General features: G+C 71.3%; 60 protein-coding genes, 3 tRNA genes and 1 other RNA gene (2 of these 64 only partly in view). 28 read left to right on the top strand and 36 right to left on the bottom strand.

Translation table 11 applies throughout. From position 1 onward, the window contains the following. The 5 genes from murA to KUG38_RS02090 all read left to right on the top strand — a co-directional run. On the top strand, positions 1 to 499 hold the 3' portion of the coding sequence (gene murA, locus KUG38_RS02110; RefSeq protein WP_198960101.1) for a UDP-N-acetylglucosamine 1-carboxyvinyltransferase. It extends 809 nt beyond the left edge of the window; 499 of the gene's 1,308 nt are visible here — the last part of the coding sequence; the start codon falls outside the window, past its left edge; it ends in the stop codon at positions 497 to 499. 12 nt (positions 500 to 511) lie between these two features. Further along, a tRNA-Leu gene (locus KUG38_RS02105) sits at positions 512 to 593 on the top strand. 11 nt (positions 594 to 604) lie between these two features. Beyond that, positions 605 to 1,783: an aspartate aminotransferase family protein gene (locus tag KUG38_RS02100; protein WP_216918827.1), complete on the top strand. Its 1,179-nt coding sequence runs from the start codon at positions 605 to 607 to the stop codon at positions 1,781 to 1,783. 13 nt (positions 1,784 to 1,796) lie between these two features. Beyond that, entirely contained in the window at positions 1,797 to 3,113 is a 1,317-nt protein-coding gene (locus KUG38_RS02095; protein ID WP_216918826.1) for a bifunctional folylpolyglutamate synthase/dihydrofolate synthase, read from the top strand. Next, complete coding sequence (locus KUG38_RS02090; protein ID WP_216918825.1) at positions 3,110 to 3,658, top strand: pentapeptide repeat-containing protein; 549 nt, start codon at positions 3,110 to 3,112, stop codon at positions 3,656 to 3,658. The genes KUG38_RS02095 and KUG38_RS02090 overlap by 4 nt, the downstream gene beginning before the upstream one ends. 19 nt (positions 3,659 to 3,677) lie before the next feature. Here the strand turns inward: KUG38_RS02090 and KUG38_RS02085 are convergent, their stop codons facing one another. The 3 genes from KUG38_RS02085 to KUG38_RS02075 are packed head-to-tail and all read right to left on the bottom strand — an operon-like array spanning position 3,678 to position 6,896. Continuing rightward, on the bottom strand, positions 3,678 to 5,078 hold the full coding sequence (locus KUG38_RS02085; RefSeq protein ID WP_216918824.1) for an FAD-binding oxidoreductase: 1,401 nt from the start codon (positions 5,076 to 5,078) through the stop codon (positions 3,678 to 3,680). Then, positions 5,071 to 6,345, bottom strand: a complete 1,275-nt coding sequence (locus KUG38_RS02080) for an amidohydrolase family protein (RefSeq protein ID WP_216918823.1) — start codon at positions 6,343 to 6,345, stop codon at positions 5,071 to 5,073. The genes KUG38_RS02085 and KUG38_RS02080 overlap by 8 nt, the downstream gene beginning before the upstream one ends. 56 nt (positions 6,346 to 6,401) lie before the next feature. Beyond that, entirely contained in the window at positions 6,402 to 6,896 is a 495-nt protein-coding gene (locus tag KUG38_RS02075; protein WP_286195536.1) for a DUF4359 domain-containing protein, read from the bottom strand. Between KUG38_RS02075 and KUG38_RS02070 the strand changes: the two genes are divergently transcribed. Then, positions 6,883 to 6,955 (top strand) — tRNA-His (locus KUG38_RS02070). The genes KUG38_RS02075 and KUG38_RS02070 overlap by 14 nt on opposite strands. A 2-nt stretch (positions 6,956 to 6,957) precedes the next feature. Here KUG38_RS02070 and KUG38_RS02065 read toward each other — a convergent pair. Both KUG38_RS02065 and KUG38_RS02060 read right to left on the bottom strand, forming a co-directional pair. Next, positions 6,958 to 8,049, bottom strand: coding sequence for a DUF1611 domain-containing protein (locus tag KUG38_RS02065; protein ID WP_216918822.1), 1,092 nt, complete (start codon positions 8,047 to 8,049; stop codon positions 6,958 to 6,960). Further along, positions 8,036 to 9,115, bottom strand: coding sequence for a dipeptide epimerase (locus KUG38_RS02060; RefSeq protein ID WP_216918821.1), 1,080 nt, complete (start codon positions 9,113 to 9,115; stop codon positions 8,036 to 8,038). Before KUG38_RS02060 ends, KUG38_RS02065 begins: the two co-directional genes overlap by 14 nt. Positions 9,116 to 9,194: 79 nt before the next feature. Between KUG38_RS02060 and miaB the strand changes: the two genes are divergently transcribed. From miaB to ftsZ, 5 genes are all read left to right on the top strand, one after another. After that, positions 9,195 to 10,604, top strand: coding sequence for a tRNA (N6-isopentenyl adenosine(37)-C2)-methylthiotransferase MiaB (gene miaB, locus KUG38_RS02055; protein ID WP_216918820.1), 1,410 nt, complete (start codon positions 9,195 to 9,197; stop codon positions 10,602 to 10,604). Between the two features lie 26 nt (positions 10,605 to 10,630). Beyond that, positions 10,631 to 11,737 (top strand): D-alanine--D-alanine ligase family protein, encoded by a 1,107-nt coding sequence (locus tag KUG38_RS02050; RefSeq protein WP_216918819.1) that lies wholly within the window; start codon positions 10,631 to 10,633, stop codon positions 11,735 to 11,737. Further along, positions 11,734 to 12,144, top strand: coding sequence for a hypothetical protein (locus KUG38_RS02045; RefSeq protein WP_216918818.1), 411 nt, complete (start codon positions 11,734 to 11,736; stop codon positions 12,142 to 12,144). The genes KUG38_RS02050 and KUG38_RS02045 overlap by 4 nt, the downstream gene beginning before the upstream one ends. Positions 12,145 to 12,191: 47 nt before the next feature. After that, positions 12,192 to 13,055 carry a cell division protein FtsQ/DivIB gene (locus KUG38_RS02040; protein WP_286195535.1) on the top strand — a complete coding sequence of 288 codons (864 nt, stop codon included), beginning with the start codon at positions 12,192 to 12,194 and terminating at the stop codon, positions 13,053 to 13,055. A gap of 228 nt (positions 13,056 to 13,283) precedes the next feature. Continuing rightward, a complete protein-coding gene (gene ftsZ / locus KUG38_RS02035) occupies positions 13,284 to 14,372 on the top strand; it encodes a cell division protein FtsZ (protein ID WP_216918816.1) in 1,089 nt (362 codons plus the stop codon). Positions 14,373 to 14,451: 79 nt separating this feature from the next. Here ftsZ and ffs read toward each other — a convergent pair. After that, positions 14,452 to 14,548: signal recognition particle sRNA small type (ffs, locus tag KUG38_RS02030), an RNA gene on the bottom strand. 45 nt (positions 14,549 to 14,593) lie between these two features. Between ffs and panB the strand changes: the two genes are divergently transcribed. Then, positions 14,594 to 15,436, top strand: a complete 843-nt coding sequence (gene panB, locus KUG38_RS02025) for a 3-methyl-2-oxobutanoate hydroxymethyltransferase (protein ID WP_216918903.1) — start codon at positions 14,594 to 14,596, stop codon at positions 15,434 to 15,436. Here the strand turns inward: panB and hemW are convergent. Beyond that, positions 15,348 to 16,595 (bottom strand): radical SAM family heme chaperone HemW, encoded by a 1,248-nt coding sequence (gene hemW / locus KUG38_RS02020; RefSeq protein ID WP_216918815.1) that lies wholly within the window; start codon positions 16,593 to 16,595, stop codon positions 15,348 to 15,350. The genes panB and hemW overlap by 89 nt on opposite strands. Before the next feature lie 93 nt (positions 16,596 to 16,688). Between hemW and KUG38_RS02015 the strand changes: the two genes are divergently transcribed. The 6 genes from KUG38_RS02015 to cbiB all read left to right on the top strand — a co-directional run bounded on the left by KUG38_RS02015 (position 16,689) and on the right by cbiB (position 22,457). After that, a complete protein-coding gene (locus tag KUG38_RS02015) occupies positions 16,689 to 17,852 on the top strand; it encodes a PIN/TRAM domain-containing protein (protein ID WP_216918814.1) in 1,164 nt (387 codons plus the stop codon). Between the two features lie 31 nt (positions 17,853 to 17,883). After that, the gene (locus KUG38_RS02010; protein ID WP_216918813.1) at positions 17,884 to 18,555 is read left to right on the top strand and encodes an ATP-dependent Clp protease proteolytic subunit; all 672 of its coding nucleotides are present in this window, start codon (positions 17,884 to 17,886) and stop codon (positions 18,553 to 18,555) included. Between the two features lie 117 nt (positions 18,556 to 18,672). Continuing rightward, the gene (locus tag KUG38_RS02005) at positions 18,673 to 19,284 is read left to right on the top strand and encodes an ATP-dependent Clp protease proteolytic subunit (RefSeq protein ID WP_094587343.1); all 612 of its coding nucleotides are present in this window, start codon (positions 18,673 to 18,675) and stop codon (positions 19,282 to 19,284) included. 53 nt (positions 19,285 to 19,337) lie between these two features. Further along, positions 19,338 to 20,333, top strand: coding sequence for a ketol-acid reductoisomerase (gene ilvC, locus KUG38_RS02000; RefSeq protein WP_094587344.1), 996 nt, complete (start codon positions 19,338 to 19,340; stop codon positions 20,331 to 20,333). 10 nt (positions 20,334 to 20,343) lie between these two features. Beyond that, entirely contained in the window at positions 20,344 to 21,438 is a 1,095-nt protein-coding gene (locus KUG38_RS01995) for a hypothetical protein (RefSeq protein WP_216918812.1), read from the top strand. After that, a complete protein-coding gene (gene cbiB / locus KUG38_RS01990) occupies positions 21,435 to 22,457 on the top strand; it encodes an adenosylcobinamide-phosphate synthase CbiB (RefSeq protein WP_286195534.1) in 1,023 nt (340 codons plus the stop codon). The genes KUG38_RS01995 and cbiB overlap by 4 nt, the downstream gene beginning before the upstream one ends. Positions 22,458 to 22,472: 15 nt before the next feature. On the opposite strand, the gene KUG38_RS01985 is transcribed toward cbiB, so the two are convergent. Beyond that, the gene (locus KUG38_RS01985) at positions 22,473 to 23,189 is read right to left on the bottom strand and encodes an undecaprenyl-phosphate galactose phosphotransferase family protein (RefSeq protein WP_094587346.1); all 717 of its coding nucleotides are present in this window, start codon (positions 23,187 to 23,189) and stop codon (positions 22,473 to 22,475) included. Positions 23,190 to 23,254: 65 nt separating this feature from the next. Beyond that, positions 23,255 to 24,448 carry a glycosyltransferase gene (locus KUG38_RS01980; protein WP_216918811.1) on the bottom strand — a complete coding sequence of 398 codons (1,194 nt, stop codon included), beginning with the start codon at positions 24,446 to 24,448 and terminating at the stop codon, positions 23,255 to 23,257. Between the two features lie 107 nt (positions 24,449 to 24,555). Between KUG38_RS01980 and KUG38_RS01975 the strand changes: the two genes are divergently transcribed. After that, a complete protein-coding gene (locus KUG38_RS01975) occupies positions 24,556 to 24,798 on the top strand; it encodes a DUF8674 family protein (protein ID WP_015108989.1) in 243 nt (80 codons plus the stop codon). Positions 24,799 to 24,844: 46 nt separating this feature from the next. Here KUG38_RS01975 and KUG38_RS01970 read toward each other — a convergent pair. Both KUG38_RS01970 and KUG38_RS01965 read right to left on the bottom strand, forming a co-directional pair. Further along, a tRNA-Ser gene (locus KUG38_RS01970) sits at positions 24,845 to 24,929 on the bottom strand. Between the two features lie 37 nt (positions 24,930 to 24,966). Continuing rightward, on the bottom strand, positions 24,967 to 26,208 hold the full coding sequence (locus KUG38_RS01965; protein WP_502988675.1) for a ComEC/Rec2 family competence protein: 1,242 nt from the start codon (positions 26,206 to 26,208) through the stop codon (positions 24,967 to 24,969). A 182-nt stretch (positions 26,209 to 26,390) separates the two neighbouring features. Between KUG38_RS01965 and KUG38_RS01960 the strand changes: the two genes are divergently transcribed. Genes KUG38_RS01960 through KUG38_RS01945 form a run of 4 tightly spaced genes read left to right on the top strand, consistent with a single transcriptional unit; the run spans position 26,391 to position 27,816 of the window. Further along, positions 26,391 to 26,891: a hypothetical protein gene (locus KUG38_RS01960; RefSeq protein WP_216918810.1), complete on the top strand. Its 501-nt coding sequence runs from the start codon at positions 26,391 to 26,393 to the stop codon at positions 26,889 to 26,891. A gap of 9 nt (positions 26,892 to 26,900) precedes the next feature. Beyond that, complete coding sequence (locus KUG38_RS01955) at positions 26,901 to 27,131, top strand: hypothetical protein (RefSeq protein ID WP_216918809.1); 231 nt, start codon at positions 26,901 to 26,903, stop codon at positions 27,129 to 27,131. Positions 27,132 to 27,157: 26 nt separating this feature from the next. Next, a complete protein-coding gene (locus KUG38_RS01950; protein WP_216918808.1) occupies positions 27,158 to 27,334 on the top strand; it encodes a hypothetical protein in 177 nt (58 codons plus the stop codon). Continuing rightward, the gene (locus KUG38_RS01945) at positions 27,331 to 27,816 is read left to right on the top strand and encodes a hypothetical protein (protein WP_216918807.1); all 486 of its coding nucleotides are present in this window, start codon (positions 27,331 to 27,333) and stop codon (positions 27,814 to 27,816) included. The genes KUG38_RS01950 and KUG38_RS01945 overlap by 4 nt, the downstream gene beginning before the upstream one ends. Positions 27,817 to 27,828: 12 nt before the next feature. Here KUG38_RS01945 and KUG38_RS01940 read toward each other — a convergent pair whose 3' ends face one another. Beyond that, positions 27,829 to 28,755 carry a KilA-N domain-containing protein gene (locus tag KUG38_RS01940; protein WP_286195533.1) on the bottom strand — a complete coding sequence of 309 codons (927 nt, stop codon included), beginning with the start codon at positions 28,753 to 28,755 and terminating at the stop codon, positions 27,829 to 27,831. Positions 28,756 to 29,064: 309 nt separating this feature from the next. On the opposite strand from KUG38_RS01940, the gene KUG38_RS01935 reads away from it, so the two are divergent. Beyond that, positions 29,065 to 29,427 (top strand): hypothetical protein, encoded by a 363-nt coding sequence (locus KUG38_RS01935; protein WP_216918805.1) that lies wholly within the window; start codon positions 29,065 to 29,067, stop codon positions 29,425 to 29,427. 48 nt (positions 29,428 to 29,475) lie between these two features. Further along, positions 29,476 to 29,787: a hypothetical protein gene (locus KUG38_RS01930; protein ID WP_216918804.1), complete on the top strand. Its 312-nt coding sequence runs from the start codon at positions 29,476 to 29,478 to the stop codon at positions 29,785 to 29,787. A gap of 4 nt (positions 29,788 to 29,791) precedes the next feature. Here the strand turns inward: KUG38_RS01930 and KUG38_RS01925 are convergent, their stop codons facing one another. From KUG38_RS01925 to KUG38_RS01850, 16 genes are all read right to left on the bottom strand, one after another. Next, positions 29,792 to 29,968 (bottom strand): hypothetical protein, encoded by a 177-nt coding sequence (locus tag KUG38_RS01925; protein ID WP_216918803.1) that lies wholly within the window; start codon positions 29,966 to 29,968, stop codon positions 29,792 to 29,794. A gap of 111 nt (positions 29,969 to 30,079) precedes the next feature. Then, the gene (locus KUG38_RS01920; RefSeq protein WP_216918802.1) at positions 30,080 to 31,144 is read right to left on the bottom strand and encodes a type I restriction endonuclease; all 1,065 of its coding nucleotides are present in this window, start codon (positions 31,142 to 31,144) and stop codon (positions 30,080 to 30,082) included. Positions 31,145 to 31,541: 397 nt separating this feature from the next. After that, on the bottom strand, positions 31,542 to 31,739 hold the full coding sequence (locus KUG38_RS01915; protein WP_216918801.1) for a hypothetical protein: 198 nt from the start codon (positions 31,737 to 31,739) through the stop codon (positions 31,542 to 31,544). Next, on the bottom strand, positions 31,736 to 32,071 hold the full coding sequence (locus KUG38_RS01910; RefSeq protein ID WP_216918800.1) for a hypothetical protein: 336 nt from the start codon (positions 32,069 to 32,071) through the stop codon (positions 31,736 to 31,738). Before KUG38_RS01910 ends, KUG38_RS01915 begins: the two co-directional genes overlap by 4 nt. Continuing rightward, entirely contained in the window at positions 32,071 to 32,694 is a 624-nt protein-coding gene (locus tag KUG38_RS01905; RefSeq protein WP_216918799.1) for a hypothetical protein, read from the bottom strand. The genes KUG38_RS01910 and KUG38_RS01905 overlap by 1 nt, the downstream gene beginning before the upstream one ends. A 139-nt stretch (positions 32,695 to 32,833) precedes the next feature. Further along, positions 32,834 to 33,694 carry a sigma-70 family RNA polymerase sigma factor gene (locus KUG38_RS01900; protein WP_216918798.1) on the bottom strand — a complete coding sequence of 287 codons (861 nt, stop codon included), beginning with the start codon at positions 33,692 to 33,694 and terminating at the stop codon, positions 32,834 to 32,836. Next, positions 33,691 to 33,873, bottom strand: coding sequence for a hypothetical protein (locus KUG38_RS01895; protein WP_216918797.1), 183 nt, complete (start codon positions 33,871 to 33,873; stop codon positions 33,691 to 33,693). Before KUG38_RS01895 ends, KUG38_RS01900 begins: the two co-directional genes overlap by 4 nt. 8 nt (positions 33,874 to 33,881) lie before the next feature. Further along, positions 33,882 to 34,472, bottom strand: coding sequence for a hypothetical protein (locus KUG38_RS01890; RefSeq protein ID WP_216918796.1), 591 nt, complete (start codon positions 34,470 to 34,472; stop codon positions 33,882 to 33,884). Between the two features lie 95 nt (positions 34,473 to 34,567). Continuing rightward, positions 34,568 to 34,753 carry a hypothetical protein gene (locus tag KUG38_RS01885; RefSeq protein WP_216918795.1) on the bottom strand — a complete coding sequence of 62 codons (186 nt, stop codon included), beginning with the start codon at positions 34,751 to 34,753 and terminating at the stop codon, positions 34,568 to 34,570. 265 nt (positions 34,754 to 35,018) lie between these two features. Next, the gene (locus KUG38_RS01880; RefSeq protein WP_216918794.1) at positions 35,019 to 35,507 is read right to left on the bottom strand and encodes a hypothetical protein; all 489 of its coding nucleotides are present in this window, start codon (positions 35,505 to 35,507) and stop codon (positions 35,019 to 35,021) included. Beyond that, positions 35,507 to 35,986 carry a hypothetical protein gene (locus KUG38_RS01875; RefSeq protein WP_216918793.1) on the bottom strand — a complete coding sequence of 160 codons (480 nt, stop codon included), beginning with the start codon at positions 35,984 to 35,986 and terminating at the stop codon, positions 35,507 to 35,509. The genes KUG38_RS01880 and KUG38_RS01875 overlap by 1 nt, the downstream gene beginning before the upstream one ends. Positions 35,987 to 36,480: 494 nt before the next feature. Beyond that, a complete protein-coding gene (locus tag KUG38_RS01870) occupies positions 36,481 to 39,594 on the bottom strand; it encodes a hypothetical protein (protein ID WP_216918792.1) in 3,114 nt (1,037 codons plus the stop codon). 233 nt (positions 39,595 to 39,827) lie between these two features. Beyond that, positions 39,828 to 39,974 (bottom strand): hypothetical protein, encoded by a 147-nt coding sequence (locus tag KUG38_RS01865; RefSeq protein WP_216918791.1) that lies wholly within the window; start codon positions 39,972 to 39,974, stop codon positions 39,828 to 39,830. Between the two features lie 372 nt (positions 39,975 to 40,346). After that, on the bottom strand, positions 40,347 to 40,577 hold the full coding sequence (locus KUG38_RS01860; protein WP_216918790.1) for a hypothetical protein: 231 nt from the start codon (positions 40,575 to 40,577) through the stop codon (positions 40,347 to 40,349). Between the two features lie 119 nt (positions 40,578 to 40,696). Beyond that, positions 40,697 to 42,274: a recombinase family protein gene (locus tag KUG38_RS01855; RefSeq protein ID WP_216918789.1), complete on the bottom strand. Its 1,578-nt coding sequence runs from the start codon at positions 42,272 to 42,274 to the stop codon at positions 40,697 to 40,699. After that, entirely contained in the window at positions 42,271 to 43,062 is a 792-nt protein-coding gene (locus tag KUG38_RS01850) for a ComEC/Rec2 family competence protein (RefSeq protein ID WP_353617695.1), read from the bottom strand. Before KUG38_RS01850 ends, KUG38_RS01855 begins: the two co-directional genes overlap by 4 nt. A gap of 128 nt (positions 43,063 to 43,190) precedes the next feature. Here KUG38_RS01850 and KUG38_RS01845 point away from each other — a divergent pair, with 128 nt between their 5' ends. Then, positions 43,191 to 44,834, top strand: a complete 1,644-nt coding sequence (locus KUG38_RS01845) for a mechanosensitive ion channel family protein (RefSeq protein ID WP_286195532.1) — start codon at positions 43,191 to 43,193, stop codon at positions 44,832 to 44,834. 31 nt (positions 44,835 to 44,865) lie between these two features. On the opposite strand, the gene KUG38_RS01840 is transcribed toward KUG38_RS01845, so the two are convergent. Genes KUG38_RS01840 through KUG38_RS01820 form a run of 5 tightly spaced genes read right to left on the bottom strand, consistent with a single transcriptional unit; the run spans position 44,866 to position 49,062 of the window. After that, positions 44,866 to 45,750 (bottom strand): bile acid:sodium symporter family protein, encoded by an 885-nt coding sequence (locus KUG38_RS01840; RefSeq protein WP_216918787.1) that lies wholly within the window; start codon positions 45,748 to 45,750, stop codon positions 44,866 to 44,868. A 5-nt stretch (positions 45,751 to 45,755) separates the two neighbouring features. After that, positions 45,756 to 46,142, bottom strand: a complete 387-nt coding sequence (locus tag KUG38_RS01835; protein ID WP_216918786.1) for a YidH family protein — start codon at positions 46,140 to 46,142, stop codon at positions 45,756 to 45,758. Next, positions 46,143 to 46,565, bottom strand: coding sequence for a DUF1622 domain-containing protein (locus tag KUG38_RS01830; RefSeq protein ID WP_216918785.1), 423 nt, complete (start codon positions 46,563 to 46,565; stop codon positions 46,143 to 46,145). It lies immediately after the preceding gene. A 3-nt stretch (positions 46,566 to 46,568) separates the two neighbouring features. Next, positions 46,569 to 47,531, bottom strand: coding sequence for a formylglycine-generating enzyme family protein (locus KUG38_RS01825; RefSeq protein WP_216918784.1), 963 nt, complete (start codon positions 47,529 to 47,531; stop codon positions 46,569 to 46,571). 25 nt (positions 47,532 to 47,556) lie between these two features. Beyond that, entirely contained in the window at positions 47,557 to 49,062 is a 1,506-nt protein-coding gene (locus KUG38_RS01820) for an arylsulfatase (RefSeq protein ID WP_094586107.1), read from the bottom strand. Between the two features lie 64 nt (positions 49,063 to 49,126). Between KUG38_RS01820 and KUG38_RS01815 the strand changes: the two genes are divergently transcribed. Then, positions 49,127 to 50,164 carry a helix-turn-helix domain-containing protein gene (locus KUG38_RS01815; RefSeq protein WP_353617694.1) on the top strand — a complete coding sequence of 346 codons (1,038 nt, stop codon included), beginning with the start codon at positions 49,127 to 49,129 and terminating at the stop codon, positions 50,162 to 50,164. Positions 50,165 to 50,190: 26 nt separating this feature from the next. After that, positions 50,191 to 51,198: a hypothetical protein gene (locus KUG38_RS01810; protein ID WP_216918782.1), complete on the top strand. Its 1,008-nt coding sequence runs from the start codon at positions 50,191 to 50,193 to the stop codon at positions 51,196 to 51,198. A 3-nt stretch (positions 51,199 to 51,201) separates the two neighbouring features. On the opposite strand, the gene KUG38_RS01805 is transcribed toward KUG38_RS01810, so the two are convergent. From KUG38_RS01805 to ubiE, 3 genes are all read right to left on the bottom strand, one after another. Continuing rightward, on the bottom strand, positions 51,202 to 51,384 hold the full coding sequence (locus KUG38_RS01805) for a hypothetical protein (protein ID WP_159815919.1): 183 nt from the start codon (positions 51,382 to 51,384) through the stop codon (positions 51,202 to 51,204). After that, entirely contained in the window at positions 51,381 to 52,259 is an 879-nt protein-coding gene (gene glyQ / locus KUG38_RS01800; RefSeq protein WP_190610942.1) for a glycine--tRNA ligase subunit alpha, read from the bottom strand. Before glyQ ends, KUG38_RS01805 begins: the two co-directional genes overlap by 4 nt. Before the next feature lie 62 nt (positions 52,260 to 52,321). Beyond that, positions 52,322 to 52,748, bottom strand: partial view of a bifunctional demethylmenaquinone methyltransferase/2-methoxy-6-polyprenyl-1,4-benzoquinol methylase UbiE gene (gene ubiE / locus KUG38_RS01795; protein ID WP_216918781.1) — the 3' portion only. It continues 275 nt past the right edge of the window; only the last 427 of its 702 coding nucleotides appear in the window; its start codon lies beyond the right edge, outside the window; its stop codon occupies positions 52,322 to 52,324.

Raw genomic sequence — 52,748 nt, 5'->3', positions numbered from 1 at the left:
CCTGCCCGAGCACCTGGGTGCCGTGATCACCAAGCTCGAGGAGGCGGGCTGCCGCATCGAGGCCGACGGCCAGGGCCTGATCCTCACCGCCAGCAAGGTGCGGGCCGTGGATCTGCGCACCCAGCCCTTCCCCGGCTTCCCCACCGACCTGCAGGCCCCGTTCATGGCCCTGCTGGCCACCGCCGAAGGCACCAGCATGGTGGTCGAGAACATCTTCGAGAACCGTCTCCAGCACGTGGCCGAGCTGCAGCGCATGGGCGCCTCGATCCGGATGCAGGGCAACACCGCCTGCGTCGAAGGGGTGGCCCGGCTCAGCGGCGCCCCGGTCCACGGCACCGACCTGCGCGCCTCCGCCGCCATGGTGCTCGCCGGCCTTGCCGCCGATGGCATCACCACCGTGCGGGGCCTGGAATACCTCGACCGGGGCTACGCCGATCTGGAGGGCAAGCTCAACGCCGCCGGCGCCTCGATCCGGAGGCTGCCCACCCCCGCCGCCTAGAGTCCTCCCTTCGGGAGCGTGCCGGAATTGGTAGACGGACTCGACTCAAAATCGAGCGCCTTCGGGCATGTGGGTTCGAGTCCCACCGCTCCCATCCAGCCGGTGATGGACACCTACGGGCGCTATCCCCTGTCTCTGACGCGTGGCCGCGGCGTCTGGCTCTGGGATGACCAGGGACGTCGCTATCTCGACATGGTGGCCGGCATCGCCGTCTGCACCCTGGGCCATAGCGATCCGGTGCTGCAGCGGCGGCTCTGCCGGCAGCTGGGCCGTCTTCAGCACGTCTCCAACCTCTACCGGATTCCGGAGCAGGAGGCCCTGGCCGCGGCCATCACCGCCCGCAGCTGCACCGACCGGGTCTTCTTCTGCAATTCCGGCGCCGAAGCCAACGAGGCCGCCATCAAGCTGGCCCGCAAGCACGGCCACCAGGTGCGCGGCATCGCCGATCCGCTGATCCTCACCGCCGAGGCCAGCTTCCACGGCCGCACCCTGGCGGCGGTGACCGCCACGGGCCAGCCCAAGTACCACCAGGGTTTCGAGCCCATGGTGTCGGGCTTCCGCTACTTCCCCTACAACGACACGGCCGCCTTCGAAGCGTTGCTGGCCTCCTGTGAAGCCGAGGGTCCCCGGGTGGCGGCCGTGCTGCTCGAACCGATCCAGGGCGAGGGCGGCGTCAACCCCGGCGATCCGGCCTTCTTCCGGCGCGTGCGGGAGCTCTGCGATGCCCACCGCATCCTGCTCATCTTCGACGAGGTGCAGATCGGCGTCGGCCGCAGTGGCCGCTGGTGGGGCTACGAACAGCTCGGGGTCGAGCCCGATGCCCTGACCATGGCCAAGGGCCTGGGTGGCGGCATCCCCATCGGCGCCCTGGCGGTGAAGACCGCGGCCGACCACTTCCGCCCCGGCGACCACGCCAGCACCTTCGGCGGCAACCCCTTCGCCTGCCGCGCCGGCCTCACGGTGATCGAGGAGATCGAACGGCGGGGCCTGCTGGAGAAGGTGAGCGCCAACGGAGCCCTGCTCCAGTCCCTGCTCCAGGAGCTGGTGGCCCGCCACCCCGAGCGGCTGGCCGGCGAGCGCGGCTGGGGTCTGCTGCGGGGCCTGGTGCTGCGCGAGGGCGGCCCCACGGCTGCGGAGATCGTCCAAGCCGCCATGGCGGAAAGCCTGCTGCTGGTGCCGGCCGGCCCCGGGGTGGTCCGGTTCGTGCCGCCGCTGGTGGTCAAGCCCCGCCAGCTGCGCAAGGCGGTGAAGCGCCTGGAGAAGGCTCTCCACAGCCTGGCCTGATCCGTCCCTGTCCGTGCCATCCCCGCTGCCCCCACCGGTCGACCTGGGCGACCTGCTCGAACCCTTCGCCCGCCGCGGGGTCGACCTGGGCCTGGAGCGGCTGGCCGGCGCCCTGGCCGAGGGGGGCCACCCGGAGAGGCGCTTCGCCGCCGCCCAGGTGGCCGGCACCAACGGCAAGGGCTCGATCTGCACCGTCCTGCACGCGATCCTGCGGGCCGCCGGCGTGCACGTGGGCACCTACCGCTCCCCCCACCTGGTGAGCTGGTGCGAGCGCATCCAGGTGGATGACGCCTGGATCACGCCCACCACCCTGCGGGACGACCTGGCTCGCTGGCAGCCCCTGGCCCGCCAGCACCGGCTCACCCCCTTCGAGCTGATCACGGCCGCGGCCTTCGATCACTTCGCCCGCGAGCGGGTGGATCTGGCGGTGCTGGAGGTGGGCCTGGGGGGACGGCTGGATGCCACCACCGTCCACCCCCACCGGCCGGTGATCGGCTTCGGGGCCATCGGCCTCGACCACCGCGAACACCTGGGCGACACCCTGGCCGCCATCGCCGCCGAGAAGGCCGCCGTGATGGGACCGGGCTGCCTGGCCTTCAGCTGCGCCCAGGAACCCGAGGCCCGCCGGGTGCTGGAGGCGGAGGCCCGCCGCCGCGGCGCCAGCCTGCAATGGCTCGACCCCCTGCCCGCCGTGGCCGACGGCGGGCCCCGCCTGGGCCTGGCGGGGGACCTGCAGCGCCACAACGGCGCCGTAGCGGTGGCCATGGCCCGGGCCCTGACCGCCCCGGGCGGTCCACTGGCCGGCACGCCCCTGGACGCGGCGACGATCCGTGCCGGCCTGGAAGCGGCCCGCTGGCCCGGGCGGCTGGAGCGGCACCGCTGGCGGGGACGCGAGCTGCTGATCGACGGGGCCCACAATCCCCCGGCGGCGGCGACCCTGCGCCGCGAACTCGACCGGCTCGACGAGGGCATGGAGGGGGCCCGGCCGCGCCGCTGGCTGCTGGGCATCCAGCGCCACAAGGAGGGGGCGGTGATGCTGGAGCAGCTGCTGCGCCCCGGTGATCGGGCGGCGGTGGTGGCGGTGCCGGAGCACGCCAGCTGGACCCTGGAGGAGCTGGCCGCCGCCTGTCCGGGGAAGGCCGATCAGCTGGAGCCGGCCGCCAGCCTGGCCGCGGGACTGGACAGCCTGCTGCCAGGCGGGCCGCTGCCGGTGGTGGCCGGTTCCCTGTTCCTGCTGGGGGCCGTGCTGCCCCTGTTCGATGCCCTTGAGGCTGACGAAGTCCCCGGGGCGGGCCAGCCTGGAGGGATCCCCGGCAGCCACGGTCCATGACGACGGCCATCGGATCCGATGCCCCCCGGCCCGCGGGCAGCCCCCGTCGGGGGGGCCTGCGGCTGGCCGGCCCGCTGCTGGTCCTGCTGCTGGGTCTGCTGCTGCTGGCCCCCTCCGGCGCCCTGGCCGACTTCCAGGACCGGGTCGACTACACCCTCACCAACCAGAGCGGCAAGGACTTCAGCGGCCAGCAGCTGGCCGGCAGCTCCTTCGCCGGGGCCACGGCCCGCCAGGCCCGCTTCAGGGACGCGGATCTGCACGGGGCGATCCTCACCCAGGCCGCCTTTCCCGAGGCCGATTTCCACGGCGCCGATCTCAGCGACGCCCTGATGGACAAGGTGGACATGAGCGGCACCGACCTCACCGGCGCGGTGCTGCGCGGAGCCATCGCCTCCGGCAGCAACTTCACCGGCGCCACGGTCACCGATGCGGACTTCACCGATGCCCTACTCGACCGGGTGGACCAACGCAACCTCTGCCGGGAGGCCCGGGGCACCAACCCGGTGACCGGCGCCGACACCCGCCTGAGCCTGGACTGCACCTGAGGCCGCCGCCGAGGCGCCCCTAGCCCGTCCAGCCGCGCAGTTTGCCGGGGTTCATCAGTCCGGCCGGATCGTTGGCGGCCTTGGCCGCCACCTGATCGGCATCCACCACCCCGAGCCCGCCATCCTCGACGGTGATCACGTGGGGATCGAAGGGCACTGCCCCCAGCGCGCGGCACTGGGCGACGAGTTCGGCCAGGGCCTCGGGCCCCTGCCAGCGCACCAGGGGCAGGGCCGTCAGCCGGGGCGCCCCCATGTGGCGCACGCCCTCCAGGTGCCAGAGCACGTTGGTGCCCCAGCGCTCGCGCACGGCCTCCAGCAGGGGCGCCTCCGGCCGGGGCAGCAGCAGCTGGAGGTAGGTCCAGTCCGGCGCCTGGGCCCGCCAGTGCAGGGTGGTGTGGTTCCAGGTGAGCTCCCCCAGGGGCAGGCCCCGCCCCCGCCCCGGCTCGGGCCGGCGGCCCTGCCAGAGGATCCGGCCGCCCCGGGCCGCCAGCCAGCCAGGCAGGGGCTCCAGGCTGTCGGGGGCGGCGTGCAGCAGCAGCCGGTGCTCGCCGGAACCGGCGGCGGGGCAGCCGGCGGGCCAGGGCATGGCCGCCGCCACCGGGGCCTCCAGCAGGCAGAGGGCGTTGAGCAGCAGGGCGGTGGTGGGCAGAAGCCGGGACGCCTCCAGGGCCTCCTCCCAGCGGTCGAACCCCACCACCAGCTGCTCCCAGGCCACCGATTCGGTGGTGGCCATCCGCAGGGCGGTGATGATCCCGTTGGTGCCGTAGGCGTGGTTGAGAGGCGCACTGGCGGCGGCGTCGAGCCGCAGCAGCCGCGGCTCGGCCTCCAGCGTCACCACCTCCAGCCCCAGCAGGTGGCCCGGGTCGCGCAGGAAGCCCCAGCGCAGGGACCCCAGGCCGCCCGATCCGCCGGCGATGAAGCCCCCGAGGGTGGCGCTGCGGTAGGTGCTGGGCGCCATCCGCAGGGCCCGGCCATGGGGCAGGAGCTGGCCATCCAGATGGGCCAGGATGCAGCCGGACTCCGCCTCGATCACGCCGCTGGCCGGGTCCACCGACCGCAGCCGGTTGAGGCCCCCCATGTCGAGCACCAGGCCTCCGGCCAGGGGCACGCACTGGCCGTAGTTGCCGGTGCCGGCGCCCCGCACGGTCAGGGGCACCCGGTGGCGGGCACAGGCCCCGGCCACCGCCATCACCTGCTCCAGCCGCTCCACCTTCACCGCCAGCTGGGCCCGGCGGCCCTTGAGCAGCGGCTCCAGCACGGGGGAATAGTCGTGGAAGTCGGCCGAGAGCCGGCCCAGCTCCGCAGGGGCGAGGATCGGCGTCAGGCCCACCGGGCTGGCACCCAGTTCGGCCGCCAGGGCCCGGATCCGTTCCGCATCGGCCAGGGCGGGGAGCGGTCCCGGGAAGGTGGTGTCAGGCATGGCAGGCGGCCAGGGATGGGGAGGGTTCCTCGCAGGGGGGCGGCTCCAGCCAGCGGCCGGCCCGCAGCACCCGCCGCCGGGGGAGACGGGCCAGCAGCTCGGTCCAGGAGGTGGCCCCCAGCACGAGGAGATCGGCCGGGGCGCCCTCCCGCAGAACCCCGTCCCACTCCAGGCCCAGCAGGTGGGCCGCCGCGGTGCTGAAGGGGCTCAGCCCGAGGCGGCGCCAGGGCATCAGGTGGCTGGCGGCCAGGCTGAAACGCAGCAGGGCGATGGGATCGAAATCCCCCCCCGGAAACCAGGGATCCTGGACATTGTCGGCGCCCACCGCCACGGTCACCCCGGCCTCCTGCAGCTGGCGGATCGGGGCCTGGGGCCGCAGGGACGGGGTGCGGCGCTGGTGTTTGCCCAGCAGCCAGAGATTGGTGGTGGGCAGGGCCACCACCCCCACCGCCGCGTCCGCCATCGCCTCCGCCAGGCGGCGGCAGGGGCGGTCGGCCAGCAGGCCCATGCTGCTGGCGTGGCTGCAGGTGAGGGGCACGTTGATGCGGTGGTGCAGCAGCAGGTCGCTCACCAGGGCCACGCCCCGGCCATGCTCCTCAGCGCTCTCATCGACGTGCAGATCCACCCCGCAGCCGAGGCGCTCCGCCAGCCGCAGCAGGGCCAGCAGGCCGGCGCGGTCGGCCGGGGTGGAGCGGAAGGGGGCGCCGAGCACCCCCCCCAGCAGGCCGCCGCGGGCGGCGACCCAGGCGGCGAACGCCTCCCCCTCGGCCGTGCGCCAGTGGCCCACCGGCACCAGGGCCACCAGCTGCAGCTCCACCTGGCCGCGCCAGCGATCACGCAGCTCCAGCAGCACCTCCCAGCTCGGAGTGGCCCAGGGGCCGAGGCTGTCGATGTGGCTGCGGATCGCCCGCAGGCCGTAGCGCCAGGCCCGCTCCAGGGCCCGCTCCCCCCGCCGGCGCACCGCCTCCGCCTGGCGGTCGGCCGCCTCCCGGCCGTTCGCCGCCATGGCGCCCGTCATCGTGCCCTCGGGATTGGGGAACGCCTCGCCGCTGAAGGCCTTGTCGAGGTGGGCGTGGGGCTCCACCAGCGGCGTCAGCGCCAGGGGCGCCGGCGCACCGCCCTCCCCATCGCCGCCGCAGCCAGGGGCCAGCCCGTGGATGGCCCGGATCCGTCCATCGCCATGCTCCAGCTGCACCGTCACAAGACCCTGGTCGTCCGCGGCCGGGAGGGGGCAACGGGGGTCGAGCAGGAGCCTGGGGATCCGCATCGGTGGCAAGTGGCCGGGCGGAAGGGGCCGATGGCCAGGCGGGGGGGGCACCCCGCTCACGGCATCGGGCTCCCCGGCGCGCTCTCGCCGGCGCTGAGCAGCACGAAATGGCCGGCCACCCCCAGGGTGACGGCGTCGTAACGGGGAATGCTCCAGTTGGGCAGCACCTTCTCGCCGCCCAGGCGGGTGCCGTAGATGCTCAGCAGGCCGAAGTTGTAACGGCGTGAGTTCTCCCGGGCCAGGCGACCCAGCACCTTGCGCTGGGATCGCACCAGCTCCGGACAGTTCTGGATCAGCAACCGGGCCAGCAGCGGCAGCCCCTCGTTGCGGCACAGCTCCTCGCTGGCCAGTTCGGTGAGCTTCTCGGCGGCGAATTCCTCGAAGGCCGCCGGGCCGGGATTGGTGACGGCAAGGCCGATCAGCCCCCCCGCGGCGGCGGTGAGGCCCAGGAGGCCGGAGACGGTGCGGGTGGCGGTGGTCGGCGGTGGCAAGAGGTGGGGGCCGGCAGGCTCGCTTGATACATTGGCAAAGACCGCGGCGGGCGTCGCCAAGTGGTTAAGGCAGTGGCTTGTGGCGCCACCATTCGGGGGTTCGAGTCCCCTCGCTCGCCCTTTAGGCCCGGCGCTTCGGCGTCGGGCTTCTTTCTTGGCTGAGCAGCAGCTCCAGCAGGGCCTCGCCGCCCTGCCGCACCGGATCGAGACAGGGCAGCCCCGTTTCGCTGGCCGTGGCCGCCAGCGCCGCCGCCGCCGAGGCCGCGTCGAGGTGGGCGGTGTTCAGGGCGATGGCGGCCACCCTGGGGGGCGGAGCCGATCCCGCCGGCCGGCCCAGGGCCGCCAGCGCCTCGACGGCGGCGATCACCTGGGACAGGGGGGGGAGGGGGCAATCCGCCAGCCGCTGGATCGTGCGCTGACCGGCGCGATGCACCAGCAACAGATCGGTGGGCTGGCTGCCGCGGATCAGGGGCAGGGTGGCGCTCGAGCCCGGGTGGCAGAGGGAGCCCTGCCCCTCGACCAGCACCAGGGTGTCCGGGCCGGCGTCCGCGGCGGCGGCCAGCACCGCGGCCTCCACGGCGCCGGCCGCGTAATCGATCCGCACGGCATCGAGGGCCACCCCCCCGCCGCTGATCAGGATGCCGGCCTGGCCGGTGCCGACAAAACGGGCATCGCGGCCACGGCGCCGGGCGGCGGCCAGCAGCTCCAGGCAGGCGCTCATCTTGCCCACCGACATGTCGGTGCCCACCGCCAGCAACCGGCGGCCCGGCAGCGCCGCGGCACGGCCGCAGCCGACGCTCAGGTCGGGGGGCTCCCGGCGCAGGTCCCAGATCCAGCGCCCCGGCCGCACCAGGGCCGCCAGCGACGGATCGTCCCCGAGGCGGCTGTGCAGACCGCTGGCCAGCGACAGCCCCGCCTCCAGGGCGGCCGCCACGTCGGGGCCCATGGCCGGCGGCAGCCGGCCGCCGGAGGGGGCCAGCCCCACCACCGCCACCTCCGGAGCGAAGGGAAGGGCCTCCGCCAGGGACCCCACCACCGGCACGGCCCGCCCGATCCCGGTGACCGCTCGCAGGTCGGCCCCCGGGTGGTCCGGATCCACCACCGCCACGATCGGGCCCTGGCGGTAGCGCAGCATCGCCAGGCCCGTCTTGCCGCTGAGGTTGTCCAGGCCCCCGTGCTGCAGCAGCACGATCGGGACGTCAGAGCCGAGCATGGAGCACCCCCAGGCCGGGGGCCGTCCCAGGCCGCAGCCGGTCCCCCTCCAGGGCGGGGCCGCTGAAGGGGTCGTCCACCAGGTTCAGGTGGCTGTCGAGGTCCGGCCAGCGCACCAGGGGCAGCAGCTGGGCAGCGGCCCCGTTGAGCAGGGCGCTGTCGGAGTAGCAACCGAGCATCACCCCGAGGCCCAGGCGCCCCGCGGCCCTGGCCATCAGCAGGGCCTCCGCCAGCCCGCCGCTCTTGAGCAGCTTGATGTTCACCCCATCGACGTAGGGCGCGAGGCGCACCAGGTCGGCCAGGTTCCAGCAGCTCTCGTCGGCCACCAGGGCGATGGGGCAATCCAGCTCCAGGGCGGCGAAGGCGGCGCAGTCGGCCTCCGGATCCTCCAGGGGGGCCAGGGGCTGCTCCACCAGCGCCACGCCCTGGGCGTCGAGCCAGCCCAGCATCGGCCGGGCCTGCTCCAGGCTCCAGCCGCCGTTGGCATCCACCTGCAGCTCGCAGGTCACCCCATGGCTCTGCTGGCGCCGCTCCAGCGCCTGGGCCACCGCCCGCACCAGGGCCCGGTCGTGGTCGAGGCCCTCGGGACTGCCGAGCTTGAGCTTGATGCGGCTGGCGGGCAGCTGCTGCCACCAGCGCTCCAGCCGCTCCAGCACCGCCGCCTCGCTGCCCAGGCCCAGGGTCACGCTGGTGGGGACGATCGCGCCGTCATCGAGGCCCCAGAGCCGCCACAGGGGCTGGCCCAGCCGCTGCCCCCACCAGTCGTGCAGGGCCAGATCGACGGCGCAGCGGGCCGGGGGCGACAGCGTCTCCAGCAGCGGGTCCAGGGCCTGGAACGGCTCGGGGGCGACGCTCTCGAGGGCCGGCAGGACGGCCTCCAGCTCGCCGGCCAGGTCATCGGTGCGGTAAGCCCTGTGGCCGGTGTCGAAGCCGCCGGTCTCGCCGCGGCCGGTGATGCCGTCGTGCTCGAGTTCCAGCAGCAGGTGCTCGACGGCGGCGGTGGTGCCCCGGCTGATGGCCAGGGGCACCGCCTTGGTGAGGGGAAAGCGGCTCAGGCGGCAGCGCATGCCAGAAAGGGGCCGGGAGGTTCACGCTGCCACAGCCGCCGCACTGACGCCGGCAGGGCGATAGCGGAAACTGGATCCCATGACAGCCACCGTTTCCGGCCCGCAGGCCGAGCAGGCGCCGTCGGCACGGCGCGGCAGCTACTGGATCACCACCTTCGGCTGCCAGATGAACAAGGCGGATTCCGAGCGCATGGCCGGCATCCTCGAAGCCATGGGCTACATCCCCGGCAGCGACGAGCACAGCGCCGATCTGGTGCTCTACAACACCTGCACGATCCGGGACAACGCCGAGCAGAAGGTCTACAGCTACCTGGGGCGGCAGGCCCAGCGCAAACGGGCCAACCCCGGCCTCACCCTGGTGGTGGCCGGCTGCGTGGCCCAGCAGGAGGGGGAGTCCCTGCTGCGGCGGGTGCCGGAGCTGGATCTGGTGATGGGTCCCCAGCACGCCAACCGGCTCGAGGCCCTGCTCACCCGGGTGGAGAGCGGCCAGCAGGTGGTGGCCACCGACGAGCACCACATCCTCGAGGACATCACCACCGCGCGGCGGGACAGCGCCGTCTGCGCCTGGGTGAACGTCATCTACGGCTGCAACGAGCACTGCACCTACTGCGTGGTGCCCTCCGTGCGCGGCCGGGAGCAATCACGCCTGCCCGAGGCGATCCGCCTGGAGATGGAGGGACTGGCGGCCCAGGGCTACCGGGAGGTGACCCTGCTGGGCCAGAACATCGACGCCTACGGCCGCGACCTGCCCGGCATCACCGCCGAGGGCCGGCGGGCCCACACCCTCACCGACCTGCTGCGGGCGGTGCACGACGTGCGGGGCCTCGAGCGCATCCGCTTCGCCACCAGCCACCCCCGCTACTTCACCGACCGGCTGATCGACGCCTGCGCCGACCTGCCCAAGGTGTGCGAGCACTTCCACATCCCCTTCCAGAGCGGTGACGACGACGTGCTGCGGGCCATGGCCCGGGGCTACACCGTGGAGCGCTACCGGCGGATCATCGAGCGCATCCGCCGGCGCCTCCCCGATGCGGCCATCAGCGCCGACGTGATCGTGGCCTTCCCCGGCGAAACCGACGCCCAGTTCCGCCGCACCCTGGCGCTGATCGAATCGATCGGCTTCGACCAGGTCAACACCGCCGCCTACTCGCCGCGGCCCGGCACCCCGGCGGCCGACTGGCCCGACCAGCTGCCGGAGGCCGTGAAGGTGGAACGGCTCCAGGAGCTCAACGTCCTGGTGGAGAGGGTGGCCGCGGAGCGCAGCGCCCGCTACCTGGGGCGGCGGGAGCAGGTGCTGGCCGAGGGGGTCAACCCCCGCGATCCGGGTCAGCTGATGGGCCGCACCCGCACCAACCGCCTCACCTTCTTCGCCGCCGACCCCGGCGATGGCCGCCCCTTCGCCCCCGGGGACCTGGTCGACGTGGAGATCGAGACGGTGCGGCCGTTCAGCCTCAGCGGCCGGCCCCTGGGCCGGAGCGGCATTCGCTGATACGTTTGGCCCTCTTTCCTGCGCCGATGGCCCCTACCCCCACCCGCGTCGGCCTGGTGTTCGGGGGAGCCTCCGGCGAACACGCCGTCTCGATCCGCTCGGCCCAGACCGTGCTGCGGGGGCTGCGCAGCGGGGCCAATGCCGAGCGCTACCGGGTCAGCAGTTTCTACATCGATCGCGGCGGCCGCTGGTGGCCCGACGCCGTGGCCACGGCGGTGCTCGAGCGGGGCGTGCCGGCCGAACCCGGCGATCTGCCGGGGCCGGCGGAGCCGGGGGGCTTCCGGGGCTTCCCCGACGGCGCCCTGGAGATCGCGGTGTGGTTCCCGGTGCTCCATGGCCCCAACGGGGAGGACGGCACGATCCAGGGACTGTTCACCCTGATGGGGGTGCCCTACGTGGGCTCCGGGGTGCTGGGATCGGCGCTGGGCATGGACAAGCAGGCCATGAAGGCCGCCTTCGCCGCCGCCGGCCTGCCCCAGGTGCCCTACGCCTGCGTCGCCGCCCATGAGCTGGCCGGCGCTCCGGAGGCCCTGCTGGATCGGCTGGAGAGCCAGCTCGGCTATCCCTGCTTCGTCAAGCCGGCTAACATGGGCTCCTCGGTGGGCATCAGCAAAGCCAGCGACAGGGCGAGCCTGCTGAAGGGCCTGGAGCTGGCGGCGGGCCTTGACCGGCGCCTGGTGGTGGAGCAGGGCGTCAAGGCCCGGGAGCTCGAGTGCGCCGTGCTGCGGCGCCACGGGGGCCCGGGCGACGGCTTCAGCGCCTCGGTGCTGGGGGAGATCCGCTTCGACGCCGACTGGTACGACTACGAGACGAAGTACAGCGAAGGCCACAGCCACACCGTCATCCCCGCGGCCGTGAGCGAGGCGGTGAGCGAGCAGGCCCGGGCGATGGCGCTGGCCGCCTGCCGGGCGGTGGACGCCGGGGGGCTGGCCCGGGTCGACTTCTTCTACGACGAGGCCACCGGCAGCCTCTGGCTGAACGAGATCAACACCCTGCCGGGCTTCACCAGCCAGAGCATGTACCCCATGCTGTGGGAGGCCAGTGGATGTCCACTCCCCGACCTGGTGCACCAATTGGTGCTGGGCGCGGGAGGATCGGAGCTTCGGATGAACATGGAAGGAACGGCGCCATGATCCATGGCCTGCTGTGGCTGCCCCTGCTGGCGGCCTTCGTGCTCCTGGTGGCCCTCGGCTGGGTCGAGCGGCGGCGCCAGCAGCAGTTCCGCGACTGGGCGACCGGCGCCGAACTGGCCAAGCTGGACGGCTGCGGGGCCGCCCGGCTCGTCAACGGGGAGCTGACCTGGAGCAAGTTCGTGGCCGGCAGCTTCCAGCCGGTCGGACACTTCACCATCAAGCAGCTGGAAATGGTCGAGCTGCTCTCCCTCAGCTCCGGGGAGGCCCCCCTGACCGAGGAGAGCGAGGGGGCCTGCCGGCTGCGGCTGGTGGGGGGGGGGCAACAGGCGGAGCTGCCCTTCGCCGATGCCCGCCGGGCCCGCACCTGGATGGATGAACTCATGGCCCGCTCCCGCTGCGAGCTGTGAAGCAGGCCCCCTCGTCGCAGGGAGCGCCGCCGTCGCCTGGAGCGCCGTTGCCGCCAGGTGTGCTGCGCCGCAAGGAACTGCGCCGTCAACGCCGCAGCGAGCGGCTGCGCCAGCTGTGGCGGATCCTGGTCTTCAGCGGCATGTCCGTCGGCCTGGGCTACCTGCTGCTGCGACAGGGCTGGACCCTGCGGGAACCGAACCAGGTGGAGGTGCTCGGCAGCGCCGTGGTCAGCCGCGACCAGGTGATCGCGGCGGCGGGTCTGCGCTTCCCCCAGCCCCTGATGGCCCTGCAACCCCGCCTGGTGGCCAGCGACCTGATGGGGGCCCTGCCGGTGGAGCAGGTGAAGGTGAGCCGGCTGATGCTGCCGCCGCGGCTGCGGGTGGAGTTGAAGGACCGGGAGGCGGTGGCCCGGGCGGAGCGGCGCACCGACCGCGGCCCGGAGATGGGCTTCGTCGACGGTCTCGGCAACTGGATCAGCATCCGCCAGCACATGGGCATCCGCAGCCAGGGGGACCTCTCCCTGCTGGTCGTCGGCTGGAACGGCCGCCACCGGTCGGCCCTGGCCCAGGTGCTGAAGGAGCGGGACGTGCTGGGGCCCGGCCTGCGGGAGATCCGCTTCGAGCCGGACGGCAGCCTCTGGCTCAGCACCACCCAGCTGGGCCGGGTGCGCCTCGGCCCCCCGGACGCCCGGCTGTCCCGGCGGCTGGAGGTGGTCGCCCACCTCAGCCGCACCCTGCCGGCCACCATGAAGGGGGCCCCGCCCCAGCTGATCGATCTGACCGATCCGGAGCAGCCGGAGCTGAGCGTGGGCACCAGGGGGGGCAGCGGTCCCCCAGCCAGCCCCTCGCCGCCGCCTCGCCCCGGGCCCGCCGTCGCGGCGCCCCGTCCCGCTCCCGCCGGCACCCAATGAGGCCTGCGGTGAGCCCTGTCGGGGGCCCGGTGACCAGCCAGACAATCCTCACAGGCCGTTGCGCCCTGCTGAGATTCGGTCCAATGTGATCTATCGGCAACTTCAGCTGAGCTGGCCACCGACATAATGCAGCCGCAGATCAACGGCCACACTCCCCCTCCCGCGATGTCGCGCGATCAGGACCGCCCATACCACGTCGATCTTTCGTCCCCGCAGGAGCCCCACGCGATGAGCCAGATCTCGCCCAGCAGCAACGGGATCGTCCCGAGCCAGTCGGCCCGGATCGAGGTCATCGGCGTGGGGGGAGGCGGCAGCAACGCGGTCAACCGGATGATCGCCACCGACCTCAACGGGGTGGGCTACCGGGTGCTCAACACCGACGCCCAGGCCCTGCTGCAGTCGGCCGCGGGCCAGCGCATCCAGCTGGGCCAGAAGCTCACCAGGGGCCTCGGGGCCGGCGGCAACCCGGTGATCGGCCAGAAGGCGGCGGAGGAATCCCGGGCCGACCTGCAGCAGTCCCTTGAAGGCGCCGACCTCGTCTTCATCGCCGCCGGCATGGGCGGCGGCACCGGCACCGGCGCGGCGCCGATCGTGGCCGAGGTGGCCAAGGAGTGCGGCGCCCTCACCGTGGGCATCGTCACCAAACCCTTCGGCTTCGAGGGCCGCAAGCGGCTGCGCCAGGCGGAGGAGGGCATTGCCCGCCTGGCCGAGCATGTCGACACCCTGATCATCATTCCCAACGACCGCCTGCGGGACGCCATCGCCGGCGCGCCGCTCCAGGAGGCCTTCCGCGCCGCCGACGATGTGCTGCGGATGGGCGTCAAGGGCATCACCGACATCATCACCAGGCCGGGGCTGGTCAACGTCGACTTCGCCGACATCCGCTCGGTGATGGCCGACGCCGGCACCGCCCTGCTGGGCATCGGTGTGGGCTCCGGTCGCTCACGGGCCATCGAGGCGGCCCAGGCCGCCATGAGCAGCCCGCTGCTGGAGTCGGCCCGCATCGACGGGGCCAACGGCTGCGTCATCAACATCAGCGGCGGCAAGGACATGACCCTGGAGGACATGACCACCGCCTCGGAAGTGATCTACGACGTGGTCGATCCCGACGCCAACATCATCGTGGGCGCGGTGGTGGACGAATCCCTGGAGGGGGAGATCCACGTCACCGTGATCGCCACCGGCTTCCAGAGCGGCGGCCACTACCGGCCGGAGCGCCCCGCCACCAGCTTCGCCGACACCCTCACCCACACACCCGAGGAGCGGGGGGCCATGATCCCGCCGTTCCTGATCAACCGCCAGAACCGGGTCGACTGAGCCGGGGCCTCATCCGGAGCTTCATCCGGGGGGTGTCGCTACGGGCCGTGATCGCGGCCCGTCAGAGTGATTGGAAGAGGGTGACCCGGAGTCCACGCCTGCCCTGAGCATCCCGTGTGGCTGCTCCCTTCCGGTCCTGACCAGATTTGGGCGTCAGAGCCGCGTGGGTCCGAGTCGGGTCGATGCTAGCAATGCCCCCTGCGACCCCTCGTGCCGTGCCCCTGCGACCCGCTGATCTGACACGGCGCAAGCAGGCGGGCCTGCCGATCACCGTGCTCACCGCCTGGGACGCCCTCTCCGCCGCCGTGGTGGCCGGCGCCGGGGTGGATGCGGTACTTGTGGGCGACTCCCTGGCGATGGTGGTGCTCGGCCACGCCACCACCCTGCCGGTGACCCTGGAGGAGATGCTCCACCACTGCCGCGCCGCCGGCCGGGGCCTGGCGGCGGCGGCCCCGCAGGACCCGCCCCTGCTGATCTGCGACCTGCCCTTCCTCAGCTACCAGTGCGGCGCCGATGCGGCCGTGGCGGCGGCGGGCCGGGTGCTGAAGGAGACCCCCGCCGTGGCGGTCAAGCTGGAGGGCGCCGAACCCGAGACCCTGACCGTGATCGACCGGATGGTGCGCAGCGGGATTCCGGTGATGGGCCACCTGGGGCTGACCCCCCAGTCGGTGCATCAGCTGGGCTACCGGCGCCAGGCCGGCGATCCGATCAGCCAGGAGCGGCTGCGGCGGAAGGCCGGCGCCCTGCAGGAGGCGGGCTGCTTCGCCCTGGTGCTCGAGCATGTGCCGGCGGAGCTGGCCGCGGAGCTGAGCGCCGCCCTGGTGATTCCGGTGATCGGCATCGGCGCCGGTGACGGCTGCGACGGCCAGGTGAGGGTGACGGCCGACCTGCTGGGGCTCACGACCCGCCAGCCCCCCTTCAGCCCGCCCCTGATGCAGGGCCGGGCGCTGGCGGTGGAGGTTCTGGGCCGCTGGGTCAGGGAGCAGGGGCCGGGTGCGCCTGGGGCGAAGGCCGTTCCAGTTCCTGCCACCAGGCCAGCATCTCCCGCAGCACCCCATTGCTGAGGGCCAGCCCCTCCGGGTCCGCCAGGCGCCAGCGGGGCCCCTCGACGCGCAGCAGGCCGCGCCGCTCGTAGTCCCCGAGCCGCCGCCGCAGCCCGTCGAGGAGCGCGGGGGCCAGGCGCTCCTGGCGGGCGAGGCGCTCCAGATTCACCCCCTCCCGGCAGCGCAGGCCCACCATCAGGCGCTCGTCGAAGGGCATGCCCTCCCCTTCCGCCCCATCGGGCCCCTCCGCCACGCCCTCGGCCTCGCCATCCAGCGCCACGGTTGCCGCCAGCATCTCCGCGTAGCCGGCACGGGTGCGGGGGTGGGCCCGCCGGCGTCCGCGGGGGGCGCCGGTGGCTCCCATGCCGAACCCCCACCAGCCGGCACCGCTCCAGTAGACGCGGTTGTGGCGCGACGCGTGGCCGGGCAGGGCGTAGTTGGACACCTCGTAGTGGCCGTAGCCGGCGTCGGTGAGCCGGCTCCAGGTCAGGTCCATCAGGTCGGCGGCCAGATCCTCCGGCGGCAGGGCGAGCTCCCCCAGGGCCAGGCGCCGCTCGAAGACGGTGCCGGGCTCGATGCTGAGGTCGTACACCGACAGGTGGGGGGGCTCCAGGGCGATGGCCTCGGCCAGCTGGCCGTCCCAGTGGGCCAGGCCCTGGCGGGGTAGCCCCTGGATCAGATCCAGGCTCCAGCTGGCCAGCTCCCCACGGCGCCGGGCCCGGCGCAGCCAGGCGGCCGCCTCCCGCAGGTCCTCCCCCCGGTGGCGCCGGCCCAGCTCCGCCAGCACCCGATCGTCGAAGCTCTGGCCCCCCAGACTGACCCGGTTGATGCCCGCGGCCAGGTAGTCCGCCAGGCGGGCCTCATCGATGCTGGCCGGATCCAGCTCCAGGCTCAGCTCCGCCCCCGGGGCCAGTCCGTAGCGACGCTCGAGGGCCTCCAGGATGCCGGCCACCTGGGCGCCGGTCAGCATCGAGGGGGTGCCGCCGCCGAGGTAGACGGTCGCCAGGGGCGGGCCGGCCGGGGAGCTGGCGATCTCCCGGTGCAGCAGCAGGAGGTAGGCGGCGATGGAGCCGGAGGAGGCCCCATCGGCCCGATCCCCCAGGGGCACCACCGGGAAATCGCAGTAGAAGCAGCGCCGGTGGCAGAAGGGAATGTGGACGTAGGCGGATCGGGGATCCATCACGGGCGGTAATCCCTGGGACCCAAACGGCGGAAGATCGGCCAAGCTGCTTTCAAGACCTGCCGGGCGGCCGAGGCGTCGGGACTTCGAAGCATGGTGGACACCCTCATCTTGCTGCTGTTCCTGATCTCAGGGGCAGCCACCGGCTGGCTCGGGGTTGACCTGCTGCCGGAACAGCTGCTGCTGCAGGTGACCAACCAGGAGGGTCTGCGCACCGTGATGGGGGGCTTTGGCGCCTTCTTCGGGCTGATCGCCGGCATCTTCTTCCAGCAGCTGCGGCGGCGCCTGATGGCCCAGGTGCGCAGCATGCCCACCGACCTGCTGATCAGCCGGGCGGTGGGCCTGATCCTGGGCCTGCTGGTGGCGAACCTGCTGCTGGCGCCGATCCTGCTGCTGCCCCTGCCCTGGGAAGTGGTGCTGGTGAAGCCGCTGGCGGCGGTGCTCAGCAACGTCTTCTTCGGGGTGCTGGGCTACAACCTGGCGGAGGTGCACGGACGCACCCTGCTGCGCCTGTTCAACCCGGCCAGCACCGAGGCCCTGCTGGTGGCCGATGGCGTGCTGCTGCCCGCGACCGCCAAGATCCTCGACACCAGCGTGATCATCGACGGACGCATCCGCGGTCTGCTGGCCTCCGGGCTGCTGGAGGGCCAGGTGATCGTCGCCCAGGCCGTGATCGACGAACTCCAGGCCCTGGCCGACTCCTCCAACGGCGAGAAGCGCGCCAAGGGACGGCGGGGCCTGAAGCTGCTCACCGAACTGCGGGAGAACTACGGCCGCCGGCTGGTGGTCAACAGCACCCGCTACAACGGCAACGGCGCCGACGAAAAACTGCTCAAGCTCACCGCCGACACCGGTGGCACCCTGCTCACCGCCGACTTCAACCTGGCCCAGGTGGCCCAGGTGCAGGAGCTGAAGGTGCTGAACCTCAGCGAACTGGTCATCGCCCTGCGGCCCGAGGTGCAACCGGGGGATGGCCTGCAGCTCAAGATCGTGCGCGAAGGCAAGGAGGCCGACCAGGGCGTCGGCTACCTGGAGGACGGCACCATGGTGGTGGTCGAGGATGCCCGGCGCCGCATCGGCGAGCGGCTGCCCGTCACCGTCACCGGCGCCCTCCAGACGCCCACCGGCCGCATGGTCTTCGCCCGCTGCGACCGCAGCGGTGAGCGGCCCGGCGAGCGGGGCAACGGCCGGGGCCTCGACAAGCAGGGCGGAAAACCCGTCGCCCTGCAGGAGCACCAGCCTCCTGGCCCCGGCTAGGCTCCTGCCTCACGACTGCTTGTGAGCGCGGATGACGGTGTCGGCCCCCTATTACGGCGATTCCGCGGTGATGCGCACACCGCCGCCGGATCTGCCGTCCCTGCTGCTCAAGGAGCGGATCGTCTATCTGGGGCTGCCCCTCTTCTCCGACGACGACGCCAAGCGTCAGATGGGCATCGACGTCACCGAGCTGATCATCGCCCAGCTGCTCTACCTGGAGTTCGACAACCCGGAGAAGCCGATCTTCTTCTACATCAACTCCACCGGCACCAGCTGGTACTCGGGCGACGCGATCGGCTTCGAGACCGAAGCCTTCGCCATCTGCGACACCCTCCGCTACGTCAAGCCGCCGGTGCACACCATCTGTATCGGCCAGGCCATGGGCACCGCCGCCATGATCCTCTCGGCCGGCACCAAGGGCCAGCGGGCCGCCCTGCCCCACGCCTCGATCGTGCTGCACCAGCCCCGCTCCGGCGCCCGAGGCCAGGCCAGCGACATCCAGATCCGGGCGAAGGAAGTGCTGCACAACAAGCACAGCATGCTGGAGATCCTCTCCGAGAACACCGGCAAGAGCGTCGAGGACCTGTCCCGCGACTCCGACCGGATGACCTACCTCACGGCGGAAGAGGCCATGGCCTACGGCCTGATCGACCGGGTGCTCACCAGCCGCAAAGACCTGCCGACGGCCGCCCCGGTGGCGTGACGCACCAGCTGGGCTGATCCCCCCGGATGGCCCTCACCGACCCTCGCCAACACCCGGCCCCAGGCCGTCCCTGTCCACCTCCTCCTCTCTCCGGCTCCGAACGGGAGCCTTCCAGCCATGCCCATCGGCACCCCCAGCGTTCCCTACCGCCTCCCCGGCAGCCAGTACGAGCGCTGGGTCGACATCTACACCCGCCTCGGGGTGGAGCGCATCCTGTTCCTGGGCCAGGAGGTCACCGACGGGATCGCCAACAGCCTGGTGGCCCAGATGCTGTACCTCGACTCCGATGACAGCTCCAAGCCGATCTACCTGTACATCAACTCGCCGGGCGGGTCGGTGACCGCCGGCCTGGCGATCTACGACACCATGCAGTACGTCAAATCCGACGTGGTGACGATCTGCGTCGGACTGGCGGCCTCCATGGGCGCCTTCCTGCTGGCGGCCGGCACCAAGGGCAAGCGGCTGGCCCTGCCCCACAGCCGGATCATGATCCACCAGCCCCTGGGCGGCACCAGCCAGCGCCAGGCCAGCGACATCGAGATCGAGGCCCGGGAGATCCTGCGCATCAAGGACATGCTCAACCAGTCCCTCGCCGGGATGTGCGGCCAGTCCCTGGAGAAGGTCACCAAGGACACCGACCGCGACTACTTCCTCAGCGCCGCCGAAGCCAAGGAGTACGGCCTGATCGACCGGGTGATCGCCCACCCCTCGGAGGCCTCCGGCGGCTGAGGCCGGTGCGGACGCACACCTAAAGTCTGCGTTTGCCCTGCCCGCCGCCCGGAATGGCCCAGCTCTTCTACGACTCCGACGCCGACCTCAGCCTGCTGAACGGCAAGACGGTGGCCATCATCGGCTACGGCTCCCAGGGCCATGCCCACGCCCTGAACCTCAAGGACAGCGGTGTCAACGTGGTGGTGGGCCTGTACGACGGCAGCCGCTCGGCCGCCAAGGCCCGCGCCGACGGCCTCGAGGTGCTGAGCGTGGCCGACGCCTGCGCCAAGGCCGACTGGATCATGGTGCTGCTGCCGGATGAGGCCCAGAAGGCCGTCTACGCCACCGAGATCGCGCCCCACCTCAGCGCCGGCAAGGTGCTGAGCTTCGCCCACGGCTTCAACATCCGCTTCGGGCTGATCCAGCCCCCCGCCGATGTGGACGTGGTGATGATCGCGCCCAAGGGCCCCGGCCACACCGTGCGCTGGGAGTATCAGAACGGCCAGGGCGTGCCCGCCCTGTTCGCCATCCAGCAGGACGCCTCCGGCCATGCCCGCGAGCTGGCCATGGCCTACGCCAAGGGCATCGGCGGCACCCGCGCCGGCATCCTCGAAACCAACTTCAAGGAGGAGACCGAAACCGACCTCTTCGGAGAGCAGGCCGTCCTCTGCGGCGGTCTGAGTGAACTGGTGAAGGCCGGTTTCGAGACCCTGGTGGAAGCGGGCTACCAGCCCGAGCTGGCCTACTTCGAGTGCCTGCACGAGGTGAAGCTGATCGTCGACCTGATGGTCAAGGGCGGCCTCACCGCCATGCGCGACTCGATCTCCAACACCGCCGAGTACGGCGACTACGTCAGCGGGCCCCGGCTGATCACCGCCGACACCAAGGCGGAGATGCGGCGCATCCTGGCCGACATCCAGGACGGCACCTTCGCCCGCAACTTCGTGGCCGAGTGCGAGGCGGGCAAGCCCGAGATGGCCAAGGCCCGCGAGCGCGATGCCGCCCATCCCATCGAGCAGGTGGGCAAGGGTCTGCGCTCCATGTTCAGCTGGCTCAAGGCCGCCTGATCCCCAGCCCATGCAGCGGCGCCTGCTGACGATCGCCTGGAGCAGCAGCCAGGCCAGCGGCACCCTCGCCATCGGCGCCACCGCCTGGCTGCTCAGCGGCCTCACCCCGTCCCCGCTGGTCAACGGGGTGCTGCCGGCCCTGGCCACCCTGCCCCTGCTGCTGCCCCTGCCCCAGCGGATCCGGCTCGGCTCCCTGCTCCAGGTGCTCAGCCTGCTGCTGCTGCTGGCGGTGGCGGCAGGCCTGCTGGGCCGCTCCGTGATCGCCCCCCTGCTGGGCATCGCCCTGCTGGCGGTGGGTCTGCGTCTGGCCCAGGACCCGCTGCAGCGCCAGCTCCATGGCCGCTGGGGGGTGCCGATCGGCGAGCTGCGGGCCGGCGCCGAAGCGGGCCGCCTGGCGGGCAACCTGCTCACGGCCCTGCTGTTCCCCATCGGCAAGGCCCTGCTCCAGTTCGGCAGCGCCCTGGTGCTGCTGCTGCCCCTGGCGCCGCTGGTCGGGGCCCTGCGGGCCGGCGGCCACCGGGAGGAGCACCGCGAGAGTGATGCGGCAGCAGCGTTGACGGCGGCGACCGCAGCAGCGACCACCGCAGCAGAGGAGCCGGCCCCCTGGCGCCTGGAACCGGGCGGGGTGCTGCAGGGACTGCTGCTCGGCGGCCTGTTCGCCCTGCTGCCCCTGTGGGTGCGCGAGCAGGCGGCGGGCAGCTGCTTCGATTTCGGCCTGCTGCTGACGGCCTACGGCCTGGGCCGGACCGGCGCCGAAGCCTGGGGCCTGCGGCTGCCACCGCGCCTGCCCTACCTGCTGATGGCCGCCGTGCTGGTGGCGACCCAGTTCGTGGGCGGCTGGGGGTCCGTGCTGCTGTTCGTGCCCTTCGGCCTGCTGGCCGCCGTGGCGGATGCGCGCCTGGCCCACGGCGTCGATCCGGCCGGCGACCTGCAGCAGAACTGGAGCCTCCTGGAGCGCTCCTCGGCCCTGGGGGGCCTGGCCGGCAGTCTGGGGATGGGGCTGGTCGCCCAGTTGATCGGCCTGGGCGGCAGCCTGCCGATTCAGCTGGCGGCCTTCCTGGGGGCGGGTGTGCTGCTGCCCCTGCTTCAGCGTCGCCGGCATTGAACCCGGCCCTGCCGGCCCTGCTTGTGCTGCTCGCCTGCGGGCTCGACCGGCTGCTGGGGGACCCCCTCTGGTCGCCGCACCCCGTCCAGGCGATGGGCTGGGCCATCACCGGCCTGCGCCGGGCCGTGGAGGCCTGGGCCGGCGACGCCCCCCGGCGCTTGCGGCTGGGCGGGCTGCTGCTCACCCTGCTGGTGGTCGGCGCCAGCGGCCTGGCGGGCTGGGGCCTCGAGGCCCTTGCCCGGAGTTTCCCCCCGGTGGGGCTGCCCCTGCTGGTGCTGGGCCTGGCCAGCGCCCTGGCGGGCGGCAGCCTGGGGCGGGCCGTGCGGGCCGTGCTGGTGGCGCTGCCCGACCTGCCCCTGGCCCGGGCCCGCCTCGCCCGGATCGTGGGCCGCCAGGTGAGCCACCTGTCGGAAGCGGAGATCCTGCGGGCCGCCGCCGAGACCGCCGCCGAAAACGCCGTCGACGGGCTGTTCGCCCCGCTGTTCTGGATGCTGGCCGGGGCGGCCCTGCTGCAGCTGGGGCCGGCCCTGCCTTCCGTCCACCTGCCGGGCCCCCTCGCCCTGGCCTGGGGCTTCAAGGCCGCCAGCACCCTGGACTCGATGCTGGGCTACCGCCACGGGCGCCTGCGCTGGCTGGGCACCGCCGGTGCCCGCCTCGACGACCTGCTCACCTGGCTCCCCACCCGGCTGGTGGCCCTGAGCCTGCCCCTGGCGGCGGGCCGGCCCGGGCAGACGGTTCCCTGGCTGCGGGCGGCTCTGCGGGATGGGGCCCCCGACCCCTCCCCCAATGCCGGTGTCTCGGAGGCGGCCTTCGCCCACGCCGCCGGCGTGCGACTGGGGGGGGCCAACACCTACGCCGATGGGGTGCGCATCAAGCCCACCCTGGCCGCTGCGGGCCGCCCACCCGATCGGGCCGGAGTGGAGCGGATCCTGGCCCTGGGTGATCGGCTGGAACTGCTGTGGCTGCTGGTGGCCCTGCCGGCCCTGGCCCTGGTCGGTGCCGGATGGGCGCCCGGCTGAGACCAGGCGGAGGCCTCAGTAGGCGCCGCGGTCGCGGGGGTCGAGCATCACGCCGATCGTGCGCAGGATGATGCGCAGATCCATCAGCAGGGTGCGGCGGCGGGCGTAGCGGACATCCAGCCGGACCCGCTCGGGGTAGCTGAGGTTGTTGCGGCCGGACACCTGCCACAGGCCGGTCAGGCCGGGCCGCACCGCCAGCACCTCGTCCATGCGGTTGCCGTAGCGCTCCAGCTCGCTCTTCACGATCGGACGGGGGCCCACCACGCTCATCTCACCGCGGAGCACGTTGAGGAACTGGGGCAGTTCATCGAGGCTGGAGCGGCGCAGGAACTTGCCCAGGCGGGTGATGCGGGGGTCGTTCTTGAGCTTGAAATCGTTGCGGAACTCCTCATCCAGATCCGGGGATTCGGCGAGCAGCTTGGAAAGAAGCCGATCGGCATCCCGGCGCATGGTGCGGAACTTGATGCAACCGAAACTGCGGTAATCGCGGCCCACCCGCTGCTGCACGTAGAACACGGGACCGCGGGAGGTGACCTTCACCAGCAGGGCCAGGGTCAGCAGCACGGGCGACCCGAGGGTGAGCACGGTGAGCGAAAAAAGGATGTCACCGGCGCGCTTGACGACGCGGTCGCGCTTGGACTGAAAGGCGATCAGCTCTTCCGCGGTGAGCACCTGCGCCGGAGCCGTCACAAGCTGGTGAGAGGCGTAGGGGGTCCCGATGGAAGAGAGCATGGGGGACGGGTTCGTTAGATGAAGTTAAGGATCAGCCCGTACGGAACTCCATCCCGCAGGGCCACTCAGATCAGAGGCACAGGACGGCGGAGGCGGCGACGGTGCTGCTGCCAGAGCTGGTCGAGCAACGTTTCCATGCGGCGCCGGAAGACCGGGGGGGCAAAGCTCTCCGCCCGAAGCCGCTGCCCCTCCGCCGGCAGGGACCGCCACAGCCGGCCCGCCTCGAAGTGCTCCAGGGCCGCCGCAAGGCTGGCGGCGTTCTGCTCCGGGAACAGCAGACCGGTGGGGGCCGCTTCGCCGTCCCTGAGGCAGCGCACGCTGTCGAGCACCCCACCCTGTCCGAAGGCGATCACCGGGGCGCCGGCGGCCATCGCCTCCACCGGCGCGATGCCGAAATCCTCCAGGCCGGCGTACACGTAGGCTCGCGCCCGCTCCAGCCAGGCGGCGGTCTCCCGGTCCGGCAGGCGGCCGAGGAAACGGATGGCCGGGCCCGCCATCGCCTCCAGCCGCCGCCGCTCGGGACCGTCGCCCAGCACCACCAGGGGCAGACCGGTGCGGTTGAAGGCCTCAACCACCACATCCACACGCTTGTTGGGCACCAGCCGGCAGAGGCTGACGTAGACGTCGTCCCGGGGTTGATCCCAGCGGAAGCGCTCCACCGCCACGGGGGGCGGCAGCACGTGGGCGCGACGACGCCAGAAACAGCGGATACGGCGGGCGGTGAAACGGGAGTTGGCCACCAGGGCATCCACCCGGGCGCTGCTGACCACGTCCCACTGGCGCAGCTGGTGCAGCTGCAGCCGCACCACGGGGCCCAGTGGCCCGCGGGCCAGGGTGGAGCGGGCCAGATAGGTGTGCATCTGGTCCCAGGCGTAGCGGGCCGGGGTGTGCACGTAGCTGACGTGCAACTGGTCCGGACCGGTGATCACCCCCTTGGCCACCAGGTGGCTGCTGCTGATCACCAGGGGATGGCCGGAGAGGTCGAGCTGCTCGATCGCCAGGGGCAGCAGCGGCAGGTACTGCTGCACGTGGCTCACCCCCCAGGGGAGCCGCTGGATGAAGCTGGTGCGGACCCGGCGGCCGCTCAGCCAGCTGCCGGGCCGGGAACTCTCGCCGTCCACCAGGGCGAACAGGGCCGGGGGGGTTCCCCGGCCGGCCAGGAGCCGGTCGAGCTCCTCCACCACCTGCTCGGCGCCACCCACCGACCGGGGGGTGAACCACTCGTGCACCAGGGCGACTGGGCTGGGGAAGGCCTCCATGGCAGGCACCGTAGGCGCCAGTATCACGAAAACTCTCAGCCGATTGCCCTGGCCGGGGTCTCTGCCGAAGCTAAGGCGACGACTGGGATGGCGAGAGCCGGGACACGATGGCGATCCGCGAGCTTCTCGAAGACGCCCTGCAGGAGCCTTCCATCGGGACAACCCCCTGCTTCCGCTGGCATGCCACCTCCGTGGGAATCGCGGCGCTCTGGTGTGACGGCAAGCCACCGCCGGCGCCGCCCTTCGATGTGGCGCTCAAGGAGGGCCTGCAGGTGGGACTCGACCTCAGCCGGGAGGAGAGGGAGTTTCACCAGGTGAAATCCGGCCTGGTGCTGCTGTTCCATTCCTGACGCGCGCAGGCCAGGCCTGACGGCGCGGAGGCCAGGCCTGCAGAAACGGAGAGGGTGGGATTCGAACCCACGGAAGGTTGCCCTTCAAACGATTTCGAGTCGTTCGCTTTCGACCACTCAGCCACCTCTCCACACCCCTGGCGCCATGGCGTCGGGGATCGGCACACTTTACGGAGCGGTCAGCGCTCCGCTGGCCCCACTGGCCCGCCAGCCCCGCGGCAGGGGGGCGCCGGCCGGCACGGCACCACTGAGCCACACCTGCGGCGGCCCGCGCTCCAGCAGGGCCCGCTGCTCGGCAGGCCGGGGCCGGACCCCCAGCCACACCCCCTCGCCGCCGGCCGGACGGTCCAGCCGCCAGGTGGCGAGCGCCTGGCGGTCGGGCAGCAGCAGCCAGCGGTGGCGGCCCAGCTGCAGGCGCAGGGCGTGGCTGTCCATGGCCAGGGCCTCCACCGCCAGCCCCCGGCTCGCCAGCCGCTGGCCCGCGGCCAACGGGGCGGCCCCGCCGCCGTAGTCCAGCACCCGTCCGGCCTGGCGGCTCCAGCAGGCCGGATCGGCTCCGGCCACCGGATCCAGCAGCAGGGTCCAGTCGAAGCGGACCACCCCGAGGGCCTGGGCCAGCTGGCCGGCCTGGCGGCAGCTGAAGCCGTCGGCGCGGGTGCTGACCAGGGCGGCGCGGCCCTGGTGCCGGGCCAGCAGCAGGTCGCGGGGGGGACCACCCTCCCCCTGGTGGACCAGCAGCAGCTGGTCGCCGCCCAGCAGCACCAGATGGGCCGCCAGCACCCCGACGCCCAGGCCCGCCGCCAGGCCTCGAAGGCGCCGGCCCGTCCCCGGCAGCACCAGGGCCAGCAGGGCCACGCTGAACAGGAGCACCAGCAGGGGCAGGGGCCGGCCGCTCTGCCACTGGGCCATGGGCAGGCCGGCGACCCCGTGGGCAAGCTGCAGCAGCAGCTGGGCCAGCCAGCCCAGGGGCACCAGCAGCGGCCCCAGCAGGGGCGGCAGCAGCACGGCCACGGCCGCCAGGGCCATCGCCCCGAGGGTGAGCGGTGTGAGCAGGGGGCCGGCCAGCAGGTTGGCCGGCACGGCGTAGAGGGGCACCACGCCGAAGTGGAGCAGTTGCAGGGGCAGGGTCCAGAGGCTGGCCGCCACCGGCACCGCCAGGGCCGGGGCCAGCCAGCTCCGCCACCAGCCCGCCGCCCCGGGGGGGCCACCGGGCAGCCGCCGGGCCAGGGCCTGCTCCAGGGGCCGCGCCGTCAGCACCAGGCCGGCGGTGGCGGCGGCACTCAGCTGGAAGCCCACGTCGTGCAGCCAGGCCGGCCGCAGCAGCAGCATCCCCGCCAGGCTGAGGCCCAGGATCCCCAGGGGCCTGCCGCGGCGGCCGCTCTCCAGCAGCACCAGGGCGATGGCCCCCATCAGCACCGCACGCACCACCGAAGTAGGTGGCGGTGTGCCACTGCTCCAACGGCACCCCGCACCAGCGTCCGCCCCGCCATGCCCGCCCGACGCCCGTTTCGCATCCCTGCGCCGCCGCCGTCGCCGCTTTCCGTGGCGGCCCACCGCATCCGGCGCCACCCTGCCCCCACCACCACCACGCCATGAACCACCGCCTTCCCCCCGTCTTGCCGGTCGCCGCAGCTGCTGCCGTGGGCCTGGGCCTCTATGTCGCTGGCAGGGCTTTCAGGGCGGCGACCCCGCCGGCACAACCTCCCGCCTCGGCCCCTGCCCCCCCCACCCCCGCCCAGCTGGAGGCCAACGACAAAGCCCAGGCCGCCGCCCAGGTTGCCGCCCAGGCCCAGCGCCTGCAGGCGGCCCGCACCGCCTGTGAGAAAGACCGGGCCAGCCTGGGGGGCGGCGAGGCTGCGCTGATGCCCGCCTGCCGTCAGGCCGAAATCCTCGGTGCCGAGGCCGAGGGCCGCAGCCTCTCCGCCGTGAAGGTCGAATGGCACCAGCTGAAGGACCGTTGCGACGAGAACATGGCCCGCCGTGATGCCGGCTTCACCGGGCGCCTGGAGCCCTACTGCACCCAGGCCGAAACCCTGCGGGAGCAGACCACTGGCATCGAGGACTCCACCGCACCTGGCGCCACCCAGTTCTGAGGCCCACCCATGACCACCACCACCGACGCCCCGCCCCCAGGGCCACCCTGCCCCCGCTGCGGGAACCACGGCATCCCGATCGTGCGCGGCTTCCCAGGCCCCGAAACAGCGGCCCTGGCCCTCATCGAAAAGGTGAAGCTCGGTGGCTGTCTGGTGGGGCCAGGTCAGCCGGCCTGGTGGTGCGCCAGCTGCGACGAAGGCTTCTGGGAACCTCTTGCGAGCGGCGGAACCCAGGACTGAACGTTCAGCACCTGCACCCGCTGTGAGTGCGCATCACCACGATTTTCGATCTGTTCAGCCAAGGCCCCGGCGACCCTGAGCCCCGGGTGGTGGGTCGCACCGATCGCCTGGCCACCGCCGAAGCCTGGCAGCGGGCCGCCATCGCTGCAGAGCCAACCGGGCGCCACTGGTGGCGGCCCCGCGAGGAAGTGCTGCAGCCGTGACCAGAACCAGCGACGGCGCCTTCCTCGACCGCCTGGCCCGCAGCTACGGCGAGTTCAAGGCGGACAACTGGCGCACCTACGAACCGAAGCCGGCCGATGAGCGCAGGCTGTGGGCCATCGTCTACGGCGCCCAGTGGCCCGGCACCGCCCGGCTGCGAATGGAGCGGCTGCTGGCCCTGGCGCCGCTGGCGATCGAGCAGGCCAGCCGCCTGGCGGCCTTCTCCAGCAGCCGAACGACCCTGTGGACGATCTGCCGTTCTGCCGATGGCCTGGAGCGCCTGGCTGGCGGCCTGGACCCTGGCACCACCGGCCGCGGCTGGGAGGTGAGCGGCACGGACCGCATCCTGCGGGTGAAGCTCCCCGACGATGGCCACGCGGCGATCCATGCCCTGGCCGCCACCGATGGCATCAGCCCGTCGCAGCTGGTTGCGCTGCTGATCGAGGCCCACCTGCTCCACCACGGGCCGGGGGCGCCCCGCTGAGCCGGCCGGGACTCAGCCGGGCGGCACCTCCTCACCCTGGATCGCCAGCAGGGCCGCCGGTGGCAGCTGCGCCAGCACAGGGGCGATCAGCTTCACCGGCGCCACCGCCGCCTTGAGCGCCCGGTTGTAGTGCCGGTGGAAGCCGCCTTCCACTGGGTCCAGCACCACCCCCGCGCAGGCCGCCGCTGCTGCTCGCCGGGAGATCGCCAGCGCCGCCTGGGTGGCCGGGGGCTGCTGATCCAGCCAGTTCGGCCCCAGTTCCTCACGCCAGGCCTTGGGCGTCTTGCCGGTCACCTCATAGGCCAGCTGCCGCTGGAACCGCACGATTCCCGCCCGGTCCATCCCCGCTGCGGCCAGCACGTCCGTTAGCGGCCGCTGGGAACCACGTCGGGCAGCCAGCAGCGCAGGATCGGCAGCAGGGCGCCGACGCCGGCCGTTCACTGTCTCCAACCACAGCCGGTTGATCGCCAGCCGCAACTCCGGGGACAGCCAGGCGGCGATTTCGCAGGCGACCTCATGGTGAGCCCACGGGTCTTGCCCATCCCCTCGATCAAGGAGGCTATCTGCGGGGATTCCCGCAGCTAACCCGACCGCCTCCAGGTAGCCGGGCGTGGTCTTGAGACGCATCCAGTCGTTCAGCCGCTTCGGCTTCCCGCCGCGGGCGTCGGCTTCGGCGGCGAGGATTTCAGCCAGGTTCACGTAGCCGTCCGAGGCGCGGCACGTGATGACGATGCCACCCGGAACCAGCTGGATGCCGCCGTAGCCGGGGCGCTTGCGGAGCTTCCTGGTGCGCTCCGCCCTGGTGAGGGCTCCGCCCTTGAGCTTCGGCTTGCTGCGGGGCCGCTTGATCTGCCGAGGAATCGGCGCCCGGTCAGCAGCGGGAGTGCTTTCAACCGGAGGATTGCACCCATCCTGGGGGCAGGTGTACCATGAATTCATCGGAGCCAGAGCAAGTGGATTCGGTCAGGTGTTGGGGCGCGGGAACGCCGCCATCACCACAATACGGGCCTCGCCAGGGTTTCCCTCGGCGAGGTTTTCGTGCGTCGTGGCTTAGGCCGAGCAACGACAACTTCATCGACAAGAGCTTCACCGTCATGGGAAGCACCATCGCCATCATCTTCATCAGCAACTGCTACGGCTGATCCAGCCGGTGGCTTTCGCACGGGTCGGCGGTGGATGTACGTTTCAGGGGTGCACCCGGTTGCAGGCATGAAGCCTCCCGGTCGCATCCCACAGCCTTCCGACACCATGACCACCCGCCACCTGGCGACGGCTGCGGCCGTCTGCACCGTCGCCGCCCGCTTCCTGCTGAAGGCCCTGCTGTTCACCCTGGCCCTGGCGCTGCTGCTGGGCGGTATCGAGCCCACCACGGCCTCCGACCCTGCCCCGACTCAGGCGCCCCCACAGCCCGACTCACCCGCCCGGGTGGTGGTGCAGGCGCAGGCCGCCGCCCTGGCTCCCTGCAGCGTCGCTGCCCCGCCGCTGGCCACGCTCACCGTTCTGCAGCTGCGCACCCTGGCCCGCGCCCAGCTGGGGGCCTCCGCCCGCCCCGGCGGCCGCCGCATCGCCAGCGCCACCCGGGCGGCCCTTCTGCAGGCGCTGGCCGGCTGATCGGCCCCTGCGCCCGCCGCAGACTGGGAGCGCCGCTGCTGCCGATCCGTGAGCACCACCCAGAGCGCCTCCTACCCAGGAATCGGCCAGACGCTGCCGGCGCCCCACCGGATGCCAGGCACCAGAGCCACAGTCACCCCGCCAGTCTCGAGCGTGGCGATCGCGTGGCGTGATGAAGCCCCCGGCCGACCCGTGGTGCTGCTGCGCGAGGTGATGCCGGGCGGTGCCGAAGGCTTCCGCCGGACGCCCCTGCGCGCCGTGGCCCCAGCGCACCAGAGCGCCGTGGAACTTGCGATCGAGCGGGCCAGGGGCGCCCCGCAGCCGGCGCCGGGGCTCTCTGGCTGGTGGGCCTTGCCCTGACGGCTCAGCCCTCCAACTCCTCGGCCAGCGCAAGCACCACGGCCAGAACCTCGCCGTATCGATCAATCAGTCTGTCGCGGTCGGGCGAGCCGATTGGTGCGGCCCTGCCCTTCTCGCCCAGTTGGACCAGTTGCTTGCGGAGCTCCACCAAACGGGTACGGCGAGGATCAGATTCCGGCATCACTTCAGCGAAGCAGCTGGCAGGTTCACCGCCTGCTCTTCCGAGGGCTGCAGCGGCTCTGGTGCCACAGGAGAAGGGGATTCCTTGGCTAGAAGCAAGGCGTGCACAGCATCACTTCAGTTTTGCTTGCAATGCGGCCTTGATCCTTTCAGCGTGCTGGTAGATGTCGCCAACCCTCTCCAGGCCAACCATTTTCGGTTCAGCCCCATCAAAGATTTCTAGCTTCTTGGTTGAACCGTTGAAGTACATCCTGACTATTGATTTCCAGTTATTTCCATCAATCAGAACATTGCAGTAGGTCTTCGTATCCTTCTCGCACAAACGCATAGGATCAATCTCACTTGCGCAGATGGCGCGAATGACGTACAAGCCTTCGCGCTCCTCGTCGGTGAACACAACACCATCGGAAAGGTCCTCGGCAGGGGGCGGCTGCTGATCGGCAGGCTCCGCCGCCTTCTCAGCTTCTAAAGCCGAGCTAAGCCGCTCATTGATCCGGTCATTGATGTAAGCCTTGATCGCGTCGGCAACGATGGGCGCGAACTTCTCGACAAGCTGTCCAGATACTCGCTCAGCGGTATGCACTCGACGAGCCATCTCCCGAACGAGCCAATCGCTGGGCTCAGTCAATTCAGACTTAATCTCCTCCTTCACACCACGAAGATACTTGAGTCGTTCTGCGGTAGAAAGCAGCGTTTCCAAGTCAAACATCGTCTTGGAAAGTTGTTTTATCTGCTCCAGGGGGGCGGATCGTAGATCAAAAAGATCAATTTCCGCGAAGGGCCTCTCATCCATCAAGTTTGCATTGTCCAGGTCGGAGAAGAAGTAGAAGCGCCTACCGTTGGATAGGATTCCAATGCGAGCTTTTGTCGCTTGAAAGTAACGCGAGAGCTGGCCTTTCTCGGCGGATTTCAAATCGGAGTTGTATGGCTTGGCTTCAATTAAGATTTTTGGTTGGCCGTTTTCCAGTACGGCGTAGTCAACGCGTTCACCTTGCTTGATCCCTGGAAGATCGGCTGAGAATTCAGGCTTCACCTCATTCGGATTGAAGATGTCATACCCCAGCGCCTGGATGAATGGGGCGATGAGCGCCATTTTTGTGGCCTCCTCATTGGTCAAGCTAGAGCTCGCCTGCTCTGCTCGCGCCGCCAAAGTCTGCAGCTGATCGATCAGATCCATTGATTTTAAGAGTCGTAAATCGATCGTAGAGCCGCCTAGCAAGTCTAGGGGACCTTTTCTTGGTCTTGACTAGGGATAGTGGGTCTAAGGCCCTTTGATTTCTGGCGGCAGGCCGCAATGCTCCCGCTCCTGTCGATTCACCTTCCCCGCCGCTCGCGCTCCAGCTGGCGCCGCACCCGCTCCCGTTGCTAGCGGAACAGCCATGGCCGGCATTCGTGCCGTGCTGGCGACGTCCCTCAGCGGCAGCGCAAGCGGCTGGCGCCCAGCGGGCGGGCCGGCGGCGAGGCGGCCAGGGCTTCCGGTAGGCGGTCCAGCAGAAAGGCCCCAGCGCCGCATCGCCGGGGCCTCGCTGTGCCCTTCACCCGTGGCCCAGGCTACGGCTGCCGGCCGGTGCCGCTCACCAGGGCGCCGGGGGCCGCCAGGCGTCGGCGCTGGCCTCGCTCCGCAGCTGCCAGCCCTCCTGCCGGCACCGTTCCGCCTGCTGGTCGCTCAGCGCCGGGATGGTGGGCGGTGGTGGTGCCGGCAGCGGCCGCGGCCTGCTGGGCAGCCGATCGAGCAGCCGCTGCAGCCGGGCCGGGCTGATCGCTGGGTTCATGGCGTGAGCACCACCGGCAGCGGCCCCACCTGGTCGCCCGCTTCCACCCTGGGGTCGCGCCGCCGCCCCAGCTGCTGCAGCCCCAGCACCCGCTGGAGTTCACGTTCGGCACGGCGGTCGCCATCGGTGGGCACCGGTGCCAGCAGGGCGTCACGGGCCTGCAGCAACGACGCCCACAGCGCGCTGATCTCGGGGTCGGTGCCCTGCACCAGCGGCTCGCGTTCCAGCTGGCGCACGATCACCTGCAGGCTGGCGGCAGCCGCCTGGCGCTTCTCCCGCAGCACCATCACCAGGTCGGCGGTGCGGGACAGGTTCGCGGCGTAGGTGGCCATCAGCCCTCCAGGCCGAAGTGCTGGCGGGCGCGGGCCTGCTGCTCCGCCAGGTTGTGAGCGTTCTGCTCTTCGATCGCGGCGATGGTGGCGGCCTGGCGCGCCTCGGCGGCCTGCTGCTGCGCGGCCTGGTGGAGAGGCTGGGCGGCGAGCCGCAGCTGCTCGGCCACCACGGGGTCCACCTGTGCCAGGCGGATCTGGGCGCTCAGGTTGCCGCCCGGCAGAAACGGGTTCACGGTGCCCCCCGCGGTGAGCTCCTGCACCAGGGCGGCGCGCTGTTCCTCGGGGGAAGGCGGCGGGGGCAGTTCGGCGGGGAACGTCCCGTTGAGCAGCTGGGCCTCCAGGTCGGCCGGGAGGTCGGGCGTCAGCAGGACGGCGAACAGCTGGGGGTCCACATCCCGCAGGGCCATTTGCAGGTGCAGTGGCAGGGTCGCCGGGTCTTGCGGCAGGGCATGGCCCGGCAGGGCAGCAGCGAACCGCTGGAGGATCGCCCCGGTGCGTCGCAGGCCCGGCTGGGGCAGCGGTGGGCCGGCGGCGGCCACGGCAGCGGCGCTGCTGCTGGCCAGCGTTCCGTCGGCTTCTGCGGCATCCAGCGCAGCCAACAGTTCAGCGGAGGTGGGGGCCATCAGGGCGGGGCGGCGGTTCTTTTCTCATCATCCCCCGCAGCGCAAGGGTTTTGGGGCGATGCAGGGGGCCGGGCCGTTCCATGGCCTGGCGTACCTGTGGTGAGCACAGGTACTCGGCGATCTGGCCATGGCCACCGGGTCATGCCGCCAGCAGCCCCGCCAGTTCCGGCGCCGCCGCCCGCAGCTGCGACCTCGTGCGGCCCAGGTGCTCCTGCAGGGCCAGGCCCTGGTGACCGACCAGCTGGCCCAGGTCGCGGCGATTGGCCCCTTCGATCTCCAGTTCCAGCAGCGCCAGGGCGTCCGGATTCGCCTCGCGCAGCGTTTCGATCGCGGCCTCGAGATCGGCCTGCAGCAGGTGGTCGGCCTCCGGTGCGGCGATCACATCGGCCAGGGTGGTGTCGCCGTCATCCGCACCCAGCAGCGGGGTGGAAAGGCTGCGGGGTGTCACCAGCGTTCCGCTGCGCATCGCCCGGTAGACCGTCTCGGAAACGCCCAGCTCCGCCATGATCTCGGCGTCGGTGAGCCCGGCGGGCAGATACCTGGCCCGTTGCGCCAGCTGGGCGACGTAGGTGGGCAGGCGGATCAGCCCGCCGCTGTCGCACAGCCGCCCCACCTCCTGCTTGATCCACCACATCGCCACGGTGCTGAGGGCGTAGCCGCGGGTGGGATCGAAGCGTTCCACCGCCTTCGCCAGGCCCAGGGTGCCCTGCTGCAGTAGATCCTCATAGGGGATGCCCAGCTTCTCGGCGCGGTGCCGATAGGGCCTGGCAGCCCCCACGATCAGTTTCAGGTTGCTGCGGATCAGCCGATCACGGGCGCGCAGGCCGGCGCGCTGCTGGCCTGGGGTGGCGTCTGGCTGCTGGCCCGCCTGCACCACCCGCGCCAGGTGGAGGGTCGCGTTCTTGCTGAGCAGCGGCGCCTGGGCGGCGGCGTTCATCCAGGTGGTCACCGCATCACCACTGGTGCCCCGCCGCCCCCTGGTGCTGGTGGGGGCGCTCATCGGGGTGCCCCGGCCCCTGCCCCTGTGGGGTCGGCGGCCCCGGCGGGGGTGAGCCCGGCCAGCTGCAGCAGCTGGAGGAGATCGCCGGTCGTGGTGGCGGCCTGCAGCTGCTGCAGCCAGGCGGCATCGGCAGCGATGGCGGCCTGGATGGCCCCCAGGTCGTCGGGGTTCGCCCCCATGGGGTCGCTCACGCCAGCACTCCGCGGGGGATGGCGCCCTTGGAGGGCAGCAGCGGCGCCGAGCGGATGTTCGGGCGCTTCGTGGTTGTATTCAATGCCGCTGCAATCGCCGCCTCCTTCTTTAGTTTCAGCGCTGTTTCTTCGTCAATGCGTTCGATCGCCTTCTGTAGGCGCTTGCTATAACCTTCCCCAGCCCATGGATTCAGGCCATTATTCTGCCGAAGCAGCTTCTCAATCGCCAGCCGGGATACTTCGGCGCCGTTCAGTAGCACCGCTTCCATGTCGATGGCCTTACGAACCTTCCGCCCCTTCTGCGCTGCAGATCGCTGTTCTTTCAACTGTTCACGCTGCCGCACGGCTTCCAGCTGCTGGCGGATTTCATCTACCTGGCGTCGCGAAACAATCTGGCGACGTTTCGGTGGGCTGCCGCTGTAGAAGGCTTCCAGCAGATCCGGGTCCCACAGCCGCAGCCGCGTTCGCATCGCCACGCTGATTTCATGGGCTGTGGCTGGGAAGGGAACACCCGGCGCGAAGGCTTCCCATCGTGCGCGGAGTGATGGTGTTGCCCTGAGAGGAATCGGCTCGATCGGTGTGCGCATGGGAATCATTATCCTTCCCAGTCAACTATTCCCACCAGGTGCCAGGGCTCTACGGGCGGTTGCGCCAGGGCTGTCGGTGGCGGCCCTGGCGGGGCTCAGCTGGGCCGCTGCAGGGCGGCGGGACTGGTGGCCGACCGCGGGGCCGGTGAGGAAGGCAGGGGCTCCACCGCCGGGGCGGTGCTGACCCACAGCTGAACCGTGGGGGCCACGGGGTCGCCGCTGCTGTTGCGGCTGAGCGGTCCCGGGCGGCCGGGACCGGGCTGGTGGTACTGCCGGGCCATGGCATGGCGGGGCGGCTGGCCACCGCAGTCTCAGGCGGCTGCAGGGGGCCAGCTGGCGGGCCTGGTGCCCTGCTGCGGCTCCTTGGCTGGCCCTGGTGTCCGCGGTGCCCCTGGCGACCCCTGCGGCTGACCCTGGTGGCTCGGGCCAGGCGGTGGGGCGTCTCTGGGGCGCCCCACCGCCGGGCTGGTGCTGCGGGCTGCGACCAGCTGCAGGGCGCTGGCGTCGGTGACACCCTCCAAAAGCTGCGCATGCGCAGCTTTTCCCTCAACCCATTCGGCCACCTGCATCAGCTTCTGCGCCTGGGGGATGGCCAGGCAGGGGTGGGCGGTCTGGGAGTGGAAGGGAGCCCGCAAGGGGCGCTGCCACCCCCACTCTGAAGGTGGCAGGGTCCGCGCTTTCGTAGCGGTGCCCCCACGTCCCGTCGAGTACGGCTGGGACGTCATCCACGCGCAGGAACAGCGCCCGGCATAGGTCGCCACGGGCGTCATGCGTCGCGGCGATCGGCACGGTGCCCCGCCGCTCTGCGCCGGCCAGCCAACGATCCAGCGGGCAGGAGTAGAGCGGCGAGGGGTCGGGGGCGAAAGGTGCAGGCTGATTGCGGCACAACAGCCGAGGCCAGCAGGCGTAGACAGCGGGGTCTACCAGCCAGACGATCTCGGATTCGTCGGCCAGCAGGTGCGGCTCCTGCTCGTGGTTGTAGCCGCAGATGGGGGCGCCGTTGCGCTGCGGCTTGTAGACCTTGATGCGGCCCATCAGGCGGCCTCCCGCTGCTGCCCCTGGCCCTCCAGGATCAGGAGGGAAAGGTCCTGCACCGGTTCAGCTTCTCGCCGTCGGATGGACTTGGAACTCAATGCCAGGTAGACGCCCCATGCGTCACGGCCCGTGAAGCGGCGCATGGGAACGTGCAGGGCGATGGCGGCAACGATCAGCCCGCCTTCCATGACGTAGCCGCCAGCCCAGTCTTCCGCGACATGCTTGAGGCGGTAGCTGCATCCGATGCGGCTGCTGGGGTGTTTGATGGTCTCGATACCCTGCAGCCAGCGGGCGGACCGAACGATGGACAGATCACCATCTTCGGTAAGCCCGTTCCGCCACCGGTCGTCGTACTCGCGTGGTTTGCCGAAGCCGTAGCTGGTGAGTTCGGGGTGAGCCTGTTTTGCCGCTGCCCAGGCACTCCTTGCCCATGCCAGCTCCACGGCGGTGATCGTGGGGATCTGAGATTGTTGTGGCATCGCTTGCCCCCTCCAGGGCGGCGGTCATGGGGTGGGCCGTGCAACCGGCGCCGCCCTCCACCATGGCACCGGGGGCAAGGCGCGGGCACCAGGGGCAGCGGTGTGGCCCCTGGCGGGGCGCTGCAGGTGGTGGCCGGCGGTTGCAGGTGGCCCTGGTGCCCTGCGGCTGGCCCTGGCGGCCACTGCTGTGGCCCTGCGGCGTACCAGGGGAGCACCGTGGCGGACCAGGGCGGCCCGTGAGGGGGCTGCAGCTGGCTGGTGGCCCTGGTGGCTCGCCCCCGGCGGTGGGGCGTCTCTGGGGCGGCCCTGGCTAGGGCTGGTGCTGCAGCGGAGCGCCAGTGCTGGGCGCCAGTGCTGGGGCAGCGGCGGGCGCGGCCTCCGATGGGCTGTGCCGGCTGCAGGATTGGCACAAGGGCGCGGGGTGTTTTTTGGCCGTTTTGGGTGCGTTTCCCTTAGCCAGCCCTTATCTATAAAAGGGAAACGCACCCAAGCCGCTAAGGGAAACGCACCCAAGCTGCCCCCCGCGGGGGCTCAGCCGCCCCCAGCAGCTGCTCCCAGCTGGCCACCCCCTGCAGCGCCCGCAGCGCCCGCTTCAAGCGGTGCAGCCCGCCCGGCCCCATCGCCTCACCGACCGTGCGCTGGGTTGGCTTCACCCCGGCGGGCAGGCCCCCGCGAATCACCTCCACCGCTTCCGCCAGCGCCTGCCACCCCTTGCCGCCGGCCCACCAGCTGATCGTCCGCGAATCGACCACCTCCACGTCGAACGGCATCCCCGACAGGTCGTCGTTGCACACCAGGTAGACCGCCAGCTGTTCGTCGGGGCGCCGCAGGCCCCGCAAGCGATTGATGCCCTGGATCAGTTCTTCGCCGACCCGCTGCCGATACCACCAGCCGAAAGGGTCTTCACCATCGGGCGCCACCGGCTTTGGGTCCAGCAGGCTGAACTCCGCCTGGGCCGCACCGATGTTCGGCCGGGGCAGGCCGATCAGCACCAGGGCGTCGCAGGACTTGAACGCATTGCTCCCCCGGCTGGCGCTCCACCAGGCCCCCTCGCCCTTGCTGGCGTAGCGGCCCAGGTCGATCACACCCAGTTCCGGCCAGCTGGCCTCCTGGTCGATTTCACCGGCCTGCACCACCCGGTCCTCCTCGGCGGGGCCAGGGGTGCGCTCCAGCCGATCGAGCCAGTGCCGCACCTGTAGCGCACGGATCAGCGCCGGCCGGCGCACCCCCTGGCGGTTCTCCCCCCGTTGGCTGCCCATCGGCCCCAGGTCGGGGATCTGCACGAAGCGCACCCCCTCCAGGCCATGGCCCGCCACCGTGCGGACGATCTCGGGCCTGCAGGGGGTGGCGCCTTTCACCAGCCGCCGAATGGTCTCGGTTGGGGTGGTGCCATCGAGGACGACGACCCCAGCGCACCCCTCCAGGGCCTGGCGCACTTCGTTGTTGGGGACCGTCAGGGCCAGGCCCTTATCGGGGGTGGCGCGGATGGCCCCGGCGGTGCCACGCAAGGCATCGACCACGGCCGCCAGCAGCAGCGGCGCGGTCGGTAGGAAGTCGGGCTCATCCTCCGGCGGTAGATCCTGCGGCGGGTGCTGCAGCTGCTCGTCAATGCCGGCGGGGATCTCGAGTTCAGCGGCAAGGTGCCCGAACCGCTGGCGCATTTCCTCAACGCCCAGCCCATGGCGCCGCTCGCTGGCCGCCAGCACCTGCGGGATGGTGCGCAAGGCCTCCAGCAGGGTGAAGATCCGTCCATCGACGGCACCTACCAGCGGCGGCGGATTGCGCAGCCAATCGGCCCAGACCGCCATCAGATCAAACGGCAGGGTGATGGTCTCGGAGGCTGCCGCTTCCAGCTGCACCGCTTCATCGATGACGATGTAGGTGCGCTCCCACGGGATAACACCACCCAGGAGCTTCAAGCCAGGGAGGGATGCCACGGCGCAGCGCGTCCGGGTCGTCTTGCCGGTCACCCAGCGGGCGTTGAAGCCCGGCCGATCCGCCCAGAATGGACAGCCGTCTTGATACCGGCAGCTGAGACAGATCGCATCGGCATCTTCATGGCTGCCACCACCAGCGCGCCAGGCATCGAAGCGAAGGGAAAGGCGACAGCTGGGCGGCTCGATCAGGGGAACACCGGCGCGAACCTCGTCTTTCCGGCGGCGGCGGATCACGGTGACACCGTTCACTTCAACGGCGACGAGCCCGTAGTGGCGGACGAAGGGCAGCGCCCAGCCCTGCAGCGCCGGCACGGTGGGGCTGCGATAGCCGGGGGAGCAGTAGATGATGCGGCAGCCGGGGTGACGGGCTTCCTGCCAGATCCGCGCCAGGTCGGGGACGGCGTGGGTCTTGCCGGAGCCGCAGGGGTCGGGGCAGATCACCAGGGGGCAGGCATCCTCCGAGCGGTCCATGGCGTCGGCCAGTGCCAGCGGCAGCGGCAGGTCGGTGGGCACCTCGATCGGATGGCTGTAGACCGGCCCCGCACCGGCCGGTGTTGAAGCGACGTAGGGCTCCAGCGCCGCCGGGGGCTGGATGCCGCTGGCCGCGATCAGCCGCCGCAGGGACGCCCGGTGCAGCTGCCGGGGGTGGATCGTGGGGGCAATCTCGTCGGGATTCCAGGCGGGGCTGCACCAGCCCGCTTCCCGGCAGATGGCGGCAGCTTCGGCCTGGCCAAAGTGATGCACCAGGCCCGCCAAGATCGGCAGGCACTTCTCGTAGAGGCTCTGCCCCTCAACGGTGCGCAGCGGCACCCCCGGCTGGCGGAGCATTTCGATGGCGGTGGCCCGCTGCTCCGCCCGCGACAGCAGCGAAACCCAGGTCGGATCGTCGTCGGGGCTGCCGTCGTAGGTGCATGGCCCCGGGACGCGTTCCCCCTTGGGGCGGGTGCTGCGGGGCGGCTTCCGGGGCTTCGGCTGCGGCGGTGGCACCAGGGCCAGCAGCTGCTCACGGCTGTAGCGGGGGCCATCGTCGTAGAGCAGGACGGTGGGCTGACGGGTCTTGGGGTGCACCCACCCCGGCATCCGCATCGGCTTGGAGGATGTGGCGCTGCTGTGGTCGGCCGTGGTGTCGATGCCAGCGGCAGCGGCGGCTGCATTCAGCCGGTGCTCGATCGCGATGGCGACGGCACGGAACTCGGCCGGCGTGAGGTGCTGCCCATCGAGCAGACGCCACCAGAAGTGGAGGCTCTTGCCGCCGGTCCATACCTCCGCCGAAGGCCACGGCAGCCCCGCCAGGCCAGGGAGGGATCGCTGCTGCTCCTCACTGGCGGCCCCGTCGCATTCCTGCGGGACGGCGTTGTGGTGGCTGATGTGATCCTTCCCGGCCCCCCAGCGGCGGGGAGCGTTGAAGAGGTCCTGGTGGCCGGCCCACCAGTTGTTGAATCGCCGGAGACGATCTGCTTCCCGCTGCTGGGGCGTCAGGCCATTGGCCTTGGAGAGACCCCAATGCTCGATGCTGGTGCCCCAGTTCTCCGGCTGGGGCAGCGGAACGCCATGGATCAGCCCAAGGCTGGCCTTCGGGTGCTTCCGCAGCAGGGCCTCCGCTTCGTCAAGGGCGGGCGCCTCGCCGGTGCAGGGCAGGTGAATCGTGGGGCCGCCGTAGACGGCCAGCACCAGCGGCCCGGTGTCACGGCCCAGGAAGCGCAGGAACCGAAGTGCCTCAGGCCGGTCGATCCTGAACGCAGAATCGGGCGCTCCTGGGGCAGGCTGTGGCTGTAAAATCATGCTGGGTCCTGAACCCTGTAGAGCAGAAAGTCCCCTTGTGCTGTGGTGGTGCGGGGGGCTTTCTTGCGTTGAGGGTTATGTCGTGGTGGTGAACATTGGGACGGGGGTGTTTGGTGCTGTGGTCATTGGCCGGCACCTGCAGGGGCGAAGCAGCCGAGGCCGGTGACGTCGATGCCTTCGGCGGCGGCACCGATACGGATGCAGCGGCGGATCACGACCGAGCGATCAACCTTCTCCGCCAGGGCGCGGGAGGTGAGCGCCGCGATCATCGGTGCTGGGGCGCGGAAGGTGAGGATGCTTCCGAACGGAACATCATCCCGATCGGGAGGGATTGGTGTTGGCATGGTGTGCTGTGGCTATGGCACAGCGTACATCAGCCGCCGCAACATGCGCCGCCGAGTTGAACACAATTCCCCGAAGTCCTGCCGAAGTTAGGTGCATCTGGGTGCAATCAACTTCTGCAGGTGCAGCCGTAGCAGCTGGGCCGGGCCACCAGCGGTAGGCTGCCCCCTGGCACCACGCTCGGTCCTCGGGCAGCCCCCGCCCTGGCAGGCGGGTCGTGCGGACGGCAGAAAGCCCGGCGGGCGGGGTGGGTGGTTCCCCCGGCCTGTCGGGCGTCCGCTTCCTGGGGCCTGCAGGGCTCAGATCCAGACGGTGGGCTCAGCCGGGCGCCAGGGGAGCGGCCGGCAGGCTGGCGTCAGGTGTCGCAGCGTGATGATTCGCGCCGCCGCGACGGTCGGGTTCACCGGCTGAACTTCGGCGTAGGTGGTTTCCCCGGGAATGACCAGCATTCCCGTCACCTTCCAGGTGTTTTCGCTCCAGCGGTTGCTGCTTTCCCAGACGTGAACTTCGGTGCCGACGTGAATCTGCACCTGTTCTCGGTGTAGCGCAGGGCGGTCACATTCCATTTGTTGCCTCTTTTCGCCCTTGGCGGGGGCGATGGTGGTTCGCCACTCATAGTAGCGCGATTCAGCACGGGACGATGTAACTTTCAGCCGGGGGATTCCAGGCGCCCGCTGTAGTCGCCCGGCCCGATGTCGCCTTCGACGGCGGCAACCGGCACCCTCAGCCACACCTGGCCGTCGCGCATCGGCAGCACCCCCGCGTCCGTCCCCACCACCTCCAGGGCACTGTCACCGGCGCGGATGGAGTGAATCAGGGCCGGCACCAGCAGTGCCGACGCAGCCGGGAACTGCTCGGCGCTCAGCATCCGCTCCACCACCGCCGCCGGGTCGGGCAGCGCCTGGGGTGCCGGCAGGTGGACCTCATCGCCCTGCACCTTCACCCCCCCCGATAGCCAGGCGCCCAGCAGGCCCATCGCTGCTGCAGGGTCCCCCGCCGGGGCGGGTCGGGTCGCGGCGGCATGTTGCAGGGCTGCCAGCTCTGCCTCAGCCCGCTCCAGGGAGCGTCGCAGGTCGGCATCGTCCTGGTCCTGGTCCAGCAGCTGCTGGCGCCCCTGCACCCGCCCCTGGGCCTTGGCGATGGCGTCCTCAAGGTCTTGGTCACGGTCCGCCGGCCGGAACGCCCCCAGCAGCAGCTGGACGATTTCCCCCTGGCGCCCCAGCAGGTGCTGGCGGGCAGCCTCCAGCAGGGTGTCGTAGGTGGTGCGGTGGTTGCATCGGCTGCAACCGATGCGCCGACACCGGAACGCCCAGGGTGCTGACGGCCTGGTGGTGACGCGGTTGAAGCTCATCCGGTAGCCGCAGGCGGCGCAGATCACCTTCCCGCTCAGAGGCGTGGCATGGCCGCTGCGGCGGCTGCTGTTGCTTGCCCGTTCACGGAGGAACACCGCCACGCCGGCCAGGTGCCGCTCCGGGTCGATCAGTGCTTCGAAGGCGTCCTCCTGCACCGCCGGATAGCCACCGTGCCGATCGCGCCGGCCGCCGGTGAGCGCACCCCGCAGAGCAGGGTTGCAGGCCCAGGTCGCGGCACTGCCGCCGCCCCAGCCGTTGATGCCGAACTGCTGCGCCGCGAGGCGGGCGGGGGCATACCGGCTGGGGGCCTGCTCCCACGCGTCCCAGAGCTCGGTGGCAATCTCGGCGCGGCTCCAGGTGCGCCGTTCGGCGAGGGTGCAGAGCCATGGGCGGCGGTCCAGAACCGGGAAGCCCTCGTCGTCAGTGGTGAGGCCGAATGGCACCTTGATCCGCCGGCCGGAGGCGAACCGCTGGCGGAGGCCCGCCTTCGCCCTGGCCACGATGCGCTCGCGCTCAGCTGCGGCCACGCTGCTGAGGATGCCGCTGGTCATGCGCCCCGCCGTAGTGGTCAGGTCCAGCGGATCATCCAGAAGGGTCAGGCTCGGGGCGCTTTCGGCGGCGAATAGCTCAATCACCTCGCCGATGGCGGTCCAGCTCCGGCTCAGGCGGTCCATGCGAACGGCCACCACCTCCGTGATGCGCCCGGCGGCGATGTCGGCCTTGAGGCGCTCCCACTCGGGGCGACGGCGGGCGGTGCCGCTGATGACCTCGCTGTAGATGGCCCCGCAGCCGGCGGCCTGGAGGCGGTCCAGCTGGATGGCCAGGGTCATGCCCTCTGGGTCGCCGGTGGAGAGGCGGGCGTAGCCGACCTTCATGGGTGCAAACGGAGGCAGGTGGGGGCGTGGCCTACCGTAGGCATACCGCCACCCACTGAGGGCTGGGGCCCGGCCAGCACCAGGAACAGCACGATGGCCCCGGCCCCCAGGCCCAGCCGCGCCCAGCGGCCGAGCCCCCGGCCGATGGCCAGCACCGCCCCCAGCAGGACCGTGAGGTGGAAACCGGAGGCGGCCAGCGCGTGGGAAAGACCGGCGACGCGGAAGTCGGCACGCAGCTCGGCCGGCAGGGGCACCACGGCGCTGCCCAGCACCAGGGCCGCCAGCAGGCCGCCCCGCTCCGGGCCCGCCGCGGCCACGAAGCGCACGGCGATGCCGCGGCGCAGATCGGCGATCGGGGTGGCGGGCCGGCGGAGCACCTCCAGCCGCTCCACCGCCAGGCGGGTCCAGGCGCCCTGGCGGGCCAGGCGCTCCGCCGGCCCCGCCAGCAGGGGGTGGGGGGCCGGCCGGGGGCGCCGCAGCTGCCCGCTCACCCGCACGCCCCAGCCCTCGCGCAGCGCCGGACAGACGGGGAAGCCCAGCTCGCTGCGCCCCCCTACCGTCTGCAGCAGCACCCGGCAGGGACCCGGCCCCGCGCCCGCTCCGGCCACGGGGGCCCCGGCCGCCACCGGGTCGCCCAGCAGGTGACCCTGCAGGATCACCGGTTGCGGTCCATCGCCACCGGCGAGCAGCCGCAGCGGGTCGGCCGGTCCGGGCTGGAGCGGCCGCAGCTGGGCCTGGACCAGCACCACGAGCAGCAGCAGCAGCGGCAGCAGGGGGGAGCGGAGCATGCTCCAGGATTCCCGGCGGCGGCCGTAGGCCCTCGCCGCCATCGACACCCATGGCGACGCCACGGGACAATCGCCTCGGCAGATCCCGGGGGTCGGTGATGCAGCGGCAGAGATTCACGTGGCGGCCGATGACCCTGGGAAAGCGGATCGCCCTGCTGGCGCTGCTGCTCTGCCTTGGCCTGGGGGTTGGCCAGGGCCCGCCCGGGCCCGCATGGGCCGGCGAGGGCGGCACCACGGCGGCGGCCGCCCAGGGCTGTGCGACCACTCCCCTCTTCATCGGCCTCGATGGCCGCCGCTACCTGGAGATCCGCCGGGCCCCGGCCGCCCAGAAGCTCGACGACTACGTGCGCCGCGCCAACGCCCGCCTGCTGGAACTGGCGCAGGACCACACCGTCCAGCCCCACCAGCTCGTGGTGCAGGACGAGCCCCCCTTCTCCCTGGTGGGCATCAGGGAGCAGGACGGTCGCTTCAACCCCGAACTGGCCGTGGGCGAGCGCGCGGCGGCCTGCTTCGGGGTGACGCGGCAGCAGCTGGCGCAGCGCTACCGGGACGGCATGCGGCGGGCGATCACCAGCTACCGGGGCAGCCACACGCTCGGGTCCTGGTTGAGGGGAACGGCCCTGGCGGCCTTGGTGCTGGGGTTCTACATCCTGTGGCTGCGGGTGCAGGGGGGGCTCAACCGGAGGCTCCAGCGGCACTTCGCTGATCGCCCCCGCTTCGTCATGCAGGAGCTGAGTCGCCTGGGCCTGGGCGGGTTCGTTGAGGCGGACCACGTGCGACGGATCATGCAGTGGCTTCGGCAGGTGGTGCACTGGTCGCTGGTGCTGGTGATCAGCTATCTGCTGATTCCGCTGCTACTGGGCTTCTTCCCACCCACCGCCGGCATCGCCGAAGGTCTGCGGGGCCAGATCAAGACGGTGGTGCTGGGGTTCCTGGGCGGCATCGTGCAGGCGATCCCCAACCTCGTCTCGATCGGGGTGATCGTGGTCATCACCGTGCTGGCGATCCGTGCCAGCCAGTCCTGGTTCCGCGCCGTCGACCATGGCCGGATCCGGCTTCCCGGCTTCTACCAGGAGTGGGCCCTGCCGACGGCCCGGCTGGTGGCGATCCTGCTCTGCATGGCCGGTCTGGCGGCCGCCTTCCCCTACATCCCCGGCTCCGGCAGCAAGGTGTTCCAGGGGGCCGGTCTGTTCATCGGCGCCCTGGCGGCGCTGGGCTCCAGCGCCATCGCCAGCAACATCATCAGCGGACTGATGCTCATCTACACCCGGGCCTTCCGCGAAGGCGACCGGGTGGAGATCAACGGGGTGGTGGGGGTGGTGCAGGACCGGGCCCTGCTGGTGACCCGCCTGCAGACACCGCGCAACGAACTGGTGAGCATTCCCAATGCCAGCGTGATCGGCGCCTCGGTGGTGAACTACAGCTTCTCCCGCCGGGAGATCAGCCAGCCCGTGGCGATCGCCACCACGATCACCATCGGCTACGACGTTCCCTGGCGGCAGGTGCACGCGCTGATGCTGGCGGCAGCGCGGAGCGTCCCTGGCATCACCGACGAGATCGATCCGTTCGTGCTCCAGACCGCCCTCAACGACTTCCACATCAGCTACGAACTCACGGCCTTCGTGCGCGCACCGGACACCTACCGCCAGACCCTCTCGGAGGTGCTGGCGGCCCTTCAGGATCAGTTCGCCGCCGCCGATGTGGAGATCCTCTCGCCGGGCTATCACGCCATCCGCAACGGCAACCGAAGCACCGTGCCGAAGAACGGCTGAGCGATCCCCCGGGAACAACCAGGCGGAACCATCAGGCTGAAGAGACCAGCTGCCGCTTCTGCCAGCTCAGGAACAGGGTGCTGACGATCACGGTGATCAGCACGTAGCTGAGCAGGCCGGGGATCAGGCCCGGCAACCCCTTGCCGTAGGTCAGGGCCAGCTGGGCGGCCAGTCCGGTGTTGCGCATCCCCGACACCAGGGCCACGGTGCGGCGTTCCAGCGGGTCCGAACCGGCCAACCCGTAACCGATCGCCAGGCTGAGCACGCTGAGCACGGCCATGCCGGCCAGGGCCACCAGGTTCTGCTGCAGGAAGGGCAGCAGCTGCTTGCCGGCGAGCAGCAGCAGGGCCGCCATCATCACCATCAGCAGCACGGTGGCCAGGGACCCGAGGGCCCGGCTGCAGCGCCGCGCCAGCTCGGGCTGCCACTGCCCCAGCAGCACCCCGGCGACCACCGGCAGCACCTGCACCTTCAGCACCTGGCCCGCCACCTGGCCGGGGGTGATCCCCCAGTCGGCCACCTCCCAGCCCCGCAGGCCGGCGCCGGTGCGGAAGATCACCTCCATCAGCGGAACCGTGACGATCGCCAGCAGCGCCGCGCCGATCTGCAGCCGCGCGGCCAGCTCGGCCGTGCCGCCGCTGCTGCGCACCCGGAACAGGATCAGGGGGGCGCTGGGGCAGGCCAGCATCAGGGCCATGGCCACCCAGGCGGGCCGGCTCAGCAGGCCATGCAGGGGCAGCAGCACCAGGGCCAGCCCGGCCAGGGGCACCAGCACGCAGGTGCCCAGCAGCACGCGCCAGAGGAAGGCGGGGCGATCCCTGAGCAGAAGGAACGGGTACTGCTTCAGCCCCAGGCCCAGGCTGAACATCAGGGTGACGATGGTGGCCGAGACCAGAACGCCGGCGGCTTCGCGCATGGTGATCAACCGAGAGGGGAACCCATCACCAGCAGCACAAAGGCGAACGCACCGATGAGGGTGAGGGCCATCGCCGTGATGGTGCTGATCGAACGCTGATCGGTATAGAGAAAGTCGTCGCGTCGGATCAGCTTGAGCGTGCGCAGGTGCTGGCGGGTCGCCGCGGCCATCGCCAGGATGCCGACGAGCACGAAGCCCATGGACACCAGCCGCACACTCAGACCGGCATGGGCACTGCCATCGAAGCGGCTCCTGTTGATGGCACCGATGATCTTGTCGAGCCCGAAGCCGAAGCTGATCAGCGACAGGCAGGTGCGGATCCAGGCCATCAACGTGCGCTCAGCCGCCGCCCGGTTGCGCTCCTTGGCCAGTTCGTTGTTGAGGTTGGCCATCTAGGGAGAAAGGGTCTCGGTGGTGGAACTCTGCTGACGCTGCTGGCGCTGGGCCTCCTCGAACTTCATCTCCAGCTCCACTTCCCGGCCCAGAAAGACGTTGAGGAAGGTGCGGATGACGGCGATGACACCCAGCTGGATCAGGTTCTGGTTGGAGGGGGCCGTGGTGGTGGCGACGATATCGGCGGCCAGCTGGAACTCCAGGGCCATCGACAGCCAGCTGCCGAAGGTGAGGCGGAGGCTGTTGAAGCGCCGGCTGACGGGTTCGCGGCGGTGGCGGCCGGGGCCCAGCCTCTGGCGCCCGGCCTGGAGCAGGGTGGCCGCGAACCCCAGCGCCACGCACACCAGCGACACGCCCTCGAGCACGAAGCGCAGGCCGACGGCGAACCGCTCGAGCCACTCCACCAGAGGAAACTCCGGCATGGCTCAGACCCTCACGATGCAGCGGAAGCCCATGTGGCAGGTGGAGGTGTCGATCCCCTGGGCCATGCGGGCGGCGGGCCGATAGCGGCGGCAGTAGCTGGGGGCGCACAGAAAGGAGCCACCCTTCACCACCTTGCGCGGCTGGTTCCCGTGCTGGGAGCCCGGATCGATGCTGGCCTGCCGGCAACACCCTTCGGGTTTGTCGCCCGTGGCGGCGTGGCCGCCATACCAGTCGTCGGTCCACTCCCAGACGTTGCCGATCATGTCGAGCAGGCCGTAGCCGTTCGGCGGGAAGGCCCCCACCGGCGAGGTGCGCTCCCAGCCGTCGAGGAGGCTGTTGTGGTGCGGGAAGTCCCCCTGGAAGGTGTTGGCCATGGGCCGGCCGCCGGGGTGGAGCTCGTCCCCCCAGGCGAACTCACCCTGCTCTCGGCCGCCGCGGGCGGCCCGCTCCCACTCGGCCTCCCTGGGCAGCTGCTTGCCGGCCCAGGCGGCGTAGGCCGCCGCGTCCCCATGGGCCACATGCACCACGGGGTGGTGCTCCCGCATCCGGATCGAGCTGCCCGGTCCTTCGGGGTGGCGCCAGCAGGCCCCGGGCAGGTACTGCCACCAGCGGTAGGGATCGCCCGTGCCGATCGGCCCGGGCGGCGGCACGAACACGATCGAGGCCGGGACCAGCAGCTCCGGCAGGGCTCCGGGATAGTCGGCCGGATCGGCCGGCCTCTCCGCCAGGGTGACGTAGCCCGTGGCCTTCACGAACTTCTGGAACTGGGCGTTGGTGACCGGGGTGCGGTCGATCCAGAAGCCCCCCACCGCCACCCGGTGGGCCGGGGCCTCCTCCGGGTAGTGGTGGTCGGAGCCCATCTCGAAGCTGCCCTCGGGAATCCAGACCATGTCCCGCGCCGGCGGGCGCCCCGGCCGGGGGGCCGGGGCGGATCGCGTCGGTGAGGGGGAGCGCTCCGGGGTCATGGCGGGGGCGACGACGGCGAGCCCCTCAGTGGCCGCCGCTGGCGGCGGCGGTCATCTTGGCGATCACATCCTCCAGGGAGAAGCTGGCCGCCTTCTGGCGGGGCGGATAGGCCTGGAACGTGGCCAGGAACCGACTCGCGATCACCTGGGCCGGCACCAGGGCGAAGGCGTGGTCAAGCATCCAGTCCCAGTAGGTGTTGGAGGTGATGTCGGCCCGCTCATAGGGATCGGTGAGCAGGTTGAAGATCTTCGGCACCCGCAGCGGCGTGAAGGGCTCCGCCCAGACCTGCAGCGTGCCGGTGGCGCGCTGCTCCATGAACACGAACTTCCAGTTGTCGTAGCGCAGGCCGGTGAGATCGCCGTCGTCGGAGAAGTAGAAGAATTCCACCCGGGGGCTCTTGTCGCTCTGGCCGGTCCAGTAGTCGAGCATGTTGTAGCCATCCAGGTGGATCTTGAAGGTCTTGGAGCCCACCGTGTGGCCCTCCAGGAGCTTCTCCTTGATCTGCGGTTCGCCGGCCGCCGCCAGCAGGGTGGGCAGCCAGTCGAGATGGCTGACGATGCCGGTGTAGAGGGTGCCTGGGGCGATCTTCCCAGGCCAGCGCACCAGGGCCGGCACCCGGTAGGCCCCTTCCCAGTTGGAGTTCTTCTCGTTGCGGAAGGGCGTCATGCCGGCGTCGGGCCAGCTGTTCATGTGGGGCCCGTTGTCGGTGCTGTACATCACGATCGTGTCATCGGCGATGCCCAGTTCATCGAGCAGGTCGAGCATCTCGCCGATGCAGTTGTCGTGATAGATCATCACGTCGTGGTACTCCGACTGCCACCGCCCCGACTGGCCGATGTCCTGGGGACGGGCATGGGTGCGGAAATGCATGTGGGTGGTGTTGAACCACACGAAGAAGGGCTCACCGGAGGCCACGGCATCACGGATGAAGCGCTTGGCCTCGGCGAGGAACTCCTCATCGCAGTTCTGCATCCGCTTCTTGGTGAGCGGACCGGTGTTCTCGATCCGCTGGGTGCCATCACCGTTGGCCCAGCAGTGCAGCACGCCCCGGGGGCCGAAGTTCTTCTGGAAATCGGGGAAGTCCTCCGGCTTGGGATAGTCGGGCAGCTCGGGCTCCTCCTCGGCGTTGAGGTGGTAGAGGTTGCCGAAGAACTCGTCGAAGCCGTGCATCGTCGGCAGATGCTCGTCGCGGTCGCCGAAGTGGTTCTTGCCGAACTGGCCGGTGCGGTAGCCCAGCGGCTGCAGCAGTTCGGCGATGGTGGGATCCTCGGCGCGGTAGCCCAGCTCGGCGCCCGGCAGCCCCACCTTGCTGAGGCCGGTGCGGAACACACTCTGGCCGGAGATGAAGGCCGCGCGGCCGGCGGTGCAGCTCTGCTCGGCGTAGTAGTGGATGAAGCGGCCGCCCTCCCTGGCGACCCGGTCGATGTTGGGGGTCTGGTACCCCATCAGGCCGTCGCTGTAGCAGCTGAGGTTGCTCTGGCCGATGTCATCGCCCCAGAGGATGAGGATGTTGGGCTGGCCGTTGGGCATGGCGGGGAACACCCGGCGGGTGAGGAAGTGGGGTAGGAAGAGGGCACAGGCCCCCAGTTGTCACGTGACGGTCGCCACGGATCCGGAGGACACGCCCCCAAAGGATGCACAGAGCGGCGCGATCCGAACACTCAAAAAGTGCGGTTCCGCCGTTCCCGTCTCCCGGTCCGTCCAGGACATCGCCCGCCTGGAGGCGGTGCTCAGCCCCCTGCTGCCGGTGCAGCTCACCCAGCTCGCCGGCGGCCGCCTGCACAGCGAGCTGCTGGCCCTCGACCTGGGGGCGCTCCAGGTGCTGCGGCTGCGCTTCGATCGCCCCCTGCACGCGGGTGGGGCCAAACCCAGCGGCCGCCAGCTGATCGCCCTCGACCTGGAGGAGACCGCCGGCCGGCCCGTGATGCGCTCCCACGGCCTGGAGCTGCCGGCCACGGCGTTCTTCGGCCTCTCCGCACGCGGTGAGATCCACCTCACCACACCCGAGCGCTGCAGCCTGGCGTTGCTGAGCCTGGATCGGGACACCTTCCTGCAATGGGCCCGGGATCTGGGCGGACCGGGGCTGGAGGAGCAGCTGGAGGGTGTCAACTGGGAGACGATCGATCCGCTGCGCTTCCAGGGGGTGAGGGCCTGCCTGCGCCGGATCTTCCGCCTGGCCGAGCGGTCGCCGGCCCTGTTGGAGGATCCGGCGATCCGCCGGCGGCTGGGGGGGGATCTGGTGCCCCTGCTGGTGGAGGCCCTGGTGCACCGCAGCGGCCACGGGGAGCGGCTGGCGCGGCCGCCGGCCCGGATCGAGCTGGTGAAGGCCGCCCAGGCCTGGATGGCGGAGCATCCCCACGAACCGATCAGCCTCGATGGGCTCTGCCGCCAGGTCGCGGCCGGTCGGCGCAGCCTGCTGCAGGGGTTCCGGGAGCACCTGGGGATGGGCCCGATGGCCTACCTCAAGATCCGTCGCCTGCACGGCATGCGGCAGGCCCTGCTGGCGGCCGATCCGCAGGCCACGCGGATCTCCGAGCTGGCCGCTCAGTGGGGATTCATGAACGCGGGGCACTTCGCCCGCGATTACCACAGCCTGTTCGGCGAACATCCCCGGACCAGCCTCCGGGCCTGAACGTCCTGACCTCCCCTCCCCTCCCCATGAACGAGAGCAAGCCCCGCCCGTTGCCTGTCCTGGCCAGCCTGGCCCTGGTGCTGCCGGCCCTGGTGCCGGCGGCGAGCCTTGCCGAGCCGGCCCGGGGCCGCGCAACGGAGGCCACCTGGATCGGCCAGGAGCTGCGGCTGCCGCCCGCGGCCCCGGCGGATGCGGCGCAGGAGAGGGCTCAGGCGGAGCCGGCCTCCGGGGAGCCGGCCCCTGCCACCCCGTCCGCCCCCCCCTGGAGCGGCACCGTCGAGCTGTACGGCTTCGCACCACTGCGCACCCTTGGCACCACCACGATCCGGGGCCAGGAGGCGGAGGTGGACCAGGACCTGGGGGAGATCCTCGACATCCTGCGATTCGCCGCCTCCGCCCGCGGCAGCATCGAAAAGGACCGGGTGGGCCTGCAGGCCGACCTCTGGTACACCAGCCTGGGCGACTCGGCGGCGCGCCTGGTCGGCCCCCGGCAGCTGTTCACGACGACGGCCGATGTGGGCCAGACCCTGGGGATCTACGACTTCGCCCTGCGTTACCGGTTCGGCGAGCGGGAATCGGCCCTGGGCAAGCCCGGCACCTACTCGGTGATCCCCTATGCCGGTATCCGGCTGATCGATGGCCGCCTCAACCTGGCAGCCACCCTCGACGGCCCCTTCGGACGCACCCTGCTGGAGCCCACCCGCAACTTCCAGCGCACCTGGGTGCAGCCCCTGGTGGGCACCCAGGCCACCGTCTTCCTCTCGCCGCGCCTGCGGGCCTTCGCCCGCGGCGACATCGGCGGCTTCGGCCTGGGCGGCCAGCAGGACCTCAGCGGCAATGCCCAGGTGGGCCTGGGCTATGCGGTCGGCGACAACACCGATCTGAACGTCTCCTGGCGCTACATGGGCCTGAAATGGAACAACGGGGACCAGCAGGCCAACGGCTTTTCCGTGAACATGAACGGCATCGAAATCGGTGTGAAGTTCTTCTTCGGCGGCGCTCCCAGGGGCACGGCGGTGGCCAGCACGCCCTGAGCCTCAGAAACTCGGCAGCTTGAGCATCAGTTCACAGAGCTGGGGGCTGGGCAGCTCCTGACCCAGCAGCGGCGCGACCAGGGCAGCCAGGGGCCGCAGCCGGCAGGGCCAGATGGCCCGTTCGGTGAGGCGGCCGGCCTGGAAGGCGCCGAGCACCAGCACCGCCACCAGCAGGGTGCGCTTCACGCCGGCGGTTCGTTCAGCAGGGGGAAGCCCAGGGCGCGGCGCTCCTCCAGCCAGGCCTCGGCCACCTGGCGCGCCAGGTGGCGGATGCGGCCGATGGTGGCGGTGCGCTCGGTCACCGAGATCACGCCGCGGGCCTCCAGCAGGTTGAAGGTGTGGCTGCACTTGAGCACGTGGTCGAGGGCCGGGGCGGGCAGCCCGGCCGCCACCAGATCGGCGGCCTCGGCCTCATGCAGGGCGAACAGCTGCAGCAGGCGTTCGGGATTGGAGGCCTCGAAGTTGTAGGTGCACTGCCCCTTCTCGAAGGGCAGCCAGATGTCGCCGTAACTGCGCTCGCCGTTCCAGCGCAGGTCCCAGATGCTCTCCACGTCCTGGAGGTACATCGCCAGCCGCTCCAGGCCGTAGGTGATCTCGATCGACACCGGCCGGCAATCGAGGCCGCCGCACTGCTGGAAATAGGTGAACTGGGTCACCTCCATGCCGTCGAGCCACACCTCCCAGCCCACGCCCCAGGCCCCGAGGGTGGGGGATTCCCAGTTGTCCTCCACGAAGCGGATGTCGTGGTCGGCGGCATGGATGCCCAGGGTTTCCAGCGAGGCCAGGTAGGTCTCCTGGATGGCATCCGGGGAGGGCTTGATCAGCACCTGGTACTGGAAGTAGTGCTGGGCCCGGTTGGGGTTGTCGCCGTAGCGGCCGTCGGTGGGGCGCCGGCAGGGCTCGGGGTAGGCCACCGCCCAGGGCTCCGGGCCGATCGCCCGCAGCACGGTGTGGGGGCTCATGGTGCCGGCGCCCTTCTCGGTGTCATAGGGCTGCAGGATCAGGCAACCCTGGTCGGCCCAGAACCGGTTGAGGCTGGCGATGATGTCCTGGAAGAGCATGGTGCGCCGGTCGGGTACGGGCCAGGACGGCAGGGAAGTCGGTTTGATGCTGCCAGATCGCCTCAGGCCTGCAGCTCCAGCAACCCCATCAGGCCGCCGGCCAGGGGGCGGTGGCGGGCCGCGGCGAAGCCGGCGGCGCGGGCCAGCTCCTCCTGGGCCGGGCCGGTGGGGAAGCGGGCCAGGCTCTCCTCCAGCCAGGCGTACTGCTCGGGCAGGCCCACGGCACGTGCGGCCGGCACCACCAGGCGGCGCAGGTAGAAGCGCTGGAAGGCCGCCGGCACTGAGGCCGGATCGGGCCGGTTGAAATCCAGCACCGCCGCCCGCCCGCCGGGCCGCAGCAGGCGCCGCAGCTCCACCAGGCCGGCGGCGGGATCGGCCAGGTTGCGCAGGCCGTAGGCCATCACCGCCCCATCCGCCCAGCCGTCGGCCAGGCCGGTGGCCAGGGCATCGCCCTGCTGCCACTGCAGGGGCAACCAGGGCTGGCGCGCC

It is taken from the genome of Synechococcus sp. CCAP 1479/9 (genome assembly GCF_019038535.1).
Lineage (GTDB): Bacteria > Cyanobacteriota > Cyanobacteriia > PCC-6307 > Cyanobiaceae > Cyanobium.
This window is presented reverse-complemented; position numbering and strand designations above follow the sequence as displayed.

Bases quoted from the DNA above. Each gene is read 5' to 3' on its own strand.
- KUG38_RS01890 (WP_216918796.1), bottom strand. From the start codon at position 34,472: ATGCGCACACCGATCGAGCCGATTCCTCTCAGGGCAACACCATCACTC.
- KUG38_RS01995 (WP_216918812.1), top strand. From the start codon at position 20,344: ATGCAGCGGCGCCTGCTGACGATCGCCTGGAGCAGCAGCCAGGCCAGC.
- KUG38_RS01975 (WP_015108989.1), top strand. From the start codon at position 24,556: ATGGCGATCCGCGAGCTTCTCGAAGACGCCCTGCAGGAGCCTTCCATC.
- KUG38_RS01875 (WP_216918793.1), bottom strand. From the start codon at position 35,986: ATGCCACAACAATCTCAGATCCCCACGATCACCGCCGTGGAGCTGGCA.
- KUG38_RS01985 (WP_094587346.1), bottom strand. From the start codon at position 23,189: ATGCTCTCTTCCATCGGGACCCCCTACGCCTCTCACCAGCTTGTGACG.
- KUG38_RS01960 (WP_216918810.1), top strand. From the start codon at position 26,391: ATGAACCACCGCCTTCCCCCCGTCTTGCCGGTCGCCGCAGCTGCTGCC.
- KUG38_RS01895 (WP_216918797.1), bottom strand. From the start codon at position 33,873: ATGGGGGCGAACCCCGACGACCTGGGGGCCATCCAGGCCGCCATCGCT.
- KUG38_RS01825 (WP_216918784.1), bottom strand. From the start codon at position 47,531: ATGACCCCGGAGCGCTCCCCCTCACCGACGCGATCCGCCCCGGCCCCC.
- KUG38_RS02080 (WP_216918823.1), bottom strand. From the start codon at position 6,345: ATGCGGATCCCCAGGCTCCTGCTCGACCCCCGTTGCCCCCTCCCGGCC.
- KUG38_RS01835 (WP_216918786.1), bottom strand. From the start codon at position 46,142: ATGGCCAACCTCAACAACGAACTGGCCAAGGAGCGCAACCGGGCGGCG.
- KUG38_RS02045 (WP_216918818.1), top strand. From the start codon at position 11,734: ATGATCCATGGCCTGCTGTGGCTGCCCCTGCTGGCGGCCTTCGTGCTC.
- KUG38_RS01900 (WP_216918798.1), bottom strand. From the start codon at position 33,694: ATGAGCGCCCCCACCAGCACCAGGGGGCGGCGGGGCACCAGTGGTGAT.
- KUG38_RS02010 (WP_216918813.1), top strand. From the start codon at position 17,884: ATGACGGTGTCGGCCCCCTATTACGGCGATTCCGCGGTGATGCGCACA.
- KUG38_RS01880 (WP_216918794.1), bottom strand. From the start codon at position 35,507: ATGGGCCGCATCAAGGTCTACAAGCCGCAGCGCAACGGCGCCCCCATC.
- glyQ (WP_190610942.1), bottom strand. From the start codon at position 52,259: ATGCTCTTCCAGGACATCATCGCCAGCCTCAACCGGTTCTGGGCCGAC.
- KUG38_RS01940 (WP_286195533.1), bottom strand. From the start codon at position 28,755: ATGAATTCATGGTACACCTGCCCCCAGGATGGGTGCAATCCTCCGGTT.
- KUG38_RS02065 (WP_216918822.1), bottom strand. From the start codon at position 8,049: ATGCTCGGCTCTGACGTCCCGATCGTGCTGCTGCAGCACGGGGGCCTG.
- KUG38_RS02005 (WP_094587343.1), top strand. From the start codon at position 18,673: ATGCCCATCGGCACCCCCAGCGTTCCCTACCGCCTCCCCGGCAGCCAG.
- KUG38_RS02015 (WP_216918814.1), top strand. From the start codon at position 16,689: ATGGTGGACACCCTCATCTTGCTGCTGTTCCTGATCTCAGGGGCAGCC.
- ilvC (WP_094587344.1), top strand. From the start codon at position 19,338: ATGGCCCAGCTCTTCTACGACTCCGACGCCGACCTCAGCCTGCTGAAC.
- KUG38_RS01905 (WP_216918799.1), bottom strand. From the start codon at position 32,694: ATGGCCCCCACCTCCGCTGAACTGTTGGCTGCGCTGGATGCCGCAGAA.
- KUG38_RS01935 (WP_216918805.1), top strand. From the start codon at position 29,065: ATGACCACCCGCCACCTGGCGACGGCTGCGGCCGTCTGCACCGTCGCC.
- KUG38_RS01915 (WP_216918801.1), bottom strand. From the start codon at position 31,739: ATGAACCCAGCGATCAGCCCGGCCCGGCTGCAGCGGCTGCTCGATCGG.
- KUG38_RS01910 (WP_216918800.1), bottom strand. From the start codon at position 32,071: ATGGCCACCTACGCCGCGAACCTGTCCCGCACCGCCGACCTGGTGATG.
- KUG38_RS02090 (WP_216918825.1), top strand. From the start codon at position 3,110: ATGACGACGGCCATCGGATCCGATGCCCCCCGGCCCGCGGGCAGCCCC.
- KUG38_RS01920 (WP_216918802.1), bottom strand. From the start codon at position 31,144: ATGGATCTGATCGATCAGCTGCAGACTTTGGCGGCGCGAGCAGAGCAG.
- KUG38_RS01955 (WP_216918809.1), top strand. From the start codon at position 26,901: ATGACCACCACCACCGACGCCCCGCCCCCAGGGCCACCCTGCCCCCGC.
- KUG38_RS01865 (WP_216918791.1), bottom strand. From the start codon at position 39,974: ATGATCGCGGCGCTCACCTCCCGCGCCCTGGCGGAGAAGGTTGATCGC.
- KUG38_RS01855 (WP_216918789.1), bottom strand. From the start codon at position 42,274: ATGAAGGTCGGCTACGCCCGCCTCTCCACCGGCGACCCAGAGGGCATG.
- miaB (WP_216918820.1), top strand. From the start codon at position 9,195: ATGACAGCCACCGTTTCCGGCCCGCAGGCCGAGCAGGCGCCGTCGGCA.
- KUG38_RS02085 (WP_216918824.1), bottom strand. From the start codon at position 5,078: ATGCCTGACACCACCTTCCCGGGACCGCTCCCCGCCCTGGCCGATGCG.
- KUG38_RS01925 (WP_216918803.1), bottom strand. From the start codon at position 29,968: ATGCCGGAATCTGATCCTCGCCGTACCCGTTTGGTGGAGCTCCGCAAG.
- KUG38_RS01845 (WP_286195532.1), top strand. From the start codon at position 43,191: ATGACCCTGGGAAAGCGGATCGCCCTGCTGGCGCTGCTGCTCTGCCTT.
- KUG38_RS01980 (WP_216918811.1), bottom strand. From the start codon at position 24,448: ATGGAGGCCTTCCCCAGCCCAGTCGCCCTGGTGCACGAGTGGTTCACC.
- KUG38_RS01810 (WP_216918782.1), top strand. From the start codon at position 50,191: ATGAACGAGAGCAAGCCCCGCCCGTTGCCTGTCCTGGCCAGCCTGGCC.
- ftsZ (WP_216918816.1), top strand. From the start codon at position 13,284: ATGAGCCAGATCTCGCCCAGCAGCAACGGGATCGTCCCGAGCCAGTCG.
- KUG38_RS01965 (WP_502988675.1), bottom strand. From the start codon at position 26,208: ATGGGGGCCATCGCCCTGGTGCTGCTGGAGAGCGGCCGCCGCGGCAGG.
- KUG38_RS01820 (WP_094586107.1), bottom strand. From the start codon at position 49,062: ATGCCCAACGGCCAGCCCAACATCCTCATCCTCTGGGGCGATGACATC.
- KUG38_RS01830 (WP_216918785.1), bottom strand. From the start codon at position 46,565: ATGCCGGAGTTTCCTCTGGTGGAGTGGCTCGAGCGGTTCGCCGTCGGC.
- KUG38_RS01840 (WP_216918787.1), bottom strand. From the start codon at position 45,750: ATGCGCGAAGCCGCCGGCGTTCTGGTCTCGGCCACCATCGTCACCCTG.
- KUG38_RS02100 (WP_216918827.1), top strand. From the start codon at position 605: ATGGACACCTACGGGCGCTATCCCCTGTCTCTGACGCGTGGCCGCGGC.
- KUG38_RS01850 (WP_353617695.1), bottom strand. From the start codon at position 43,062: ATGCTCCGCTCCCCCCTGCTGCCGCTGCTGCTGCTGCTCGTGGTGCTG.
- KUG38_RS01885 (WP_216918795.1), bottom strand. From the start codon at position 34,753: ATGGCCCGGCAGTACCACCAGCCCGGTCCCGGCCGCCCGGGACCGCTC.
- KUG38_RS02050 (WP_216918819.1), top strand. From the start codon at position 10,631: ATGGCCCCTACCCCCACCCGCGTCGGCCTGGTGTTCGGGGGAGCCTCC.
- KUG38_RS02060 (WP_216918821.1), bottom strand. From the start codon at position 9,115: ATGCGCTGCCGCCTGAGCCGCTTTCCCCTCACCAAGGCGGTGCCCCTG.
- hemW (WP_216918815.1), bottom strand. From the start codon at position 16,595: ATGGATCCCCGATCCGCCTACGTCCACATTCCCTTCTGCCACCGGCGC.